We start from the raw sequence: 57,671 nt of genomic DNA on the forward strand, positions 1-57,671 counted from the left end.
TGAAAGGCCAATCAAACTGAGAGATAGCTCGTTCTCCCCGAAATGTTTTTAGGAACAGCCTCGGATTATAGACGTTTAGTACAGGTAGAGCTACTGATTGGACTAGGGGGCTTCACCGCCTACCAAATCCTGACAAACTCCGAATGGTACTAAATATCTCCGGGAGTGAGGCTGTGGGCGCTAAGGTCCATGGCCGAGAGGGAAATAACCCAGATTAGCAATTAAGGTCCCTAATACGTAGTTAAGTTGATCAAACGAGGTGGAGTTTCTATAACAGCCAGGATGTTGGCTTGGAAGCAGCCATTCATTTAAAGAGTGCGTAACAGCTCACTGGTCGAGAGACTCTGCACGGAAAATAATCGGGCATCAAACTACGAACCGAAATTCTAAACACTACGCTAGGCGTAGTTGTGGTAGGGGAGCATTGAAACAACAGCGAAGGTGTGTAGCGATGCATGCTGGAGTGGTTTCAAAAGAAAATGTAGGCATAAGTAACGATAATTGAAGTGAAAAACTTCAACGCCGTAAACCCAAGGTTTCCTGATCAATGTTAATCAGATCAGGGTTAGTCGGGTCCTTAGGCAAACCCGAAAGGGGTAGCTGATGGCAAGTTGGTTAATATTCCAACACCTGTTTATACTTCGATGGGGTGACGAGGTAGTGAAAGATCCGCCCGGTTACGGAATACCGGGTTAAAGGGTGTAGATATTGGTTGTGTAGGCAAATCCGCACGACTAGTCGAACCTGATAGTACAGCAAAGCTTCGGCAGCGCTGATAGTGATCCTAATCAAACCTCCGAGAAAAACCTCTAAGTTATGGTATAGACAGCCCGTACCGCAAACCGACACAGGTGGGTGGGATGAATATTCTAAGGCGCTCGGGTGAGCCGTGGAGAAGGAACTAGGCAAATTGACGCTGTAACTTCGGGATAAAGCGTACCGTCTTCGGACGGTCTCAGTAAAATGGTACAACCAACTGTTTAGCAAAAACACAGGGCCCTGCAAAATCGAAAGATGACGTATAGAGCCTGATACCTGCCCGGTGCTGGAAGGTTAAGGAAGGATGTTCGGAGTAATCCAAAGCTTCTGACTGAAGCCCCAGTAAACGGCGGCCGTAACTATAACGGTCCTAAGGTAGCGAAATTCCTTGTCGGGTAAGTTCCGACCTGCACGAATGGTCTAATGAGTTGTACACTGTCTCCTCCACGAGCCCGGTGAAATTGTAGTATCGGTGAAGATGCCGGTTACCCGTCACGGGACGGAAAGACCCCATGAACCTTCACTACAACTTTGCATTGATTTTGAATTTTTGATGTGTAGGATAGTTGGGAGACTTTGAAGTTGCGTCGCTAGGCGTGATGGAGTCGTCGTTGAAATACCAACCTTTAAACATTTAGAATCTAATCCCTAACGGGAAACAGTGCATGGTGGGTAGTTTGACTGGGGTGGTCGCCTCCTAAAATGTAACGGAGGCTTGCAAAGGTTCCCTCAGTACGGTTGGTAATCGTACATAGAGCGCATTAGTATAAGGGAGCTTGACTGTGAGGCTTACAAGCCGATCAGGGACGAAAGTCGGCTAAAGTGATCCGGCGGTTCTGTATGGAAGGGCCGTCGCTCAAAGGATAAAAGGTACTCTGGGGATAACAGGCTGATCTTACCCAAGAGCTCATATCGACGGTAAGGTTTGGCACCTCGATGTCGGTTCGTCACATCCTGGGGCTGGAGAAGGTCCCAAGGGTTCGGCTGTTCGCCGATTAAAGTGGCACGTGAACTGGGTTCAGAACGTCGCAAGACAGTTCGGTCCCTATCTGTGATGGGCGCTAGTAAATTGAGAAGACATGACCTTAGTACGAGAGGACCGGGTCGTATGTACCGCTGGTGTATCTGTTGTGCCGCCAGGTGCAATGCAGAGTAGCTATGTACAGCAAGGATAAACGCTGAAAGCATCTAAGCGTGAAACCTTCTTCAAGATGAGTTTACTTTTAAGGGCCGTGGGAGACTACCACGTTGATAGGCTACAGGTATAAGGGTGGTAACATCGAAGCCGAGTAGTACTAATTACCCGTAAGCTTTATTTTTTATTTTATTGTTCGTAAGAACAGTTTTATAAAACTGGATTTACTCTAATAACAACTTTCCCAATATGTACATTATTTACGCATAGCGTGCAAGATCTTATGGTGGTTTTGCCAAGGGTGTTCACCTCTTCCCATACCGAACAGAGAAGTTAAGCCCCTTATGGCCGATGGTACTAGTATTCCAACTGGGAGAGTAGGTAGCTGCCATATTCATTGAAAGCCCTCGATTTATCGAGGGCTTTTTTATTTATATATACTCCTGAATTTAACTGTATGAGGGATAGATGCGGAAAGCCTGGAACCACGAGGAACGAGTGGAGAGTGCTTGTAGCGTATAGCCCGACCCGTTAGGGGCACGCCCAAATGAAAGCCCTAAACATTTTTGGATTGCTGAATGAATTTTATTTTCTTTATAGCATAATGCCAAATGATAAAAATATTGCCATTTTTGTAAATTCTTCTGCCGGGAAAGGCAAGAGTTTGCAACTTTTATCAACTGTAACAGATTTTCTAAAAAGAAAGCAGATTCTACATACTGTTTTTGTACAAGATTGGCCAAAAATATTTTCTCCTTTTACGGAAGCATGGATAATTGGTGGAGATGGAACACTTAATTATTTTCTCAATTATTTTTCTGATATCAATATTCCCCTTGTGCTTTTTAAGGGTGGAACTGGGAATGATTTTGCCTGGAAACTATATGGTGATATTTCAATTGATGAACAATTGCGACTTGTTTTGAATGCTGATGAAAAATCTGTAGATGCAGCAACTTGTAATGATAAGATCTTTATTAATGGAGTTGGAATTGGCTTTGATGGGGAAGTGCTTAAGTCTATGAATACCGTCAGATTGTTGGGAGGCCATCTTGGGTATTTGGTTGTTGTTTTGAAAAAGATATTTACATTCAAGGAATATTTTTTCTCTATTAAAAGTAATGTCTTTTCGAGTTCGGATAAATATCTTTTATTGATGATCAGTAATTCATCAAGAACAGGTGGGGGCTTTCATGTTTCTCCATTGGCGCAAATCAATGATGGGTTTTTGAATTTGATTGTTTGTGAAAAGCTTTCAGTATTTAAAAGATTACGCTATTTGCCTGTAATTGAAAAAGGGAAACACCTTTCTTTGCCTTTTATTAAACACTTTACGGCCACATCATTTGTAATTAATTGCGAAAGGGAAACTCCAGCACAATTGGATGGTGAATTTATTAGTGCTAAAGATTTTTCAATTAAAATTTTGCCCAAAAGGTACTTATTCAAATATTAATTTAATGTTATCCAAAAAGTAAGCCTCACCATTATTTGGTGAGGCTTTGTTTTAATAGGGATTAATTATTTGTTTTTCTGGATATAGTCCATCAGTTCAGTTTTACTGCTGCTGAATGTAAATACATCAAGTATAGTATAGTAATTGTTTTGATCTATTGTGTATTTGTAAGCATATTTAGCTACATCAAGTTTATTGTCTTCGAAAGTAAAGAGCTGTAATATTTCCTTTACCTGACCAGCTGAAAAATAGTTACTTGAAATTCCTTGTTTGGCAATAGCTACTTTTGTATCCGAAAACACTTCTTTTTTTATTGTTTGTTTGAATTGCTCAAATTGAGAGCTGCTCATTGTTTGACTGTTGTTACTGCTGTTACGATCATTCCAATCGTTGTCTCGGTCGTTCCAATCATCATCATCATCTTTCCAACAATCATTGTTACGATCATTCCAGTTACGATCATTAGTACTTTGTTCATCAATAAATACTTTACCAAAGCGACTAACAATTATATCTACATCATACTGAGGCTTTATATATAAATTGCTGTTGTAAATCTGCTGAAGGCTACTGTTAAACCGACCGTTTTTTCTACCGTTAGTCTGTCGGTAAATTTTTATGCTGTGATAACCTGCAGATAGATCATCAATAGATACATAATTGTTTTTGACTTTATACTGCTTACCATCTATGGTTACAGAAATTCCATAATTACCGGTGGTAGAAATAGTAATAGAGGATTGTTTAGGATAAGCGTAGATTGCTACTGATAGTAACAAGGCTGTTAAGAGGGTAAATGTCTTTTTCATAATTTGTTTCTCCTTTTTATAGTATATTTTCAAATGGTGTGCCGTAGTGCCAAAAACAATACTTAAAGAAAAGTTAAAGAACAAAACAACTTTTTATTTATGTAAACTAATATTACTTTACATCTAAAGAATTGAGGATGTTTTATGGAGCATACAACCTTAATGCACTAATTTCTTTCTACTACTAAAACAGATAAATATGTTGATTAAAAAAGTATTACTAATTATTCTTGTAACAATAAGTATATCTAAGATTACAATGGCACAAACAAAGGATTATTCTGACAAATGGAAGAAGGTAGAAGCGTTGGAGAAAAAAGGGCTTACTAAAAGTGCTCTGAAAGAAGTGATGATAATTTACAATCTTGCATTAAAAGATAAGAATGACGCACAACAAATTAAAGCCTGTATTTATCAGATCAACTATAGAAATTTAATTGATGAAGACAGTTACGAAAATAATATTTTTTTTGTAGACACTTTGATAGCTAAAGCAAAAGTACCAGCAAAAAATATTTTGCAAAGTATGCAAGCAGAAATGTTCTGGCAGTTTACAAGAAACCATGCCTGGCAATTGTATAACAGAACAAAATTAGAGGAAGAAAAAAGCCATGACATTAACACATGGAGTTTGGATAAACTATATGCCACTATCTCTAAGTTATATCTTTCATCAATTAAGAATAGTGAACTTTTGAAGAATACAAAACTTGATGAATTAAATCCTGTGATCATAAAAGGGGAAAATTCAAGGCATTTGCGTCCTACATTATTCGATTTTTTATCTCATAGAGCATTAGAGTATTTTGTATCGGGGGAAGGTTATCTCACCAGGCCGACATATAAATTTGAAATTAATGATGTAAAGGCCTTTGCACCGGTAAATGAGTTTATTAATGCTTCCTTTTATACAGAAGACACCTTGAGTCTTCACCATAAAGCAATGCTGCTTTTTCAAGAAATTTTACGTTTTCATATAAATGATAAAAATCCCGATGCATTATTGGATGCAGATATGATCAGATTGAGTTTTGTTAATCAATATTCGGTTAGTGAGAATAAGGCAAATCTGTATGAGACTGCATTGAAAAATATCGGGAACACTTATTCCAGTAATCCAATATCTGCACAAGCAAATTATTTAATAGCACAATCGTATTACGATAAGGCTATTCGTAACAGTACAAAAATGGATAATCCTAATGGAATTAAAATAGCTAAGGAAATTTGTGAGCAGGTGATAAGCAAATTTCCAAAAAGTGAAGGAGGAATTAACTGTCGCAACTTGTTAAATGGAATTTTAGAGCCGTCATTGAGTATGGAAGCAGAGAAAGTGAATGTTCCAGATCAACATTTCAGAACCTTAATCAAATATAAAAATGTGAAAAATATTTATTTCCGTATTGTGAAAACGAATAGAGATGAGATAGAAAAATTTTCGGATATCAGATATGATGAAAAGGCTGGAAAAGAAATAAGCAGTTTAAAATATATAAAAAATTGGAGTGAAATATTACCCGATCCCGGAGATTATATGGACCATGCTGTAGAAGTTAAAGTCGATAAACTTCCGGTTGGCACATACTTCGTTTTAGCAAGTTTAGATGAAAATTTTACTACAAAGAAAAATATTATTGTGATGCAGGTTGTGCAAGTGAGTAACATAAGCTATATAAACAACAATGAAAATCAATATTATGTTTTAAATCGAGATAACGGTCAGCCGCTTTCCGGCGCAGAAGTTCAGGTGTGGGAAAGAAAATATAATTATGCAAAGAGTAAATATGAGGAAGTTAAAGGCGATAAATTAACGGCGGATAAAAACGGATCGTTTATTTTTAAAAAAGGGGAAGATTATTGGAATTATACTTTTCAGATCAAGTATATGAAAGACGAATTGTTTCAGGAAGAAACTCAATATAATTATGCGTACAATGATTATGAAAATACTGCAAAACCAATCACCCTTTTATTTACTGATAGAAGCATTTACCGCCCCGGGCAAACTGTTTATTTTAAAGGAATAGTGTTGCAGTCGGATAATGAAGCTTCGAGAACGAAAATATTGCCATCCCGATCATCTACCGTTCAGTTGTTTGATGCCAATTATCAGAAGTCTGGAGAACTAGTACTTCTAACAAATGAATATGGTTCTTATAATGGAGCCTTTAAGTTGCCTGTTACGGGATTGACAGGTCAATTCAGGCTTGAGGATATTACTACAGGCAGTTCACAATATATCAGTGTTGAAGAGTATAAGCGACCTAAGTTTTCGGTAGAAATGCAACGACCATCGGGTACATACAAAGTGAATGATAGTATAACGGTAACGGGTACTTCTAAAGCATATGCAGGAAATAAAGTGGATGGAGCAAAAGTTACTTACAGAGTTGTAAGAAAAGTGCGCTATCCCGTTTGGTGGGGATATGGAGGATATGTACGTAGTGGTATGGGCAAATTTGCATCGCTTCCTTATGGCCGTAACGAAGAAGTTGAGATCACATCGGGAGAATCGATAACAGATGCGAACGGAGAGTTTACTGTTAAATTCAAAGCGTTGCCAGATAATTCAATCGATAAAAAAGATCAACCAACTTTTTATTATGAAGTAACTGCAGATGTAACAGATTTAAATGGCGAAACAAGAAGTGCAGAAACTTCAGTGGCTGTAGCTTATCAGGCCTTGAAATTAGAAATTAATGTTGCCGATAAATTAAATGCAGATAGTCTGAAAAATATTCAGATCAGCAGCACCAACACCAATGATATTTTTGAAAAAGCCTTCGTCAATCTTACTATCCATAAGGTGGAGAGTCCAAACAGATTTTTCAGAAATAGATTCTGGCAACTACCTGATCAGTTTCTTATGAGTAAAGAACAATATTACGCTGCTTTTCCCTACGATGTTTATAAAGATGAAGACCAGCAAAACACTTGGCCTGTAACAGATAGAGTTCTTGATATTTCTGATTCAACATCTGATGATTCAAAATTCAACTTACGAAATTCGAAACTTGCTGCCGGGTGGTATAAGATTATTGTAACAACAAAAGATAAATACGGAGAAGATGTTAGAGCAGAAAAGTATATTCTGTTATTTGATAATAAAGATGCTGTGAATGAAGCCATTGCTGTAAAAGTGATAAAAGGTAAGGCTGAACCGGGAGAACAAATTAGTTATACCATTTCCACCGTATTCGATAATGTATGGTTGATACACACCATGAGTACACCAGGTCAAAAGCTTGGAACAACTTATGATAAGATATCAAACTACTCGCCCTCGAAATACTCCTTTCCCGTTTATGAAGATTACCGTGGTGGGGTATCTATGAGCTATGCATTTGTTCAACACAATAGACCCTACACAGGATTCGAAACTTTTGCAGTGCCATGGAGCAACAAAGATCTAAAAATTTCTTACTCAACATTCAGAGATAAATTATTGCCCGGAGCAAAAGATCGTTGGACTGTAAAAATATCAGGTAGTAAAGGCGAAAAAGTATCTTCTGAAATATTGGCCGCTATGTATGATGCAAGTCTTGATCAGTTCAGGCCACACGGTTGGAGTGCCTTAAATGTTTGGCCATCATTTCATAATGAAATACGCTGGAGTAGCCCGGGATTTACAAGCTTCGGTGGTTGGTTATACGATTGGCATGAAAGCGTGTATTTAAATCCATTGCCAAAATCGTACGATAGATTAATATATTTTAATGACCCATATAGAAACAGACTTTTTAAATCAATAGAAGGCAAGACTGCATTAGAAGGCAAAGTCGCCGGGGTTTATATGAGCCCATCTACTGCGTGGGGCGTCACAAATTCGGTTACCTCTGAAGCTAATGATGTTGCCGTTGCTGATTCTGTTGTTACGGTAGGAAATGACGATTCTCCAAAACATATGAAACTTCCAAAGCCGGCAATGGATGATGCTGATGGAGATGGGGTTGCCGATCAGTTGGATAAAGAACCTAATACGCCAAGAGGTTTAAAGGTAGATGCTAATGGCGTACGTGTAAGTTCCGATAATGTTCAGGTGCGTAAGAATTTTAACGAAACCGCTTTCTTCTTCCCTGATCTGAAAACAGATGCTGAAGGAAATGTAAGTTTTGAATTTACTGTGCCCGAAGCACTGACTCAATGGAAGTTGATGACTTTAGCACATACTAAAGAACTGGCAAGTGGTTACACTGAAAAAACAATTGTGACGCAAAAACCATTGATGGTGCAACCTAATGCACCAAGGTTTATGAGAGAAGGGGATAAAATGGAATTCAGTGCAAAAATTGTAAATATGCTGGATACATTTTTTGCCGGAACTGCAACACTAGAGTTATTTGACGCCGTAACTAATGAACCGGTGAATAAATTATTTAAGAATATCGCATTCACACAAAGCTTTCTTACATGGCCTAAACAAAGTGCATTGGTAAAATTTCCAATAGAAATACCATTAAATTTCGGTAGACCATTACTATACAGAATTAAGGCAGAAGCTCAGGTGCCGAATTATCAAAATGGAGATACATTCAGCGATGGAGAAGAAATGGCTTTACCTGTTTTGACTAATAGAACATTGGTAACAGAATCTATGCCGATTAACTTAAGAAACACAACAAAGAAAGATTTCAAATTTGAAAAATTACTTAAGAGTGGTGAAAGTAAAACGCTAAAAAATAATTCACTAACTGTTGAGTATACCAGTAATCCGGCATGGTATGCGATACAGGCACTACCGTATTTAATGGAATACCCATACGAATGTGCCGAACAAACATTCAATCGTTTTTATGCAAACGCCTTGGCAACACATATTACCAAATCAATGCCGGCGATAAAAGCCGTTTTTGAAAAATGGAAAGATGTTGACACAGCAGCTTTGATGAGTAATCTTCAAAAAAATGAAGAGCTCAAATCTGCCTTGTTACAAGAAACGCCATGGGTAATGGAAGCACAGAATGAAGCTCAGCAAAAAAAGAATATTGCTTTACTGTTCGATATGGTGAAAATGGGAGCTGAGACTGATAAAGCCATTGCTAAACTAAAAGAAATGCAAAGCAGCAATGGAGGCTTTGTATGGTTCAAAGGTGGACCGGATGATAGATACATAACACAATACATTGTTACCGGCATCGGACACTTGAAAAAATTAGGTGTGCAAAATCAAAATGTACAATCAATATTAGATGCTGCTATTCCATATCTAGATAAAAAAACAAAAGAGGATTACGACTATCTTATAAAGCATAAAGTAAAACTGAATCAAAACAATTTAAATGCTACTTCTATTCAGTACTTATATATGCGTAGCTTCTTTCCTGAATATGCGGTTGGGACGGTCTCAAAATCTGCCTATAACTATTGGCTTGGTCAGATCAAAAAGTATTGGCTAAATAATCCTAAATATTTGCAGGCAATGATTGCACTAACATTGCATCGTACAAAAGATATAGTAACTCCAAAAGCAATCATTAAGTCGTTAAAGGAAAATGCAATTAACAAAGATGAATTGGGTATGTACTGGAAAGAATGGACTACAGGTGGATACTGGTGGCATGAAGCCCCGATAGAATCTCAGGCGATGATGATAGAAGCATTTACCGATATCGACAAAAATACCGCTACTGTTGATGATCTTAAAACCTGGTTGCTAAAACAAAAACAAACACAAAACTGGAAAACAACCAAAGCCACAGCCGAAGCATGTTATGCCTTGTTGTTGGGAGGAAGTAATTGGTTGGTAGAAGAGAGAGAAACTGTAATTAAGTTAGGCACTACAAATATCAATAGTGATGAAGATCCAACAGAAAGTGGTACCGGTTACTTCAAAAAAAGAATTGAGGGAGATAAAGTAAAACCTGAAATGGGAAATATTGAAGTAACAATCCAAAACCCACCAGTTGACACATTTCCTAAAGGACATGTGTATGGTCCTTCTTGGGGAAGTGTGTATTGGCAGTATTTTGAAGACCTGGATAAGATCACATCGGCAGAAACTCCCTTGAAATTAGTTAAGAAATTATTTGTTGAAAAAAATACAGATAGAGGTCCTCAGTTAATTGCTGTTAATGATGGAGATAAATTAAAAGTCGGCGACAAAATAAAAGTACGCATCGAATTAAAAGTTGATAGAGATATGGAATACATTCATATGAAAGATATGAGAGCTGCTTGTATGGAACCTGTGAATGTATTGAGTGAATACAAATGGCAAGGCGGATTGGGATATTATGAAAGCACCAAAGATGCAAGTACTAATTTCTTCTTCAATTATCTTAACAGGGGAACGTACGTTTTTGAATATCCAATGTTTGTAACGCATGCAGGTAATTTCAGCAATGGTATTACTACCATACAATGTATGTACGCTCCGGAGTTTACAAGTCATAGCGAAGGTGTAAGGGTAACAGTCGATCAATAATTAATTATAACAATTCTGTTAAGCCCCGGTATCGCCGGGGCTTATTTTTTTTTACCGACGTTTTACCGGCGTTTACCGAGGTTTTTACTTCGATAACCTAAACGCTCTTTTGATGGCAATAAACTCATATTAGTTTTGTTATATCAAATAAAAACAGAAAAATGGAAGACAGTTCAAACAATAACAAATTAAGCAGATCAAACCAGAATAGGATCATAGGCGGGTTGATCATTATTGCAATCGGTGTGGTACTATTCGCAGATAAAATGGGAGTCATCTTTCCAAAGTGGTTATTGACCTGGCCAATGCTGCTGATTGCAATAGGTATTTTTAAAGGTGTAAAAAGTAATTTTAGAAACTTAACATGGGTTATTCTGGTTGCAATAGGTGGTATTTTTTTGTGGGATAATATGATGCCTGATGTTGATCTTAAAAAATTCATTGTGCCTTTCATACTTATTGGTGTTGGGTTGGCATATATGTTTAAACCCAAACATCATTCGGGTTGGGGCGGCAGGAATGAAAGAAGAGAGCGTTGTAGACAGCAATGGGAAGAAAAGCGTCAATCAGCTTTTACAGAACAATGGCAGGAGGCAGATCCCTTAAACGATGATTATTTAAGTGTGAAATCTGTTTTCAGCGGATTAAAAAGAACGGTATTATCAAAATCCTTTAAAGGAGGAAAAATAGAATGTGTCTTTGGCGGAGTTGAATTAAATCTTTCACAGGCAGATATACAAGGAAGTGCTGTTCTAAAACTCGAAGAAGTTTTCGGTGGTGTAAAACTCATCATTCCTGCTAACTGGACAGTGAAAAACGAGATTGATGGTGTATTTCATGGTGTAGATGATGAACGGAGTACGCAAACTCTTGTAGACCCAAACAAAGTGCTCATACTAACCGGCAGCGCAATATTTGCAGGGATTGAAATTAAAAGTTACTGATAATTGAAAAATATTACTGCAATGTAGAAACACGAAAGTAATTCCCAATGGAATAGCCATTACAAAACCAAACTATACTTTTATGAACTGGTATCTTACAAAGATCATTTATCAGATAATATCAGACAAAGGATTACATACCCCACAGTTTGATGAGCAGTTAAGATTGATATATGCAGAAGATGAATTACATGCATTCAACAAAGCAAGATCAATTGGTGAAAAAGAAGAAGACCTTTTTTTAAATAATAACAATAAACCCGTTCAGTGGAAATTTATTGATGTGCCTGAAATGCATAAATTGAATAACTTAGTGGATGGTGTAGAAATGTATTCAAGAGTAAACGAAGAAGACGATGCAGAAATATTCATCCGAACAATCAAATTAAAAGCAAAATATCTCTTCGAAAACTGCACTGTTAACACTATCAAACTGAATTAAAAATTGTCGCAATCATTGTTATCATCAAGGGCAGGTCGTATTGCATTCTGTGCATGGTGGTTGATATGGGCTTTTATACAATGGACAGTGTTGCGGCAGGTTGGTATAACGCAAATGCATGCTATCGTCGATAGTCTTATCAGTAATATATTACTTGGGGCAGCTTGTTTACTTGTTATCAGTAATATGCGGTTTTATCTGCCAAAGCATGAAAAATATTGGTACATATTCATTGTGAGTTTCGTGTTGAGTTTTGTTTGGTTGTTTATCATACGAGTTGTGTCATATTTTATTTTCAAAAATCATGAAGCATATTTGTTGGCTTTAAAACAAACATCAGCCTTGCGTTTTGCTTTCGGTTTTTTAATGATCGGCTGTATTTCTACTATTAGTTTGCTCTGGTACACACAACTCGATCAGTTGCGTTCAGGTAACCAACAAAAAGAAGCAGAACGGTTGGCCAAAGAAGCAGAGTTGTTTAAACTTAGGCAGCAATTGCAACCACATTTTCTGTTCAATAGTTTAAATTCTATCAGTGCGTTAGTAAGCACACAGCCGGAGAAAGCAAGAAATATGATACAGCAGCTTTCTGATTTTTTACGAGGCACATTAAAAAAAGAAGAACATCAATGGAATAGCTTAGCAGAAGAAATACAGTATCTGCAATTGTATCTTGATATAGAAAAAGTAAGATTTGGTTATCGGTTACAAACAAAAATAAATATAGATGCCGATGCAGAGCAATTGCAATTACCTGCTTTGTTATTACAACCTGCTGTAGAAAACGCTATCAAGTTTGGTTTGTATGATACTATTGGTGAAGTGACCATCATTATAAATGCAACGCATAAAAATAATTTACTGGAGATCACTATTCAGAATCCGTTCGATGCAGAAACGGCACAGCCCTTTAAGGGGACGGGTTTCGGGCTGGCCTCTATTCAACGACGTTTGTTTTTACTTTTTGAAAGAAACGACCTTTTAAATACCCATACAGCAAGCGATCAATTCATTACAACTATTTTGATACCGCAAAAAATATGAAAGCAATAATTATAGATGATGAACCTTTAGCAAGAATGGTAATAAAGGAATACCTGCAATCGCATACAGATATTGAAGTGCTGCAGGAATGTAACGATGGTTTCGAAGGTGTAAAAGCCATCATGCAACATCAACCCGATCTTATTTTTCTCGACATACAAATGCCTAAGATCAATGGGTTTGAAATGCTGGAACTGGTAGACAATCCACCCGCTGTTATTTTTACAACAGCTTTTGAAGAGTATGCTATCAAAGCATTTGAGTTGCATGCTACTGATTATCTTTTAAAACCGTTTAGTAAAGACAGGTTTGATAAAGCGCTTCAAAAAATTAAAGAAGGAAAAGAAATCAATATCGGTAATACAAAACAGTTACTTGAAACAGTTTTCAATCAACCAGATAAGCACAATCGTATAGTGGTAAAAGAGAATGGTAAAATAAAGATCATTCCGCTATCACAAATTCAATTTCTGGAGGCAGCAGATGATTATGTGAAAATACATACTGCCGAAGGTTATTTTCTGAAGAATAAAACTATGGCTTATTTCGAATCGGTTTTGGATACCCAAAGTTTCATCCGCATACATCGTTCATACATTGTAAATGTGCAATTGATCACCCGTTTAGATCTGCATGAAAAAGACAGTTATCTTGCCATTCTATCTAACGGTAAACAATTGCCGGTAAGCAAAACAGGGTATGTAAAGTTGAAAGAAGTTTTGGGGATATAATCACCGGTCTAACGGTCTCCGTCTGACCGTAAACATACTTTTGTGACATCAATTTTCGATATACATTTATATTGAAGATTTTTCTTTAATAAACTGTAAAATAAATTTTGCCAACGTATCCCAGCTTAAAGTTTTCATTTTCTCTCTGCCATTTGTTGCTAATAATTTTTGCAGTTCGATGTCATTCATCAATTTCTCAATAGCCCTTTTCACAAAAAATGAATGACGCCATACTTTAATACCGGTAACACCATCTATTAAAAAATCATTAGTACCGGTATTAGATGCAACAAGTGGCACTCCTGCAGCTAGAGCTTCGGCAGCAGTATTACTCCAGCCACCTTTTCTTTCTACCGCCACAAAAACATCTGCTTTTTTAAACAGTTGTTCATTTTCATCTACCGGATGATTCAATACAAATTCAAAAGGAGCAGCGCATGTAAAAGATTTGATCTGTTCTTTGCCTTTTTCGTCTAAAGGTGTATCGAATAAAATAAGTTTTACATCTTGTCCGGATCTATATAATTTTTCAGCCGCTTTTACAACGATGTTAGTGCCCTTTCCTTTACGGGATAATCGTCCGTAACACATGATCACAAAAGGTCTTTTATTGGTGATCTCTTTTGCTGTTGCAGGAATGTGTACACCTCCCAATGCTTTAACTGTTTCAATATTGTATGTACGTTTGTTGTGCAGATACATATTGGTTGAGTTAGAAAAAACAATGATCTCTTTGTGTTTCAATATGTCGTCGAGTCGAGCACTTGGTCCAACATGATAAAAAACTTTTAATCTTGAATCGGCTTTTAAAAGATCATTTAAAAAAACTGGTTCTGTTGTAAAGAGTAGATCAAATTTGTATTGTTGAATATTAGATACTTTGTCGATCGTGCCGGCAAAATCAAACCAGTCCGGCGCAATGCCATCTGGTGTAAGTATGGTCATTGTATGCCCATTAGCGATGAATATTTTTCCTAATTCAAAAAAACGACGAACGCCGCCAAAGAGTTTTGTGTGTGGTAAAATAACGGCAATAGAATAGGGCATGTGTATTTTGCTGTAGGTTTAAATTTTGATAAAAGTACCAAAACTTCCTAAGCCACAGTATAGTATAAAAAAAGAACCACCAAATTTTTCCATATATCAGTTTGCACTTTTATATTTCAAAACCCGATGGTCCCGTGATCAGGCTTCCTCTTTTGACGGACTCACACCTTGATCTTTGAAAACTTCATTTTTAATTACTTAAATATCTGTTCTCAATTGTAACTCTAAGGTACTTCGTCATTATACAGAATGCAAGTTTTTTGCCTCGTTGTTTGGCACATGTTTAGCACATAATTATGCACAGGTAGGTAGTGATTTTTTTTGAGCCCGGCTGAAGAATATCTATTGGGCTTCATTGGCGTCGCACTCTTGTGCGGTATTGCTTTATTGAGCTTTTATTCCTACAATTCTAAAGACCCAAAGTGTCTCTCACTTCTGGAGGAATAAATTCCAATGGGACTAATTTAAGAGAATTCATTATTGTATCAAATCTAGGGTCGGTTGTATGTTTGTACAATAGTGCTAGGGAAATTAGAATAGGAGTCAATGATTGATAAAGTCTTTGTTCTTCATTTAAAACTTTGTCGATAGCATAAAAATATCCTCCAACAAAATGATTGTTGGTAGAAATTTTGTGGAGCCAATTAAAATATGGAAGTCTCAACTTTTTATATGTGATATTGGCTTGTTCTAATTGAATAGCCAACCTACACAACCTTTTTAATTGAATAATGAAGTCTCCTTGTCTGACATTGTCTTTTGTTAATTTAATAACCGGAGGTCCCATCGGAACAACAGTCTTTACTTTTGGTACTTCTGTTTCCAATTCACTTGCCCATTCCGAAATATCAATGTCTGCCATGGCATGAATTTCCTCCATATCTCCATTAGGGGTATTTGGCAGAAATTTAATTGTTAAGAATTTTCGGTTCCAATAATTAAACCACATAAAAGAAGTAGAATACAATTCCAAACTTTCATCGTCTTTATTGATAATGCCGACAAAAAGGGGATTATCAAGATTAAAAAGCCATTCTAATTCATAATTCTTCCATCTTACCTTTTTATCTTTTCCTGTTTTTACAACTTCGCCAAACTCAATGTCATCAGTGATGTTTGATTTTATTTGGACGTGAAACTGTTCTTTAATTTCTTCAATGTGTCCATTATTCACTGAAATGGCACAGTTAAAGTCTATACCTACATCCTCCTGCCTTGGTACACAAACAGTTGTTCCAAGATAAGATAGCAAGTATTGGGCTAAATATTCAGACCTATTTCCTTGTCTGAAGTCAGGTTGAAGAGCACCGCTCATAAGGGTCTATTTAATTGCACATATCTCAAATATATGCGAAAGGTTGTACTTTTCATGAAAATAAACCGTTAAATATCAGTTGATTATAATTTTGTAAACTAACGTTTTTCAATTGCCAGAAGTGCGGCAATACAAAAAACATAAGTTATCAGAATTTGATTTTGACTTGTTTAATACGTTGATATATAATTAATTACCCACAAGATGCCGATAGAGCGAAAAACCGGATCCCGCCATCGGCGGGGGAGAACTTGCAGTGATAGCCCCCCTGCAATAAGCGGGGTAGGCGGAACCAATGCTTAATAAGTGATTCCAATGCTTAAAGCCCCAAAAATTATCCCTTTTATCCTTCCAATTCTCAATTAAATGCCTTACCTTCGCAGCCCCAAAACCATAAAGGTGGCGGGATAAACAATTTTTTTAAAACAAAACAAGGGAAATGAACAATTACGAATTGATGGTGATTTTTACCCCTGTGCTTTCTGAAGAGGAGTTCAAAGCTGCTCAAAAGAAATTTGCTGCCTTAGTTAGCGATAACGGAGGTGAAGTGTTGCACAGTAACCCATGGGGACTGAAATCACTGGCCTATCCCATTGCCAAAAAAACCACTGGTTTATATTGGGTAATGGAGTATAAAGCGCCATCCGACTTCAATGAAAAGTTGAAAACTCAACTTTTACGTGACGAATCAGTTATGCGTCACATGTACACTGCACTCGACAAATACGCCGTTGAGTACAACACTAAAAAGAGAAGTGGCGTACATTCTAAACCTGAAAAAGCAGAAGCATAATTATGGCAAAGAATGAAATAAAATATCTAACAGCTATTAAAGCTGATAAGCGTCCGAAAAAATATTGTCGCTTTAAAAAAATGGGCATTCATTATATTGATTATAAAGATGCCGATTTCTTGAAAAAATTCTTGAACGAACAAGGTAAATTATTACCTCGCCGTCTTAGCGGAAACTCTTTGAAGTTTCAACGTAAAGTAAGCGATGCAGTGAAAAAAGCCCGTCAAATGGCTATTTTACCGTACGTTACGGATTTAATGAAATAAAATTTTCTTAACCACCCTAACCTTTAAATAGAGAAAGCTGCAGTAAAATGCGGTTGGGTAAAAATGCAAAAATCATGCAGGTAATATTAATACAAGATGTAAACAATTTGGGTGGTATTAACGAACTAGTAACTGTGAAAAACGGTTACGGTCGTAACTACTTAATTCCTCAAAAATTTGCTGTAGAAGCTAGTCCTTCTAACGTAAAAATGATGGAAGAAAAAAAGAAGCAACAAGCTAAGAAAGAAGCTAAATTATTGGCTGAGATCAATAGCGTAATTGCAACTTTACAAAGTAGCCCACTTAAAATTGGTGCTAAAACAGGTACAAGTGGTAAAATTTTCGGTAGCGTAACTTCCGTTCAAATTGCACGTGCAATCAGAGAACAAAAAGGCTATGAAATTGATCGTCGTCGTATCAGCATCATCGATGAAGTTAAAGAATTAGGAAGCTTCAAAGCTAAAATTGATTTCAGTAACGGTAACGAAACCGAAGTTGATTTTGAAGTAGTAGCTGAGTAAGCACCCCTTATATTTTTGAGTGCCCCGGAGATATTCGGGGCACTTTTGTTTTCGAGCCTCAAGGGGAGTAGCTACAAGTGAGAAGCATAGTGTTTGAAGCAATTTTGCTTGTCCCTTGCGGCTTGTGGCTAGAAGCTTTGGGTGCTTATGACTTGCAGCTTCCCCCTATATGAAATTTTCTCCAAAATCGTTGCTTTTATTAAATAAAACCCTACATTTGTGTTGCTCTAATGGTTTTAGTATTTCGAATTTGGCTGACAGAACGCTTTTCAAAGTAGATTCAGTTCATTGTAGTTCACTAAGTCATTAAGTTTTTTATTTAATTTTTTAAACGTTTTTTACAATGAACATTTATGTTGGAAATCTTAGTTGGTCTATGACTGATGACGATTTATTGAATCTCTTTACTCAATTTGGCAGCGTTACAAGTGCTAAAATTTTGAAAGACAAAATGAACGGCCGTTCTAAAGGATTCGGTTTTGTTGAAATGGAAGATGATGAAGCAGCTAAAACTGCTATCTCTAACCTGAACGAAACAGAAGTACAAGGTCGTAAATTGATCGTTAACGAATCTCAACCTCGTCCTGAAGGAAGCGGATTCAAAAAACGCAGCTTCGGTGGCGGCGGCGGTGGCAGCAGAGGCGGCTACGGCGGCGGTGGAAACAGAGGCGGCGGAGGTTACGGCGGCGGTGGCAGCAGAGGCGGCTACGGCGGCGGTGGAAGAGACAGAGATTATTAATCAACAACTCTTTTCATAAAAAAAGTCCTTCACTATTGTGGAGGACTTTTTTATTTTAGGCTTCAAGCTACAAGGGAAAAGCATACAGGTTGTAGCTTTTTTGCTTGTCCCTTGAAACTTGAAACTTGCCGCTGCTTTAAAACCCACTTACATTCAATCTTCCGTTGCTTACACATTTACCGTTTAAGGACGGTGTAGGACTGGCACTACTTAAGATGGCTGCTTTAATTTGCGCTGCAGTTGCAGTTGGGTGCGTTGATTTATACAATGCTACAGCACCCGTTACATGTGGTGTTGCCATTGATGTTCCACTATACGATTCATATAAATTATATGCAGTTGTAGAATAAATAGCGCTACCGGGGGCTCCGATATCTACCGTTGTTGCTCCGTAATTTGAAAAAGATGATTTAGTCCCCGATGAAGTAATAGCTGCCACTGCAAGTACATTGCTCTGCGTATAATTAGATGGATAATTTGCCACAGCATCATTATTGTCGCCTACTCCATCACTTCCTCCATTTCCGGCTGCCGCAACGAATAGAATATCTGCTGTATTGGCTCTGTCAATTGCTTGCGATAAGGCCGATGAAAATCCGCCGCCACCCCAGGAGTTATTACTTGCAACAATATTAATTCCATGACGAGTTTTTAAATCCGTTAAATAATCAACCGCTTTAATAGCATTAGCTGTTGTACCTCCGCTGCGACCTAAGAATTTTGCAGAGATGATAGTGATATTCCAGTTCATACCAGCAACGCCTACTGTATTTGCTTTTGCTCCGATCGTTCCCGATACATGTGTTCCGTGATCATCCAGTTTGCCGGCATTACCGCCATCATATATGCTGTTATCGTTATTGGCAAAATCCCAACCATGGGTATCATCTTTATATCCATTGCCATCATTGTCAATTCCATCAACCGGATCAAATGGGTTCGTCCATACCTGACCGTTAAGGTCGGGATGATTGTATTGTATGCCTTCATCGATGATGCCAACAGCAACAGTTGCTGAACCTGTATGTCCGGCAGCCCATGCAGTTGCAGCCTGACTACCATAAATATTTGTCGAACTCATTCCCCAAAGAGAGCCGTTAGTAAAATATGGATCCGTTGAAGCCGCGTCATAAGTATAAACATAATTAGGTTCGGCAAATTCTATTTCTCCAAAGCCACGCAGTTTACTCACTGCCTGCAATACATCCAATGGAGTATGTACAATGAAAATGCCTTCATTGTCGCCGGCACGTAACATTGCTTTGGTTAAAATTTTTTCGGCAACCTGTCCGCTAACATTTGCCAATGCATTGGCACGTCCCGGAGCATTCGCTCCCGGTTTAAATTTTACAATAAGTTCATTGGGAATGTGTGCTCGTACATCAGCCGGTGTCGTCGGACGGTTTGCTGAAGCAACTATTGAATTATTTTCTGAGAGATCTTTTTTACATCCGGTAAATAATAGCAAAAGAGCAATCGCAACAACTTTATCGCTGTTGAAGAAGTTACTTAACAGTAGTTTCATGATGATTCAGTTTAGAAAGTAAATATAATATTTAAAAAAATGAAATACTATATCATTTTTTATAAACCGAGGTGAAACGTCTTTAGAAGACAGGAGGAGTTGATTGGCTATTTATTTCAGTAGACCTAAATCAGGCTGAGCATATTTATACACCTTAAAGTACATGGTGGTTTTGGTTTGATGAACCCCTTCGATTTTCGCAAGATCATCGATAAATCTAACCAAATGATCATTGTCACGGCACATAACATCTACTTCAAGATCATAATCACCGGAAGTCATAGCAAGAAAACTCACTTCCGGCATTTTTAATATTTTTTGAGCTATTTTTTCGTTTAGACTAGCTGGTCTTACAAAAACCGCAATATGTGCATAGGCATGAAAACCAACGTTTTCAGGGTTCACACGGCCAACAATATTAATGGTCCCGTCCTCGATCAACTTATTAAATCTTGTCCTAATGGTACCTATCGAAACCTTTAATTTTTCGGCAATTACAGTAAAAGACATTCTTCCGTCCTGCTGCAAATAGGACAAAATTGCAAAGTCTAAGTCATCTAATTTAGGGGTGTCATTTTTTTCCATGTGCGTAAAGTATAAATTTTTTTTATTAAAAGTAAAAAAAATGCTATAATATTTGATAAAAATGTATTATTTTTAATTTTTACAAGATTTTCTACATTATTTTTATTTATTAAAACAAAAAACGAATGAAATATCCAGCCATCCAAAATTTTATCGGCGGAAAGATAACAAAAGTAAGCACAGATAAAAAATTAGATGTTATTTCTCCTGTCGACGGTACGCTTTTATCTACCGTTCCGATGAGTTCAACTACTGATCTAAACGAAGCTGTAAATGCTGCAAAAAAGGCATTCCCAATATGGAGTAAAACTCCCATCAAAGATAGAGTGCAAGTATTTTTTAAGTATAAAACACTATTAGAAAAAAACTTAAAAGAGTTAGCAGAGTTGTGCAGCGAAGAGAACGGAAAAACGTGTAGTGAATCTGTTGCTGAAATAGAAAAATGCATTGAGTTAACAGAGTTTGCAACATCATTACCGCAATTAGTACAAGGTGAAATATTAGAAGTGAGCAGAGGTGTTGAGTGTAGAACAGAACATGTGCCTTTGGGTGTAGTTGCTTCTATTGTTCCATTCAATTTTCCAAGCATGGTTCCTAACTGGACATTACCGAATGCAATAGCATTGGGTAATTGCATGATCATGAAGCCCTCAGAAAAAGTGCCTTTAAGCTGCGGAAGAATTGCGGAATTATTAAAAGAAGCAGGCTTGCCTGATGGTGTATTTAATATTGTTCATGGTGATGTTGAAATTGTAAATGCAATTTGCGATCATCCGGATATTGAAGCAGTATCATTTGTTGGAAGTACAAAAATTGCGAAGATCGTTTATCAAAGAGCAACGAATAACCTTAAACGTTGTTTGGCACTAGGTGGTGCAAAAAATCACTTAATGGTTTTACCTGATGCAAAAGTTGATATGACTGCAACAAATGTTGTTGCAAGTATGTCTGGTTGTGCAGGTCAGCGTTGTATGGCAGCAAGTGCTATGGTGGGTGTTGGTAATGTAGATGAGATCATCAATAAAATTTGTGAAGAAGCAAGAAAAATTATTCCAGGTAAAAACCTTGGAGCAGTTATCAATAAAGCATCTCAGGAAAGAATTGAACAATACATCGGCGAAGCAGAAAAACAAGGCGCTAAGATATTAGTGGATGGAAGAAACGCTGTTGTTGAAGGAAAAGAAAAAGGCTCTTATGTAGGTCCTACCGTAATCGATCATGTAACACCGGATATGAGCGTTGCAACCGAAGAGATATTTGGTCCGGTTATCAGTATCATGCGTGCAAATACCTTGGAAGAAGCGTTAAAAATTGAAAACGCCAATCCTTATGGTAATGCTGCTGCGGTGTTTACACAAAGTGGCGCTGCTGCAAGATATGTAATGGATCATGCAAGTGCTGGAATGATCGGCGTTAATGTAGGTGTGCCTGTGCCTCGTGAACCATTCAGTTTCGGTGGATGGAACGAAAGTAAATTTGGTGTTGGTGATATCACCGGTAAAAGTTCTATTGAATTCTGGACCAAGTTGAAAAAATCAACTACTAAATGGAACCCGGAAGCTGGGGTGAACTGGATGAGCTAACCCCTGTCCTCTAAAGGGGGACTTAGGTTGTTAGTTTATTAGAGAATCGAATCATAGTAAAAGTGGTAAGTGTATAATTTTTGGCTGACTAGCTAGCATTGGTTTTTCATGGCATCATCGTTGTGTCACTCACTTGTACCGCATACCAATATTGAACATTTAACTTGTAACATAATAACTAGTAACATGAGCACTCAAACATTATCAGAAACAGCTGAAATAGTTCAAAACAGTATGGACTATACTTTGTTTAGCTGGAGCAAACAAAAAGGTCATAACCCAATAGCAGTAGAAAGAGCAGAAGGCGTTTATTTATATGATTACGATGGAAAAAAGTATATCGATTTTTCCAGCGGATTGATCAACATGAATATTGGTCATGGTAATCAGCGTATAACCGAAGCCGTTGTAAGGCAAATGCAAGAGGTTTCTTATGTTACACCATCGTGTGTTACAAAAGTTCGTGGAGAATTAGGAAAGAAATTAGCAGAGATCTGTCCGGGTGATCTGAATAAATCTTTCTTTACTTTATGTGGAGCAACATCAATAGAAAACGGAATTAAATTAGCAAGACTATACACGGGCAAACATAAAATATTAACCCGTTATCAATCTTATCATGGAGCTACAATGGGTGTTATTTCCGCAGGAGGCGATCCTCGTAAATTACCTGTTGATTCACAACAAGCTCCAAACTTTGTACACTTCGATCTGCCTAATTTATATCGTTGGGAGTATGGCGAAGAAAATTTATTAAAAGAAGCCGTTGCACAATTCGAACGTATGATTGCATATGAAGGTCCTGGAAATATTGCTGCTGTTGTGTTAGAAGGTGAGTCCGGAACTTCAGGTTGTTTACAATATCCAAAAGGATATTTAAAGGCTGTAAGAGAAATTACTCAGAAGAACGGCATTTTAATGATCATGGATGAAGTAATGAGTGGCTTTGGTAGAACTGGTCAATGGTTTGGTTTCCAAAATCATGGTATTGTTCCGGATATGATCGCAATGGCGAAAGGAATGACCTGCGGTTATTTGCCATTCGGTTGTTTACAGGTAAGCGATAAAATTGCTGCTAAGTATGATGATCAAATGTTAGCATTAGGTTTAACGTATTCTGCACACCCTGTTTGTTGTGCTGCTGCATTAGAAACTCTAAAAATTTACGAAGAAGATAACCTGATAGAAAATGCAAGAAACATGGGTAAATACATGGAGCAGCAGGTTGAAAAATTAAAAGCAAAACATCCTTCAATAGGCGATTTTAGAAATACAGGATTATTAGGTTGTATTGAATTAGTGAAGAACAGAACAACCAAAGAACCAATGGCTCCATTCAATGCAAAGCCTGATGAGATGGCGGTGATGAATAAAGTAGCTGCAAAAATTAAAGAGTTAGGCATGTATACGTTTGTACGTTGGGGCTTCATATTTTGTGCGCCACCGTTGACCGTTACTAAAGAGCAAATTGACGAAGGGTTAGCAATAATTTCTGAGGCAATTGCAATTGCTGATGAAGCTGTGATTTAGAACACGGATGACACGGATTGGATGGATCAACACTGGTCTATTTATAAAAATCCGTGAACATCTATCTAGTCCGTGTCATCCGTGTTCGACAAAAAAATCCGATATGTAACACGAAGAATTAACTGAGAAAATCATAAAGGCATTTTATAAAGTTTACAATACTTTGGGTTTTGGCTTTTTAGAAAAGGTTTATCAAAACGCTTTGTTTTATGAATTGGTTGAAGCCGGATTAATTGTTGAAAGACAAAAACAAATTAAAGTTTATTATTTTAGTAAGAATATCGGGGAGTATTATGCGGATTTAGTTGTAGATGATTTAGTGATTCTTGAATTAAAGGCGCATGAATGTTTATTAGTGGAACATGAAAACCAACTGGTGAATTATTTAAAAGCAACGGATAGGGAAGTTGGATTACTTTTAAATTTTGGAAAGAAACCAGAAATACGCAGAAAAATATTTGACAACGATAAAAAACTACTGCTGTGATACAATAGAAATATTAAAATGAAAGATCCATTTTAATCCGTTCTATCCGTGTCATCCGTGTTCCAAAAAAAATGATAGAATCATCTTCTTTATACAACGAAGACCTGGCACCTGTTTTACCTAACGAGCGTAAATGGGGCACGTGGAATTATGCGGCGTTATGGATAAGCATGAGCTTATGTATTCCAACTTATATGTTGGCAAGTTCCCTGATTGAAGGAGGAATGAATTGGTGGCAATCCATCCTCACAATTTTCATTGCAAATACGATCGTTTTAATTCCCATGATCTTGAATGGCCATGCAGGCGCTAAGTACGGAATACCATTTCCTGTTTTAGCTAGAGCAAGTTTTGGAACAAGCGGAGCAAATATTCCTGCAATACTAAGAGCAATTGTTGCCTGCGGTTGGTTCGGTATTCAAACATGGATCGGAGGTAAAGCAATTTACTATTTAATAAGAGTGTGGTTTCCATCAATGTCTGAGACTTTGATCAGTGGCGCATTTCCGCATGCTGTTCCATTTGCATGTTTCCTTGCTTTCTGGGCTTTGAATATGTTGGTCGTTTACCTTGGGGTAGAAAGCATTAGAAAATTATTAGTATTCAAAGCTTTCTTTTTACCATTAGCGGCATTAGCATTATTGTTATGGGCAATTTCAGCGGCAGATGGCTTGGGTGCAATTTTAAGTCAACCTTCAAGATTCGCAGACACAGGTTCTTTCTTCAAATTTTTTTTTCCTGCATTGACAGGCATGGTTGGCTTTTGGGCAACACTCTCTTTAAATATTCCTGACTTTACACGTTATGCAAAAAGTCAGAAAGCGCAAATAAACGGACAGGCATTAGGCTTACCAACATCAATGACGTTCTTTGCTTTTGTTGGTGTCGTTGTAACTTCTGCAACTACAATTGTATTCGGTACAACTATTTGGGATCCTGTTGTGCTTGCCGGAAAATTTGAAAGTAAAGTAGTGGTAAGTTTTGCAATGATCGCTATTGCCATATCTACCTTAGCAACAAATATTGCAGCAAATATTGTTAGTCCTGCAAATGATTTTGCAAACCTTGCACCCAAGAAGATCAATTTTACAATGGGTGGTTTTATTACCGGCATTATAGGTTTGCTCATCTTCCCATGGAAATTAGCGGAAGATCCAAGCGGATATATTTTTACATGGTTGGTTGGTTACTCAAGTTTATTGGGTCCAATAGGTGGCATCATGATCGCTGATTATTATTTTATAAAAAAGCAACAATTAGATGTTGATGATCTCTATAATCCAAAAGGCAGATACAGTTTTTCAAGTGGGTTTAATCGAAATGCAGTGATAGCTTTGTTGGTAGGTATTTTACCAAATGTGCCTGGGTTTTTATTGCAGATAAAAGTTATATCTGCTACAGCTTTTCCAGAATGGATTTCTCATTTATATAGTTATGCATGGTTCGTAGGATTTTTTGTTAGCGGAATTGTTTATTTACTGTTGATGAGAAAGAAATAATTCGCTAAATTTAATACTCAAAAAAAAATATGTCAGTATTAATAAAGAACGGAAGAATTGTTACAGCAACAGATGATTATGTTGCGGATATTTTCATCGAAGGTGAAACCATTTCTGCCATAGGGAAAAATTTATCGGTGAAAGCGGATAAAGAAATCGATGCTGCCGGCAAATTAGTAATGCCTGGTGGTATTGATCCGCATGTGCATCTGGATATGCCTTTCATGGGTACATTCAGCAGCGATAGTTACGAGACAGGTACAAGAGCTGCATTATATGGCGGCACTACAACCGTTATAGATTTCATCTTACAAACACAAGGTAAAAGCTTACAGTCGGCATTAGACGAATGGAATGGCAGAGCCAATGGTACTGCTGTGGGTGATTATAGTTTTCATATGGCTGTGACTGATTTTAATGATGAAACTAAAAAGGAAATAAAAACTTTCATCGAACAACATGGCATCACCTCTTTCAAAACCTTTATGGCGTATAAAGGTGCGTTGATGATCGATGACAGACAGATGATTGGTTTGATGGAAGAAGTGAAAGCGAATGGTGGTTTGATAAATGTTCATGCTACCAATGGCGATATGATCGATTACCTTGTTCAGAAACACAGAAGCGAAGGTAAATTGTCTCCGTTATATCATTATTTATCGCAACCAGAAATAACTGAAGCAGAAGCAAGCGAACGTTTTGTGGATATGGCAAGTTATACCGGTTGTCCGGGTTATATAGTTCACCTGACTTGCGAAGGGGCTTTGAACGCAGTGCGTAATGCAACCCGTCGTAATCAGAAAATGTTTGTAGAAACTTGCATACAATATTTAATTATTGACGCTTCATTATACGAACAGGAAGATGGTGCTAAATGGGTGATGAGTCCACCATTGAGAGAGAAGAAAGACCAGGCTACGTTGTGGGCAGGCATCAATCAAGGCATTGTGAATGTGGTAGCAACAGATCATTGTCCGTTTATGTGGGAACAAAAATTAATGGGCAAAGATGATTTTAGCAAAATACCGAACGGGCATCCTGCAATAGAAAACAGAATGGAATTATTATTCAGCGAAGGTGTTGCTAAAGGGAAAATCACATTGAATAAATATGTAGAAGTTGCAAGTACAAATGCTGCAAAAATATTCGGTATGTTCCCACGCAAAGGAACGATTGCAGTTGGTAGCGATGCTGATATAGTAATTTTTGATCCGAAAGAAAAGCATACGTTGTCTGCAAAGACTCACCACATGAATGTTGATTACAGTGGTTATGAAGGATGGGAATTAACAGGTAAAGTAAAAACTGTTCTATTAAGAGGACAGGTTGCGATCGATAATAATGATTGTAAAGTTCCAAAAGGATACGGACAATTTATAAAACGTAATAAAGTAAGTCAAATAATTTGATGATTTGAAAATTTGAAGATGAGCAGAGTTTTATAATTTGAAAGTTCATTTCCAAATCTCCAAATCATCAAATCTCCAAATCGAGAGCAGATGAATAAAACAAGACTAGAAGCATTCAGTGATGGAGTTATAGCGATCATTATCACGATAATGGTTTTGGAAATGAGGGCACCGGAAGGAACGAGTTGGGTTGAAGTAAAACCTTTGGTACCGAAATTTATTTGCTACGGGTTGAGTTTTTTATTTGTTGCAATTTATTGGGGAAACCATCATCATTTGGTTCACACAGTAAAGAGAGTGACACCGGGAATTATGTGGGCTAATATGAATTTGTTGTTTTGGTTATCTCTTATACCTTTTGCAACAGCATGGATGGGAGAAAATCATTTTGAAAGAATTACGGTTGCAGCTTATGCAGTGTTGGCTTTGTTTTGCGGAGCGTCATATACAATACTGGAAAAACAAATAATTAAGCATTACGATGAATCGCCAGAGTTTAAGTCAACTTTAGGAAGAAGAAAGTTTAAAGCGTTTGCATCAATCATTTTGTATTCACTAGCGATACCGGTTGCGTTGTTTGTAAATCCGGTGATATCAGGTTGTTTGTTTTTAGCTGTTTCGATCATGTGGCTGATACCGGAAAGTAGTATTGCAAAAGTGATAGAGAAAAAATGATGAATAAAGTTTTGAAAGCAGAAGTGAGTGATCCTTCTTTCATCAGGATAAACTCCATGATGATGCCATGAAAAACTAAAGTTGGTAACATAAAATTGTAAAACATAATCTTCCAGTCACCCCTTTAGGGGACGGGGGCAAAAAATAAATTATGCCAAGAATTATTAAATCAGGATTAATTCAAGTGTCGCTTCCAATGACGGAAGGAGAAGGAACCATTCCCGAAATTATGGAAGCAATGGTGCAAAAACATATTCCATTGATTGAAGAGGCCGGCAGACAAGGCGTTCAAATACTTTGTTTTCAGGAAATTTTCAATACGCCATATTTCTGTCCGGGGCAAGATGCTAAATGGTATGCAAGTGCTGAAACGATTCCTGGTCCTACAACAGAGCGTATGCAGGAATATGCAAAGAAGTACAATATGGTGATCATTGTTCCGATCTATGAAAAAGAACAAGCAGGTGTGTTGTATAATTCTGCTGCGGTGATCGATGCTGATGGAACTTATTTAGGCAAGTATAGAAAAAATCACATACCCCATACCGGTGGTTTTTGGGAGAAATTTTTCTTCAAGCCAGGTAATTTAGGTTATCCTGTTTTTCAAACGAAGTATGCAAAAATTGGCGTGTACATTTGTTACGATCGTCACTTTCCTGATGGTGCAAGATGTTTGGGATTGAATGGTGCTGAGATCGTTTACAATCCTTCTGCAACAACAGTTGGTCAATCGCAATATTTGTGGAAGTTAGAGCAGCCTGCACATGCAGTGGCTAATGGCAATTTCTGGGGATGCATCAATCGTGTTGGTACAGAAGCTCCGTGGAATCACGGAAAGTTTTATGGGAATTCGTATTTTGTAAACCCGCTTGGAGAAATCATTGCTTGCGGATCGGAAGATAAAGATGAATTGATCGTTGCTGAATTTGATTTGGATCTGATAGAACAGGTTAGAAGTAAATGGCAATTCTTCAGAGACAGAAGACCCGAGACTTACGGTGAAATTGTAAAGCTTTAACCCCATCCCCTAAAGGGGGGTTATTTGAAGAGAATAATTTTGGCGAAGCTGTAAAATGAAAAATAGAAAAGGATATTAATTATAAGCGCTCCATCACTCCCCTTTAGGGGACGGGGCAAAAATTTACGTTATGATAAAAAACAACCGTTTAACACCCGAGCAGTATGCAGAGAATTTCAGCGACATTCATCCGCCGTTTGATTCATACACTGCTGCATTAGTTGATGCTAACCGTTGCTTATTTTGCTACGATGCACCATGTACAAAAAGTTGCCCGACGGGCATCAATGTTCCTAAATTTATTAAGCAGATAACCACTGAAAATATTAAGGGGTCAGCGCATACAATTTTGTCGAGTAATATTATGGGAGCAAGCTGCAGTAAAGTTTGTCCGGTAGAAAAATTATGCGAAGGTGCTTGTGTGTATAATTTTGTAGAACACGAAGCTGTTATACCGATTGCTAAACTGCAACGTTACAGTACAGAAATTGCTATGAAAAATAACTGGCAATTATTTGATCGCAAACCAAGCAATGGTAAAAAAGTGGCGGTGATTGGTGCCGGTCCTGCAGGTTTAAGTTGCGCTCATGTATTATCACGTGAAGGCATAGATGTAACTGTTTACGAAAAAGAAGCAAAAGGCGGCGGGTTGATGACCTACGGTATTGCTGCTTATAAAGTAACACCGGGATTTTGTGAAGAAGAAGTAGACTATATCTTAGGCATCGGTGGAATTGAAATAAAATATAAACAAGAATTAGGAAAAGATATTCAATTAGCTGATCTGCAAAAACAATACGATGCAGTGTATCTGGCGATTGGTGTTGGTTTAGCTCGTCAGTTAGAAATTCCCGGGGAACATTTAGAAGGTGTTGAAGATGCCATCTCATTTATCTACAATCTTCGTAGCAATGATTATAGCAAAATACCTGTGGGAGATAAAGTTGCAGTAATTGGTATGGGTATGACAGCGATTGATGCTGCAACACAAGCAAAACGTTTAGGTGCGAAAGAAGTAACCATGTTGTATCGTCGTACCGAAGCTGAAAAACCTTGTACTGATGTTGAATTGGATATTGCTAAATTAGATGGCTGTCAGGTGATCTGGTTGGCAGCTCCTAAAGAAATCAAAGGTGATGGTAAAGTGAATGAAATTGTTTGCAGTGTAATGAAATTAGGAGAACCTGATGCAAGCGGTAGAAGAAGCCCTGTTGATACCGGCGAAATTTTTTCTTTAGCAGTTGATATGGTGATTAAAGCTGCAGGACAAATGCCTTTCGAAGAGCTAATTAAAAATAGCGGCATAGATAACAAAGGCGGTAAAGTAACAGTAAGTGATAAAGCTGTGTCAAGCGTTGCCGGTGTATTTGCAGGTGGTGATTGTGTGAATGGTGGTAAAGAAGTGGTGGATGCGGTTCAAGCGGGTAAAGATGGTGCAGCAGCGATCATTAAACATCTTGGGTTATAGCCCCCATCCCCCAAAGGGGAGTTATTCAAAGAGAATAATTTTATTTAAATATTTTTAAATTTCGATGAAAATAATAAACTAAAAACTTTAACACTCTAGTTCCCCTTTAGGGGATAGGGGCAAATATTAATTTATGGCAGATATATCATCAAATTTCCTCGGTATCAAATCTCCAAACCCATTTTGGTTAGCGAGTGCACCACCAACAGATAAAAAAATAAATGTAGTTCGTGCTTTCGAAGCAGGCTGGGGTGGCGTAGTATGGAAAACCTTGGGTAGCCAGGTAAAGAATGTTTCTTCACGTTACTCTGCGGTTAATTTTAACGGCGGACGAGTAATGGGCTTTAATAATATTGAGTTGATCAGTGATCGTCCTTTGGATATAAATCTTAGAGAAATTACTGAAGTGGTAAAAATGTTCCCCGATAGAGCAATGATCGTTTCTCTGATGGCTGATAATAACCGTACTGCATGGCATGAGTTAATTAAGAAATGTGAAGATGCCGGCGCCATGGGTTTTGAATTGAACTTCGGTTGCCCTCATGGTATGACAGAACGTGGTATGGGTGCGGCTGTAGGACAAGATCCTGAAATTGCCGGCATGGTAGTAGAATGGGTGATGGAAAAAGCAACAATCCCGGTTATTACCAAACTTACACCAAACGTGCACTCTCCAGTACCTACAGGAATTAAATGTGTGCAGGCAGGTAGTAATGCATTGTCTTTGATCAATACTATACAATCTGTTACCGGAATTAACTTGGATACACTTGTGCCAAACCCTTATGTAGCGGGCAAGTCAGTTTTTGGTGGTTATTGCGGTCCTGCAGTAAAACCAATTGCTTTAAAAATGTTGACTACCATCAGCCAGGATCCAATTACTTCTAAAGTGCCGATTTCGGGTATAGGTGGCGTTAGTACTTGGAAAGATGCTGTAGAGTTCATGCTATTAGGTGCATCTAACGTACAAGTATGTACGGCTGCAATGAAACATGGTTTTAGAATTGTAGAAGATATGTGCGAAGGCTTGAATAACTGGATGGATGAAAAAGGCTACAAAAAATTGGATGACTTCATCGGAAAATCAGTTGAAAAAATAACGCATTGGGAAGATCTTGATATCAACTATCACCACATTGCCAATATCAACCAGGATAAATGTATTCACTGTGGTTTGTGTTATATCGCTTGCGAAGACACATCTCATCAATCTATCAATTTAGAATTTGGCAAGCCTTATAATAAATACACCATCAAAGAAGAAGAGTGCGTTGGCTGTAATCTTTGTCAGTTAATGTGCCCAGTTGACGATTGTATCACCATGGTAGAACATAGAGTAGCGCCGGATTACGTGAACTGGAAAATGTGGCAGGAAGAAGGTCGTCCTTTAAATGATCATTAATATTTTTTGTAACAAGCTGTAGTGCTACTATTAAGCATAGTTGTGTCACTCACTTGTACGGCATACCAATATTGAACTTTTCTCTTAAGGTCGACCAGCTTCTACTGCTAGTCGACCTTTTTTAAAATTTGATTTATGAAAATTAACGCAACTCGCCTTCAACAACATTTTGAAGCAATGAGTCTCATTGGTAAGATCGGTGAAACCGGTACCAATCGTCCTGCACATTCTCCAACAGAAAAAGAAGGATTTAAAATTGCTGCTTCATGGATGGAAGAAGCCGGCATGAAAACACGTATCGATAATTTTGGAAATTTGATCGGAAGATTAGAAGGGAAGAATCCTGAATTACCTGTATTAATGATGGGCTCTCATTTAGATTCTCAACCTTATGGTGGAAGATTTGATGGGGTAGCAGGTGTGCTATGTGCAATTGAAGTTGTAAAAACATTATCAGAAAATAATATCACTCCAGAAAGGAGTATTGAAGTCGTTTCTTTTGCAGATGAAGAAGGTTGGCGTTTTAATAAAGGTTTATATGGCTCCAAAGGAATGTTTGGAAGATTGGATCCGGATGATATTGAAAGAAAAGATAAAGACGGTATTTCTCGTCGGCAAGCATTGATAGATTTTGGATGTGATCCAACCAAATCAAAAGAAGATGAATACAAACCCGGAAGTGTTTTTTGCTTTTTGGAACTACATATTGAACAAGGGCCGGTATTAGATGTTGCTAATAAACCAATCGGCATTGTATCAGGTATCTCAGGGCCATTATGGCAAACACTAAAATTAAAAGGCATGGCCGGTCATGCAGGCTCTGTACCAATGCACATGCGTAAAGATGCATTGGTGGGTGCTGCAGAAGTTATTATTGCTTTAAATGAAATTGCCACACAGATCCCCGGAGCACCAACGGTAGGAACAGTTGGCACACTCAATGTTTTTCCTGCATCAAGAAATATCATTCCTGAAGAAGTAACATTAACCTTAGATCTTCGTGATATTGATCTTGAACGCAGACATCGTTACGAAAAACAATTGCTGGATAAAATAGAAGCCATCACAAAAAAACATCAACTTACTTATACTATATCTGAAGATACAAACAGCGAACCACGCTATTGTGCTGATTGGATCAAAGCAATCATCAAAGATGAATGCGATAAATTAAATTTGGAAGCCCCTGAATTAATGAGCGGTCCATTTCATGATGCATTAGTACTTTCTTACGTTTGCGATTATGCAATGATCTTTGTTAAAAGCAGAGATGGTATCAGTCATAATCCGTTGGAATACTCTTCTTACGAAGATCTGGCTTTAGGAACAGAAGTGTTGTACGGTACGGTTTTGCAAATACTTAAGAAGTAATCTGCTTTGCGAAATAATTTTCTTACTAACTTGCACAAAAGGAAATTATTTGAAAATACTATTTTATAGAAGCGTTGTTTTTATGCATATGCTTATATTTTTTTGTATAAGCTCATTCAATTTGCATGCTCAAACTACTACCGGTGTATGGAAAGGTGTTCTGATCAATGACAGCACTAAGTATGAGAGTCCTTTCGAAATAGTTATCACAGAAAGAAATGGTTTTGTAAGAGGTTACTCATACGTTAGTTATAACGGTCAGGCCCCGGTGCTAAAAAAAGTAAAAATTCTTTTCAGAAAGAATAATATAGCATTGGAAGATATTGCTACTGTACTTGATGATAGTAGTTTTAATGATATTCAAAAGACAAGCATTACTTATGCAACTGCTATAACAGGCCCGGGAGAGATCAATGGTATTTGGAAAACCGTTCGATTAAAATCCGGAAGAAATGCAAATGGTAGTCTTGTTTTAAATAAAGTTGATGATTTCAGAGAAACGGAAATTTACAAACAGCTTGAAAATTTAAAACTTGATAAGGATCTGTCTTTTAATAAACGAGATCCTGAACCTGAAGAATTAGTAGATCTTGCTAAAATTGAAGTTACACCTGCTATCGGAATACCATTCAATGCAAGCCTGCTTAGGGAAATGCCCAATAAGATCATTGCGTCAAAGCGTACACCTATCATAAATCTTAAAGAAGCCGTTGCTGTTATTTACGAAAAAAAGATCGATACACCTGTTGTAGCAGTTGTGGAGAAAAAAGTTCAGGCACCACCGCCACCGGTTGTTAAAAAGGAGCCGGTAGTTGTTGCAGCAAAACCTCCTGCACCGCCACCTCCCGTAGCTGTAGTAGAGAAAAAAGTTCAGGCACCACCGCCACCGGTTGTTAAAAAGGAGCCGATAGTAGTTGCAGCAAAACCTCCTGCACCGCCACCTCCTGTAGCTGTAGTAGAGAAAAAAGTTCAGGCACCACCGCCGGTTGTTAAAAAGGAATACCCAGTGCAGGTATTTGTTCCTCCGGCAAATGGAGTAGCAACAGAAATTGCCGGCAGAAAAACATCAATCGGACAATCGGTAGAATTTGAGTCCGACAGTTTGATAGTGACTTTGTATGATAACGGAGAAGTAGATGGTGATACTGTAAGTGTATTAATGAATGGGAATGTTATTTTTTCAAAAGCAGGACTATCTACTAGGCCTACACGAAAAACAATTTATATTACGTCTGCTATGCCTGATACTTTAACACTTGTAATGTATGCAGAGAATCTTGGAAGTTTACCCCCTAACACAGGGTTACTGGTAATAAAAGATGGCGAAAAAATATATGAACTACGTTTTAGTGCAGATCTTAAAACGAATGCTGCGATCATATTGAGAAGGAAACTTCTACAATGATCAAACTTCTAGCACTTTCTCCATTTGCATACTGCGTGAACCTTTTACAAGTATACCGGTATTTTCAAAATGTTGTTTTGTAAACCATTCTTTGGCTTCGATCGAAGTAGAAAAATTTGTATATGGATTAACTATCTTCCCAAAGTCGCCACCAACAAGTACAACATTTTTCCATTTGTAAGCATTAATTAGCCGAATCACAGATTCGTGTTCTGCAATACTTTCCTCACCTAATTCCATCATTCCTCCCAATATCAATACTTTTTCGGGGGTAGCCATTTTCGCAAAATTTTCGATGGCTGCCTTCATGCTCGTTGGGTTTGCATTATAGGCATCTAAGATTATTTTATTAGTCCCTCTTTCAATTAATTGCGATCTGCTGTTCGATGGAACATAATGCTCCAACGCTATTTTGATCTTATCATCTTGAACTTTAAAATATTTTCCAACAGCCACTGCCAATAATACATTTGGAAGATTGTATTCGCCAACAAGATTGGTTTGTATATTTTTAATGCTACTGCCTTTTGTAATGGTTACATCTAAAAATTCTTTGCTGATATTTGCTGAGCCTATAATGTCCGCATCAACAGTTCCATAAGTTTTTACTGTTTTGATCCCTGTACTCATTTCAATCAAATAATCATAATCATTCATGATAAATGCTATGCCATTATTTTTTCGTAAATAATCAAACAATTCGCCTTTGCCTTTCCTTACACCCTCAATACCACCAAAACCTTCAAGATGTGCTTTGCCACAATTAGTAATGACCCCATGTGTAGGCATTGTATAGTCGCAATACGATTCAATTTCTTTTTGATGATTGGCCCCCATTTCTATCACCGCTATTTCAGCATCTTTTTTTATGGAGAGTAAGGTAAGCGGTATGCCTATATGATTATTCAGATTACCTTTTGTTGTGTAAGTGATATAAGATGCTGACAATACCTGATGCACTAATTCTTTACTGGTTGTTTTACCATTGCTTCCTGTTATAGCGATAAAGGGAATATTGAATTGTTGCCTGTGGTATTTAGCTAATGCCTGCAATGTTTCCAATACATCGGCTACTTTAATTAATCTTGCATCCGTGCTATCATCAGCTATTTCATCAACAATTGCGTAAGCGGCACCAGCATTTAAAGCATTTTGGGCAAACAGATTACCGTTAAAGTTTTCCCCTTTCAGGGCAAAGAACAGATCACCTTTTTGTAATTTTCTCGTATCTGTTTGTATAGATGGGTGTTCAAGAAATATCTTGTATAGTGCTTCAATTTGCATGTGTCAAAAATAAGATAGAAAGCAGAATATTCTATAAATAAAAAGCTCCCCTCAACATGTTGAGGGGAGCTTTTTAAAATATCGGCCGGTTATTTATTTATAACTCGTTTTTCTTTTGCTTGTTTGTCTGCGTTTACCGAAGATGTTACCTTCCTTAAATCCTGGGCCTTCCGGTGGACCTAAGTAAGTTTGAGCACAACGGAAACCAATAGTGCTTGAAGATTGATATTCTTCCAAGAATCTACGAGCACCAGGAGATAACCAGTAAGCTCTATCGTTCCAGCTACCACCTTTGAATACTCTTGAACTATCGCTGATCAAAGTAGTAACACCATATTGATAGAATGAACCACTTAATGAATCACCATCCATAAAGCCTAATGCGTTATTGTGTTGGTAGTTTCTTCTGTTTTTAGATTCTTCATCACTTACATCAACTTTTTTCAACATACCCATGCTATCTCTTTTGAAAGTCCCGTTTTCTTTATAGAACTTCTGGAATTTGTTACCACGGAAATAGTTGAAGTCTTCCGCATCTGAAGGAGTTAAAGGACGATAAACATCCGCTACCCACTCACTAACGTTACCGCTCATGTTATATAAACCAAATGCATTTGGATAGAAAGCTTTGATATTACCAGGAATTGCAGAACGGTCATTCAAACCACCGGCAACACCCATGTTATCACCACTACCACGTTTAAAGTTAGCCAGGAATTTACCTTGCCATGTACCTCTGCGGTTATCTCTTAATCCGTTAGGGTTTTTGCTCCAAGAATAAATTTGTTGATTAGACAATAACTCTTCACCACTTTTACTTTCTTTCTTACGTGGGTTAGGGTTTTGTGCAACGATACCATATGCTGCATATTCCCATTCAGCTTCACTTGGTAAACGATAGCCCATATTCAGGATACCATCTTCCATTTTAACTACTGTACGAGCTTTTCCGCTTACGTCTTTACCGGCAGTTTTAGATTTGCCTTTATTTTGTATAAGATCCGGGCTCATTAGGTAGGTTTCGGTATTGAAAGATTTTCCTCCTTCGCCTCCGGTACCACCTTGTTTCATTTCTTGTTTAGCAAAATCTTTTTTAAGGAATCCTTTTTGTATCAATTTCAATTCATTCACCCTGTCTGTTCTCCAGATAGAGAAGTCATGCGCTTGTCTCCAGTTTACACCAACTACAGGATAGTAGTTATAAGATGGGTATCTGAAATAATATTCTACATAAGGTTCGTTATACGCCAGTTCTTCTCTCCAGCAAAGTGTGTCTGGAAGCGCTTTTTGCATGATCGTTGAATCATTATCAAATGTGTTGGATAACCAGTAAATGTACTCACGGTAATGTACGTTGGCTACCTCTGTTTCGTCAATAAAGAATGAAGGAACTGTAACACGACGAGGAACATTGTTCCAGTCACCCATTACATCCTCATCTTTAGCACCCATTACAAAAGTACCACCTTGTACAAATACCAAACCAGGGCCGGCTTTAGGATACTTAATTTTTGATACATGGTAATTACCCATGTTCTTGTCATCGTATGACCAGCCTGTCACAGATGATTTCTCTTTCTTATTAGATTTACAAGAGATAAGACTTGTTACCGCAATCCCTGCAATCATTAGGGATTTCACGGAAATTAATTTTTGCATGTGCATTAGATTTGCCATTATTGCTTAACGCAGTGGTTTATAAAATATTGTATTCAAATTTTACAGTTGCGAATATAAATGTTTTAGGTGAAATTACTGAAAACGGTAAGTTTTTTATTTATGCAAACGATATTTTAACATAAAATTGTAAGCAATGAGGCCATGCAACGAAATCCACTTTCAATCAGTCTTTATTAAACACAAACAATAACAAAATGCCTTATTTCGTTATATGTTTGGATATCTATAATTATTATGTGTATTTTTTACACATTTAATTTTTGGATTTAACCCAAAATCGGCTATTTTTGAAAAAATTACCCGGAACGAAACAATGAGAATCAATAAATAGTTCTATCTTGTTTCTCCGTTTTAAAATTGGTTGATTTATTATTTCACTTAAAACAAAAAACATCTACGTTATTTGAGAATATGTCTACCCTTATTTAAGACAAAAAAATACGCATGAAAAGAGCAAAATCAAGACTAACGGGCTTATTAATGTTAGTTTTAACCTCAGGTGTGGCAAGTGCACAGCAGTCCAATGTTATTAATGTAGTTACTTCTGCAGTTCCTTTTTTGAGAATTTCTCCGGATGCTCGTAGTGGCGGTATGGGTGATGTTGGCATTGCTACAGCTCCCGATGCCAGTTCAGGTTTCTGGAATCTGGCCAAAACACCGTTTAATACTATGCCGGGTGGTATCTGTCTTACCTATACTCCTTGGTTAAAAGATCTTGGTCTGAATGATGTAAACCTGATCACTGCAGGAGGGTATTATAAACTAGATGATATTCAAGCTGTTACAGCTTCAATCAGATACTTCAATCTTGGTAACATCCAGTTCACCGATTTTTTGGGTAACGAGTTAGGCTCTTTCCGCCCTCGTGAATTTTCGGTAGACGCCGGTTATTCAAGAAAACTATCCTCTAAATTAGGATTGGGTATTGCGTTGCGTTACATTAACTCACGTTTGGCAAGCGGCGACCCCAATAATAGCGGTACTTCTTACAAACCGGGTTCTACTGTTGCTGCCGACCTTAGTTTGTTTCATACAAGTGGAAAAGAAGACGGTAGTGGTTTAAATTATGGCTTGGCTTTAACCAACCTCGGTGGTAAAATATCCTACACAAATGACGCTACTCAAAAAGATTATATTCCTGCTAACCTTGGTTTAGGTGTAGCCTATACTAAAGTAGTAGATGAGGCAAATAAAATAACTTTTGGTTTGGATGTACATAAATTACTGGTTCCAACACCACCACTTACAACCGGCGATGATGCTGTTGATCAGGCTAATTTAGATAAATACAGAAATCAAGGAGTTGTGAGCAGTTGGTTTAAATCATTTGGAGATGCTCCAAATGGATTTAGCGAAGAATTGAAAGAATTTCAAATATCTGCGGGTGCCGAATACTGGTATAATAATCAATTCGCACTAAGGGCTGGTTATTTTTACGAAAACCCAACGAAAGGTAATCGTAAATACTTCACTTTAGGAGCAGGGTTAAAGTACAATATGTTTGGATTGAATTTCTCTTACTTATTGCCTTCAGGTAATGGTACAAACCGTAATCCTTTATCGAATACACTTAGATTTAGTTTGATGTTTGATTTTGACGGAAGCGGAGGAACAACAACCACTACTGCAACTCCAACAAAATAATTGACTGAAAATATTTTAACGAAGGGATTGATTCATATCAATCCCTTTTTTATTGAATTGCTTGTAACCAATACATACATTTGCAAATAATCTTAATAAACAATTAAACAATGAATATACGAATTGGCTTTGGCATAGATTTCCATCAAATGGTTGAGGGTAGAGAGTTTTGGTTAGGCGGCATATTGATACCACATACCAAAGGTGCATTAGGGCATAGTGATGCAGATGTATTACTTCATGCGATTTGTGATGCAATGCTTGGAGCTGCCTGCCTTGGAGATATTGGCGTACATTTTCCGGATACGGACCCTTCTTTAAAAAATATTGATAGCAAAATATTATTAAAAAAGAGTGCTGAATTAATTAATAAAGCCGGTTATTCAATAGGCAATATTGATAGTACGCTTTGTTTACAAGCACCTAAAATAAAAGAGTATGTTCCAAAAATGCAACAGGTAATCGCTGATATACTTTCGTTACAAATAACAGATGTTTCAATAAAAGCAACCACAACCGAAAAGATGGGATTTGTTGGCAGGGAAGAAGGCGTAGTGGCATATGCAACAATCTTATTACAAAAGATATAGTACACTGTTAAAATATTTTATACTGCATTAATTCCTTACTACATCATTACCTTTGCCACCATGCAAACTGTAACAATAAAAATTGTCAATCGATCAGATAATCCTTTGCCGACCTATTCAACATCGGGTTCTGCAGGAATGGATATAAGAGCTGACTTAAAAGACCCAATCACTTTGGAGCCATTACAAAGATGCTTGGTACCAACAGGTTTATTTATTGAATTACCTCACGGATACGAAGCACAGATCAGACCGAGAAGCGGACTAGCGATCAATCAGGGCATTACCTGTTTAAATACACCCGGCACAATTGATAGCGATTACAGAGGAGAAGTAAAAGTTATCCTGATAAATCTCAGTGCAGAACAACATATCATTAGTCATGGAGACAGAATTGCTCAGATGGTGATCAATAAAGTAGAAACAGCACAGTTATTGCTTGTTGAAGAATTGAGCGATAGTATAAGAGCCGAAGGAGGCTTTGGACATACAGGTAAAAATTGATATTATATTAACGATAGATACATGAGAAATATACTTTTAGTTACCACAGTGATAATGGCAGGCATTTTTTTTACAAGCTGCCGTTCTGCAAAAAAGATTCAGACAGCTATTAATAAGAAGGATTCTTCAACAGTTGTGATTACCAATCCGGTAGTAAATGATTCTGCATTGTTTGTTAAACAAACAATGGATACACTCAAGAGCAAGTATATCGATTACAAAACATTTGCCGCAAAAGTAAAAGTAGAGTATGAAGACAGTAAAGGTAAGCAACCTAACGTAACCGCATATGTGCATATTATTAAAGACAGTGTAGTTTGGGTTTCCATGTATGCCACTATTTTTAATATTGAGGCTTTCAGGGTATTGATAACAAAAGACAGTGTTTTTTTAGTTGATAAGATAAACAAAGAAGTGCAATTGCGGTCTCTGGATTATTTACAGGAAATAACCGCTATTCCGTTTGATTTTACAACCCTGCAAGATCTGCTGGTAGGTAATCCGATCTTTATGAGTGATAGCCTTGTTTCGTATCGAAAAACAGATGATCGGCTTTTACTTGCTTCCGTAGGACAATACTTCAAACACCTGCTCACACTTGATACAAACAATGTTGTGTTGCACAGTAAACTCGATGATGTTGATATTACCAGAAACAGAACAGCTGATATTACCTATGATGAATATGAAAATAAAGAAGGTGTTAACTTTTCTACCTTCAGAGAAATTACTGTATCTGAAAAAAATAAATTAGATATACAGCTTAAATATAAGCAGTATGAGTTTAACAAAGATTTGTCAGTTTCTTTCAACATCCCCAAGAACTATAAACGCAAATAAGCATTAACTTTAATTATACACAGCCTGTTAGTTATTCTTTACTTTATTGTAAATGATGAGGTAGTATTTTTGAACAACTCTAAATTTTACAAATGCTGAAATTCATTTTATCCGCCTTGATAGTTGTACTGACAATATCCGGTACAATGGCTCAGCCTCCTAAAACCAAAGAGCAGCTTGACCTTGAAAAACAACGTCAGGATATTAAAAAAGAAATAGAGCAAACACAGAAGCAATTAGATAAGATCAATAAATCTACTAAAGTAAATTTAGGAGAGCTTGCATTGATCAAAAAGAAACTCGACCTTCAAAACAGTGTGATAGAAAATATCAATCGTGATATTAATTTACTTGATAATAATATTTATCGTTCTCAAAAAGACATTAGAAAACTTACATTATTGCTTGATACTTTAAAAAAGGAATATGCAAAGAGTATGGTGTATGCTTACAAGAACAGAAGTAATTCCGATTTTTTAAATTTTATTTTTTCAGCTTCAAGTTTTAATGATGCTGTTAAACGTGTGGCTTATTTAAAAAGTTACAGGGCATACAGAGAAATGCAGGGAGAGAATATTATACGTACGCAAAATCTTTTACGTGGAAGAGTTGAGGAATTAAATGGAACAAAACTTAAAAAAGGTGAAACACTCGAATTACAAAGTAAAGAGTTAACAGTTTTAGCAGATGAAAAACAACAGAAAAATCTTGCTGTATCAAAACTGCAAAGCCAGAGCAAGGAATTGAATGCACATATTGCAGCATCGAAAAAGAAAATGTCGAAAGTGAGTGCTGCCATTGCTGCAGCTATTGAAAGAGCAAGAAAAGAAGCAATCGCAGAAGCTGCAAGGATAGCTGCGGCTAATAAGCCTCCCGTTGTGGCTACTATTACAAAACCTCCTACCACAACCAGCGGAACAAAGCCTCCAAAAATCAAAACAACTCCTGTTAAGCAGAGTGTATTGCTTGCATCTGCAGCCGATGTTAAATTGAATGCAAGTTTTGAGAGCAATAGAGGTTCGCTGCCGTGGCCGGTTGATAAAGGTTATGTAATGGTACATTTCGGAAGACAAAAATTAGAAGGAACCAATGTGGAGGTTAACAACCCCGGCATCACCATCGGTAGTGATATTGGCTCTGCTGTAAAAGCAATCTTTGATGGTGAGGTTACCATGGTTCAGAGTATTGATAATATGCAGATCGTTATCATCAAGCATGGTAAATATTTCAGTACCTATAGCAATCTTAGTGGCGTAACTGTAACTCGAGGACAGACGGTACGTACAGGTCAGGTTTTAGGAAGGGTAGCTGCGAATGATGAAGGCATCGGATCTATGGATCTCATCACCAGCAATGAAACAAGTAATGTCAATCCTGAGAGCTGGTTAAAATAATAATAATTCGTTTATCCGTTAATTACTCTTTCGTATAATTTTTCGTACTGTGGTACTATGTTGGCGATGTCGAATTTTTTAGCCTGCATCAATGCATTGTGCTTAAACTGTTTGAAGGTTTCATCATCCTTAAAGATCTTCAGTGCATTGTTACACATATCTTCAATGTCGCCAACATTGCTCATGTAGCCGGAGTATCCGTTGATTATGATCTCGGGCAACCCGCCTGCATTGGTAGAAATAACAGGCACTTCTGCTGCCATGGCTTCTAAAGCTGCCAACCCGAAACTTTCGTATTCGCTTGGTAATAAAAATAGATCAGCAATGGGTAATATATCTTCCATTTGCTCTTGCTTACCTAAGAACTTAATATTTTCTGCCGAAACACAATCCCTGCAAATGCTTTCTACATAAGGCCTTTCAGGGCCATCTCCAAGCAATAAAAGTTTAGAAGGAATCTTTTGATTGATCAACATAAAAGTTCTTACAACATCATCTACCCGTTTTACTTTTCTGAAATTACTGGCATGCACAATTATTTTTTCGCCATTTGGAGAAATTAATTTTTTAAATGCATCTACGGGTTTTCTGTGAAAACGATCTACATCAACAAAATTGTGTATCACTTCAATATCTTTCGTGACCACAAAATTTTTGTAAGTCTCATCTTTTAAATTATCAGATACCGCAGTCAACACATCACTTTCGTTCATAGAAAAAGTAACCACCGGACTATATGTTTTATCTCTTCCCACCAAAGTAATATCGGTACCATGCAGGGTTGTGATCACGGGAATGCGTTTTCCTTCTTTCAATAAAATTTGTTTGGCCATATATGCAGCTGCTGCATGTGGTATTGCATAATGCACATGTAACAATTGTATATCATGATTAGTGATCACATCCACCATTGTACTTGCCAATGCTGTTTCGTAAGGTGGATAGTCAAACAAAGGATAGGTTGGTACCCTTACTTCGTGATAAAAAATGTTCGCATGAAAACCGCTTAATCTAACCGGCTGCTGATAAGTAATAAAATGTATGCTGTGACCCTTATCGGCCAATGCTTTTCCTAATTCAGTAGCTAACACACCGCTACCACCAAAGGTGGGGTAGCAAACAATCGCAATATTCATATTCATTCTTTTGTAGGGTGCAATTTACCACTTATTGTAACAGCGGTTGTCAAATTATAATTAAATTGCATGAAATATTTTTTATATGGATGATATACAGGTAACCGAACTGAAGCCAAAGAAGGTGAGTAAGTTTAAAAGATTTCTGCGCTGGTTGTTGCTCATTATAGTTGTTGCTGGATCATTGATGATCTGGTGGAAATATTTCTATGTCTTCGGCGAAGGTGTAAAATCCGGCGAGTTGAATTATGTTGTAAAAAAGGGAAATCTTTTTAAAACCTTTGAAGGAAAGTTGATACAATCCGGTATCAGATCAAAAGCTGCAGGTTCTATACAATCATATGAATTTGAATTTTCCATTACCAATGATAGTATTGCAAATGTATTAATGAATAACAGTGGAAAATATTTTGATCTGCATTACAAAGAATATAAAGGAACCGTGCCTTGGAGAGGTTACACTAAATACATTGTTGATGAAATTCGATTGATGAAAGAGATAGAAAGGTAATGCTACGCTTGTAATAAAAATATGACCGGCTTTTTATGAAAGTCGGTTTTTTCTTTTCGCCACTCACTTACAGTTTTTGTTTTTATGTATTCGTTGGCAGCAGTTAACTCTGCGGCAATGCAAATTTTTGTATTGGATTTACAGGTTTTCAATAATGTTTCAATTAATTGATTGTTTCGGTAAGGGGTTTCAATAAAGATCTGTGCACTGTGTTTTTTTTCGGAATACAGTTCCAACTCTTTGATCGTTTTTATTCTTTCGTTATGGTCGATTGGAAGATAACCAACAAATTGAAACTGTTGCCCGTTCATACCACTTGCCATTAAAGCTAGTAAAATAGAACTTGGTCCCACTAAGGGTTTTATAAGGGCATTCAATTCGTGGGCAGCTTCTATCAATATTTGTCCGGGGTCGGCAATGCCGGGGCAACCTGCTTCACTGATGATAGCAATATTTTTTCCTTCTTTCAGCTTTTGTTTAAAATTATTGACTTGCTCTTCTTCGGCCTTATGTATAGCAAACCATTCATAATCGTCGATGACGATCGCTTTATCCATGCTTTTTAAAAATCGTCTTGCGGTGCGTTCATTTTCTGCAAAAATTACCTGACATTTTTTTACTGCATCAATAATATATAAAGGAATGGTATTGGTTGCAGTTTCATCTAAAACACAGGGTACTAAATAAACTTCAGGCATCATTTGTTAATCTTTTTTGGCATTATACAAACTTAAAGTAGCGGCAATTACAGCATAGCTTGGAGCTAATATCCAACCAACAAATAAAATCAAATGCATCAGATAAAAAACAATGCCGTTACCTATTGCAAGTCCTTTGTGTTTTCCAATAAAAGCAATGCTTTGTGAGGTAGAAAGTTTATTTCTTTCGCAACTGTAATCAAGCATGGCAAAGCCAAGGTAATAACATTCAACCAGCAGTGCTATCAATGGAGTAAACCATCCTATAAGTGGAATAAAAGAAAGAATTAAAATTGAAACGGTATATACCGTTTGCCATAAAGCATTTCTCAATGCAAGTCTAACGCCTCTGATAATGTCTTTCAACAATTGACGGAAACTAAACGGAAAATCTTTTCCTTCAATAATGGCTTCTGTTTTTTCGCTCAGGTAGGCAAAAAGCGGTGAGCCGATGATGAGAAATAAATATTTAAACAAAGAGAAATACAGCAATAACAAAATGAGCTGTAAAATTATTTGACCAAAAATGAACAGAAACTTGAGCCAGCTTTCTCCCATAGTGATCATCCATTTTTTTGCTCCGGTTGCCGATAACAAATAGTCAATGGCCTCACCACTGCTTTGCCAAAAGAAATACATACCAACACAGAATAAAATAGCGTATAAAATGCCGGGAATCAGTATCCATTTCCACAAACGGTGCTTTACAATGAATCGATGAGCTTGTAAATAGGATTGTATGGCAATAATGATCTCTTTAAGCATTATAGGTAAAGGCTTCGGGGTTAATGTATTGACTGGTATGCAAATTAAGCTATTGTGAGCAATGTTTATATAGTCGGCTATGTACAAAATTGAGCAATAATTCCGAATAAATACTTGCATTTGTCAAACACAAGAAGTAATTTTATAACACCTCAAAAAGAATTGTAACAAACTTCTTCTAAATGTCTCAAGCAAGATTGAGCATCTGTATCTAAGAATTCTTACTCTAATGAAAAGCTATGCTTTAGGTAGTCGTATCCGTAAGATCTGTGTCTCCTTATGGTTATGATTCTGCACAGGCATTGGAAATGACCTGTTTTAAATGGCAAAAACAAATCTACTATCCGTAAATGTATTGTCTTTTGTATAAGACGATACGATTGTTCACATTTAAAACTCATAAAATGAAAACTTTTTTATTCTCCTTAATTGTTCTTTTTTCCGGTGCCTGGGCAAAAGTAAGTGCTCAATGTACCTTCATTAGCCCTACTGTGGAATTAAATTTTGTTCAAACAGATCTGAACGGTAACTGCGTTGTAAACTTTAATCTTGGGTTTGAGATCGATATCAATAATGGTAATAAGATCATCTTCCTACATTTATGGAGAACACAGGATTATACCGATTTTAATTACAAAACACAAAGTCAGCCAAAGGAAAGTAATGTTTTAGCAAATGCTATTGCAACGGTTATTATTGATAATGATTATCTCGATAATAACCCCGGTGCACCGGCAACTGATGTATTTAAATCAGTTTATGGTCCTGACCCCGGCATAGATGATAACAGTGGAGCCGCACAAGGGCAGGTATTAGATGGAACTGATGGCTTAACCTACAATCGTGTGGTGGTAAATGCAAGTGCAAACACGTACCGTTATACCGTTAATAATTTGCAGGTAACTTTATCGGGTGCATGTTCAAACCATATTTCATTTACCGGAGATGCATGGTCAAGTAATGGTAACAGTGCTTCATCTTCGGTACAATGTACAATGGAAGGCTATTCTTTTATTGTAAACGATCCGAAGATTATTTCAACACTGGTATGTGCATCACCAAACAGATACAGCACTTCTATTTCTACCACAAGCCCTTTCAATCTGCAATTTGTGTACGACATATTTGTTGATAACGGCGATGGCTTTTTTGATCAGTCTTTGGATATTCAGGTAGTGAATGGTCAGGGCCCTTACACCATTACAAGCGGTTCGCCTTATAACTCAGGCTTACAAAATTATCCTGCACCTTATTCTTCAACAGATCCATGGCGCCAGCAAAACCTGTGGGTAAGGGTGAGGAATATGCAACTGGTCAATAATACGGTTGTTCCTCCATTGATCACCAATATTTCAAATTCATTGCTTGATAAAACAATCAATCCTTCTTGCGGTTTGTTGCCGATCAATTTTGCTTCATTTACTGCAACACCAAATAATGCAGCTGTTAACTTAAACTGGCAAACAGCTACGCAGTTGAATGGTAATAGTTTTATTGTAGAAAGAAAAAATGCCGGTGGTACTTGGCAGCCGGTAACAACTGTTGGAGTAGGTAATTACAGCAGCCATTCCGGATCTTTATACAATTATGCTTTCTCTGATAAAAATGCTTCTGTAGGAGTAAATGAATACAGAATAAGACAGGTTGATGCTGATGGCAGCTACCGGTACAGCGAAACCAGAATTGTAACGCTTGCTTATGCTAACAATGTAAAAGTAGTGGTATATCCTAACCCGAGCTACAACGGAAAAATTTCGGTAACGTTTAATACAACTACAGGAACTAAAAACAATGTTAGTTTACTGGATGTAACCGGAAGGCGTTTAAAACAATGGACTGGTATTACAACCAACCGTTTGGATATTGCTAATTTAACCAATGGTGTTTATACACTTGTTGTAAAAAATCTGCAAACAAACGAACAGATCGTTAAGAAAGTAATTGTAAGAAGATAGCATATTTCTAAAGGGCAAAAATAAAAACAGGTGCAGTAATTCTGCACCTGTTTTGTTTATATTTTAATGAACGCCTGTTATGTTGCTGATTAAAAGAGCGAAATATTTTTATGACTGCAAAGGCCAATTAATATTCGATCCAGTAGAGACCGAATAATGGGAGAGAGGTGAGGTTGAGAATTTAACTGTTGTTGTTAGTTTCTAATATTAAATTTTCCTGTGTATATAGTTGTGTCTTTGTCTGAGAATACAATTTTTCTATTGTCTTGATTGGGAAACTCAAATTCATCATTTACTACAAACTTCGATTCGGTAAATTTATATCCAGTTAAATATGTGACAACAGCCACATAACCGGAGTCCGATTTTGACTGTTTCATTTCAAAATCATATTGCCAATTTAGGGGTGCATCATTTCCTCGAATTCCAACTTTTTTTATGCCATCTTGGTTTTCTACCTTTAGAATGTAAACAACTGTCTTTTTATATGTTTTTTGAACACAGCTTTGGCATACTAAACTTGTAAAGGCAAAAATTATAATATTTTTTATCATTTAATTTTTTTAGAAATAAAATAATCGATACCAAATCTCCCTGATCCCAGTATTAAATTATAAAGACTAATCCACATTATACCCATAGCCGGTAGCATGTTCCATGTGCCTTGATTGAACTGTTGAAAAAATATGGCAACTAACATTGTACACAAAATTAGAAAAGAAAAAGGCCTAGTTAAAAGTCCTAGTAGTAAAAAAAGACCTCCAACTGCTTCACTAAAAGCACCCATCCAAGCAAAGAATATTGAAAATTTTGTAAATATTCCACCATAGGCAGCAACATCATTTGGAAACCAAAAGGCAACTTCGAATAAGCCGAGATTATTTTCTGGGGGCGACCATGGTAAGCCAAATTTTGCAGCTCCAAAATCAGTGGTCAAAAGATATCCGCAGATAGACCTTGGTATTAATAATAAAAGATCTTGCCACCACTTGGGCATTAAAATAGGCTTGAAAATTGATTTCATTCGATTGAAACAACTGAGCTGTGAGAATTGTTGTACCTAATAAAAAATATTTATAATTCACACAACGAGCAGGGCTTTATGCAGGTTGGAATTAGTATTCCGTCTGCCGACAACCGCTGCTGATTGAAAATATAAAGTTGAATTTTCTCCAAGGTCGGTGAAGACACCGACCTTGGAGTTAAAATGGCACACAATTTCCTCAACCCATTAATGTCAATGACTGCTTTAGGTAAAAAATGGTTGTATGTGTTTTAGAAATTAATTTTTTAGTTAGTATCTTTTCGTCAATATGAATATCGAAACACTCAGAGAATACGTTTTACAAAAACCAAATGTTACCGAGGGGTTCCCATTCGGTCCGGATGTAATTGTATTTAAAGTAAATGATAAGGTTTTTCTGCTGGTGCCTTTAGATACGGAGCAATTACAATTCAATGCCAAGTGCGATCCCGACCATGCTATTGAATTAAGAGAACAGTATGATGCGGTACAGCCCGGCTATCACATGAATAAAAAACACTGGAATACGGTAGTTGTTGATGGTACAATAAAAAACAACCAGCTGCTGGAGCTGGTTGATGAATCTTATGATCTGGTTTCTAAAAAGAAGGCTTCGAAATAAAAACTGTCAGTCTGAGCTTGTCGAAGACTAAACAATTAACAAAGCATCTCCATAACTGAAGAAACGGTATTTATCTTTAATAGCTTTTTTGTACGCTTCCATTACTACATCGTAACCTGCAAATGCACAGGTCATAATTAACAAACTTGTTTTTGGTAAGTGGAAGTTGGTAACCAAACTATCTGCAATAGAAAAATTGTATGGCGGATGAATGAACATATTTGTCCAACCCTCAGAAGGTTTCAATAATTTTTGTGCAGTGAAAGAAGATTCCATTGCTCTCATGGTTGTAGTACCAATAGAACAAATTCTTCTGCCATCTTCTTTTGCTTTGTTTACAATTTTACAAGCCGTTTCATCAATGCCATAATATTCAGCATCCATTTTATGCTTGCTCAAATCTTCAACTTCAATTGGTCTGAATGTGCCAAGCCCTGTATGCAAAGTAACTTCAGCAAAACGAAGTCCTTTAATTTCCAAACGTTTGATCAATTCATTGCTAAAGTGTAAACCAGCAGTTGGAGCAGCTACGGCTCCTTCATGTTTTGCATAAACAGTTTGGTAACGTTCTTTATCTTCTTCGTCTGGTTTACGTTTAATATATTTTGGTAGTGGCGTTTCTCCCATAAAATCCAACATCTTTCTGAAAGATTCTTCAGAATCTTCCCAAAGGAAACGGATGGTACGGCCACGGCTGGTAGTGTTATCAATTACTTCGGCAACCAACTCATCATTTTCTCCGAAGTATAATTTGTTACCAACACGAATTTTACGGGCAGGGTCAACAATTACATCCCAAAGGCGGTTTGGTTTGTTTAGTTCTCTTAAAAGAAATACTTCAATTTTGGCACCTGTTTTTTCTTTACGACCATACATACGTGCAGGAAACACTTTCGTGTTATTTACTACCATTACGTCTTTGTCGTCGAAATACTCAATAATGTCTCTGAAATTTCTGTTCTCTATTTGTCCGGTTTTGCGGTGAATAACCATCATTCGGCTATCTTCTCGGCGTTTTGTTGGGTTTTGGGCAATCAGATTAAGCGGTAGGTCGAATCTAAACTGTGATAATTTCATGTGTATCAAAAATGTTTTAAAAGTTGATACATGCCAGAGATGCTGTGATTTACAGCGATAGTAACCTGTTTATAAGGCGCTTATCATGTTACGGCATGATTTTAAGACTGCAAAGGTAGTGATTTTCCGGGGATAGAATCAATCAATTTTTTAGTGTATGCATTTTGTGGGGAAAAGTAGATGGTATCTGCATTTCCTTCCTCAACGATCTTTCCATGTTGCATAACCAGTATTCTGTCGCTGATGTAGCGAACCACCGAGAGGTCGTGTGAGATAAAAATACCGGTGAATTCCAGCTCCGCCTTAAGGTTGTTGATCAGGTTCAGTATTTGCGCCTGCACACTTACATCCAAAGCGCTTACACTTTCGTCAAAAATTAAAAAAGAGGGGTTCAACGCTAGCGCCCTGGCAATACAAATGCGTTGTCTTTGTCCGCCACTGAATTGATGGGGGTAACGATTATAATGATCAGTATTCAGTTGTACTTTTTCCAGCAACTCATACACTTTTTCTCTTCTTTGTTTTGTGTTGTTAAACCTGGCATGCACTTGCATGGGTTCCAGAATGGCTTCGCCGATGGATAACCTTGGGTTGAGTGAACCGTAGGGATCCTGAAATACGATTTGCAAGTTGCTGCGTATATGCCTTAATTGATCTTTGGGTAATTCAGATAAATTCTTTCCGTCTAAGATGATCTTACCCGATGTAGCCGGTATCAACTGCAAAATAGCTCTGCCCAAAGTTGTTTTACCACAACCGCTTTCTCCAACCAAGCCAATAATTTCGTTCTTGCTAACGGTAAAGCTTACATCATTTACGGCTTTAAAAGATTCCGGAGTTTTACTAAATATTTTTTTTTTGCTTTGGTAGTGAACGTTTAAGTGTTCAACCTGTAAAACGGTTTGATTAAAGGATGGCTTATCATTTATAGCACTGCTCCCTTGAAGCTTGTAGCTTGCGGCTTCTACAATGCTTGTCCCTTGTGGCTTGCGGCTTGTAGCTTGTTCTCCAAGGAAATCACTGATCAACGGCAACCTTTCTCCTTTAGGATGCAGCGCAGGCCTGCAGGCTAAAAGAGCTTTGGTGTAAGGATGTTGTGCTCTGCTGAAAATGTTTTTTGTATCGGCTTGTTCAACCATTTCGCCTTTGTACATTACTGCAACTTTATCGGCAACATCAGCAACCAATCCAAGGTCGTGTGTTATCAGTACCACAGCCATATTGTTTTGGTGTTGCAATTCTTTTATTAATTCAAGAATGGTTTTTTGTACAGTTACATCCAATGCCGTAGTTGGTTCATCGGCAATCAATAAATCCGGATTACAACTTATTGCCATAGCAATCATCACCCGTTGTTTTTGTCCGCCGCTGAGTTCATGCGGATAACGGTTGAGGATATCTTTCGGCGATGGCAGTTTTACTTTTTCAAATAATTCAATTGTTTTTTGTTTCGCTTCCGCAGATGATAATTTTTCATGCAGTTGTAATGCTTCCATTACCTGATAGCCACAGGTAAAAACCGGATTCAGAGAGGTCATCGGTTCCTGAAAGATCATACTGATTTTTTTACCACGGATGGAGCTGATCTCTTTTGTATTTAATTGATTCAGCGTTTTATTATCAAATAAAATATTACCGGTGATCGTGGCTTCTTTGGGTAATAGTTGTAAGAGTGATAAGGCAGTTACAGATTTTCCCGAACCCGATTCGCCTACGATGGCCAGCATTTGGCCGGGCTCAACCGAGAAAGAAACATTTTTTACTGCTTCGGTAGTGTTGCCTCCGGCAATAAATTGTATCGATAAATTTTCAACAGATAATAAAGCCATATTTAAAATTAGCATTAAATAGAACACCGATGACACTGATTGAACGGATATGCACTGATAAATCCGTTCTCATCTGTTAAAATCCGTGTCTTCCGTGTTCTTATCAAATCAATTTCTCAGAAAGATGATTTTCCCTAAATTTGCAACCCTACAACGATTGTAGGGAATTAACCTTAAAACGTAATAAACCTAAAACGTTTTAAACGATTAAAATTATGGGAAGAATATTCGAAGTAAGAAAAGGTGCCATGTTTGCACGTTGGGATAAAATGGCGAAAGACTTTACCCGTATTGGTAAAGAGATCAATATTGCTGTAAAAGCAGGTGGTCCGGATCCGGATAGCAATCCGGCATTGCGTAGATGTTACCTGAATGCGAAAGCTTGTAATATGCCAAAAGATAGGGTGGAAGCGGCTATTAAAAGAGCGATGGGTAAGGATACCAGTAATTATGACGAGGTAGTGTACGAAGGCTATGCACCACATGGTGTAGCAGTATTGGTTGAAACGGCAACAGATAATCCTACAAGAACGGTGGCGAATGTGCGTATGCATTTTACTAAAAGTGGCGGTTCTTTGGGAACAAGTGGTAGTGTGGCATTCACTTTTACTCGTATGGGTGAATTTAAAATAAAGAACACCGGATTGAATATTGAAGATCTGGAATTAGAATTGATCGATTACGGCTTGGAAGAGATAGGTGAAGACAGTGCAGGTAATATCGTCATCCGTACTGCATTTGCAGAGTTTGGGCATATGGCCAAAGCTCTGGAAGAAAAAAAGATAGAAGTGATAACGGCAGAACTTACCCGTATACCAATGAACTTAACAGAACTTGACGAAGAGGCTGCGAATGATGTTTTAAAATTGGTTGATAAATTAGAGCAGGATGAAGATGTGCAAAAAGTATATCACAATTTGAAATAGAATAATCAGTCACTAATAAGGTGCCCCCATAAATACCCTATCTGTGTCACAGAATTGGTTGGTCCGTCTAAACGTCCCATGTTGGAGTATAGCGTTAATGTTTTCGGTGCTTCTATGTAAACATCCATTTCCATCTTTCCATTGTAATAATAAGTAGCATTGGTAGTAGTCTTGCTCTTCCACATTGGAGTGCCATAGGCCAGGTAATGATTGAATGCTCCTGTGTAGTTTATTGCCAGGTATGATGTAAGCTCAGGTGGGGCAGTGGGGGTAACAGATACATTATAATAGAACTGCGTAGTAAAGTCAACCTCAAAATGATAAAGCCCCGTTTTATTAATTGTTATTGAGTTTGCGCCTACAGTAGTGGTAACATTTGTGGTATTGAGATTATACCTGATCTCTGAAATCGAAAAAACACCACCTGTTGTTGTTGATGTAGTAGCCGGACTGAATTGATTTAATTCCACTGCAAATCTTGTGTTACCTGCAAATGCAGAATTAACCCATGTTGGGTCACTGTTACCATTAGACGCAAGCACCTGACCAGCGGTGCCGGGAGAACCATTCAATCTTATTAATCCGGTTGTATTAATATCTCCGGCTACATCTAATTTATAATCAGGAAAAGTTGAAGCAAGAGAATAGGGGCCTATACCAACATTGCCAACTGAATCAATAACCATTCTTGTAAAATTATTAGTAGCCAATCTTAAATTACCATTCTCAAGATTACCTACAATAGCTGATGTGCCGTTGATACCTACAAGTAGTCCATCCGAAGCATTGATTCCGGTACTTTTATTGGTAATGTTCATGAATGTAATGTTACTCGATGTGTCATGTACCTGTAATTTATAAAGTGGATTGGGATTTCCAATACCTACATTTTGAGCGTTACCCAAATGATTAGACAGAATAATTATGCATAACAAAAATATTATTTTCGGCATATGGAATAATTGTTATACAAGTTACAATTTTTTTGTCAGGCTTTCAAGTGTTAACTATAAAGTGATCTCACCTTTCATGTAATACACACAATTGCCACTCATGGCAACTCTTTCTTTAGATGTTTGCTCACACCATATTTCGCCACCACGTTGAGATAGTTGCAGGGCATGTAATGTATGCTTACTGAGCTTTTCACTCCAGAATGGAATGAGTTGTGAGTGTGCAGAACCCGTTACAGGATCTTCATTGATACCTGCACCCGGAGCAAAGAATCTTGAAACAAAATCAACCGACTTGCCCGGAGCAGTGATGATCATTTTGTCGAAATGTTTTTTCATCAATGTAAAATCAGGGGTACAGTTTTTTACAGCAGCTTCATTTTGAAGTTCAATTAAATAATCTCTGTTTTTATAAACACCAACAATTTCTACTCCGCCTAAAATGTTGGATAAAGTTGCTGCATCGTAGTCATCAAATCTCTCCGGCTTCCAACTTGGAAAATCCATGATGATCAGGTCATCTTTTTTGGTAACCTTAAGAATGCCGCTTTTTGAACTGAATCTTAAAATTTCTTTTTTAAAATCTAGTATCTCAAACAATACATAAGCACTTGCTAAAGTAGCATGACCGCAAAGGTTTATCTCTATTTCGGGAGTAAACCATCTGATCTCATAATCAGCATCAGTGTTTGCCGCTGGCACTATGTAAACGGTTTCAGATAAATTATTTTCTAATGCTATTTGCTGCATTAGTGTATCATCTAACCATTTGTCCAAAGGAATAACTGCTGCCGGATTACCGCCGAATAATTTATTTGTAAATGCATCAATTTGATACAAGGTTAGTTTCATCGTTTAAAATTTTTCAGTAAAAAATAGGTTGCTCTTTGTCTTTATGCCTTGTGCCCTATTCGGCCATCATCTCTTTCACCACGCTCACAATATCTTCCGCATTGGGTTTGCTGAAGTAGTCACCATCGCTGCCGTAGGCTGGCCTGTGGGCTTTTGAAGTAATTGTACGGGGAGATACATCTAAATATTTGTATCCTTTTTGTTCTTCCATTACTTTGTTGAACATATATGCAGCTGCGCCACCCGGTACATCTTCATCTACAAAAACAATACGATTGGTTTTTTGCAATGACGCTACAATGCTATGATGAATATCAAAAGGTAAAAGCGTTTGAACATCTATTACTTCACAACTGATGTTTAAAGATGATTCCATGTATTCAGCTGCTTCGTGTGCAATGCGTAAAGTAGCTCCGTAAGAAACGATGGTTACATCTGTGCCTTCTTTAATGATCTCAGGAACACCTAACGGTACCGTATATGCCAATAAGTTAGCGGGTAATTTTTCTTTTATTCTGTAGGCATTTAAACATTCTATCATTACAGCCGGATCGTTGCTTTGTAACAATGTGTTATACATACCTACGGCTTGTACCATGTTACGGGGAACGCAAACATACATACCCCTGATGGCATTAATGATCATACCCATTGGGGAACCGCTATGCCAAATGCCCTCTAGTCTATGCCCACGTGTACGTACTATCAGTGGACAACTTTGCAAACCGGCAGTTCTGTAATGAATGGTAGAAACATCATCGCTGAGCTGTTGAATACCATACAGGAGATAATCCAGGTACTGCACTTCCGCAATTGGTCTTAGCCCACGCATAGCAAGTCCTATACCTTGCCCCATTATGGTAAGTTCTCTTATACCTGTATCAAAAATTCGTTTATCGCCATGCTTTTTTTGCAAACCGCTGAAGCCCTGATTTACATCCCCGATCTGTCCTACATCTTCACCAAAAGCGATGACTTTTTTGTTAGCGGCAAATAATTCATCAAAATAATGATTCAATACTTCGTACCCGTTTACCACTCTGCTTTCTTCATCATAATAAGGACTTATGTGATTTATTTTCAAAGCAGATTTAGGGCCTTCGTTATATAGTTGTGTATTGTAAAAACCTCTACACTCGTTTTCCAGTTTTGAATACTGAGCTCTCAGACTTTCGGCTTCTTGTATGTTGCCTAAAATATTCAATGCTTTTGATAATGCTTTCAAAACATCTTTTCTTACCGGCTCCCTGTTAGCAGAAAGCTCCGATGCAATTTTTTGTATCTCTTCATTCTCTGCTGTAAACGGTTGTAAAAGATTAACAGCGGAAGTGACCTCATTTCTAATGGGGGTAATGTATTTTTCCCAGGCAAGTTCTTTACTTTTCTTTACATGGCTCTTTGCTTCTAATTCAATTTCACTTAACTCCTGTTCGTTTGCCAGATCATTAGCAAGTAGCCAGCTACGCATTTGTTTCAGACAGTCCCACTCTTTTTCCCATATCAGTCTTTCCTGGCTTTTATAACGTTCATGACTACCTGAAGTGGAGTGGCCTTGTGGTTGAGTTAATTCCTGAATATGAAAAACAGCAGGAGTATGGGTATCTCTTATTTTTTGAATGGCTGCTTCAAGTACTTCACAGAGTTCTGCATAGTCCCATCCTTTTATGGTATAGATATCGACGCCGTTAGTGCCTTGTTTTTTTTGAAATCCGTTGAGCGCTGCTGATACAGAGCCTTTTGTTGTCTGAAGTTTCGTAGGAACAGAAATGCCGTAACCATCATCCCAAACAAAAACCGCAAGCGGAACCTGTAATACTCCGGCTGCATTGATTGTTTCCCAAAAATGCCCTTCACTAGTAGATGCATCACCGATGGTACAAAAGCAAACTTCGTTACCATTATTACTAAGGTGTTGCAATTCTTTTAATTCAGGAATTTCACGAAATGCCTTGGATGCAAATGCAAGACCTAAGCCTCTTGGTAATTGCGATGCAGTTGGAGGAATATCGCTTGTGCTATTCTTTCTGTTTACAAGATCTAACCATTCGCCATTATCATCAACAGTTTTTGTAGCAAAATGAGCATTCATTTGTCTGCCGCCACTGAAGGGGTCGTTAATAGGATCGGCGAATAATTGTGAAAAGTATTCTTCAACACTTGTGAGCCCTGCGGCCAGCATAAAAGTTTGATCCCTGTAATAACCCGATCTAAAGTCCCCGGGTTTAAAAAATTTTGCAGCAGCAACTTGAGCAACTTCTTTACCGTCTCCGAATACACCAAACTTAGCCTTGCCTGTTAAAACCTCTTTTCTGCCCAGCAAACTTGTTTCTCTGCTTTGGCATACATAACGATAATCGTTCAGTACTGCTAACCTGAATTTTTCGAAGCTCAATTTCTCCTGTAAAGCGATATCATTAGTGAGGCCGGTATCCATACTACAAATGTAAAATATTAGTTTTAAGATTGTTAATAAAATCCTAAGCTATCCGCAAAATATTCCCTGTTTATTCATTTTACTATCTTTGAGATGCAATAATAATGCACAACACGATGAAACAGATATTTGCCATTTTTCTGACCACTTTTTTGTTGGTAACTGCAAATGCGCAAACTGCAGCTGATAGTGCTGCTTTATTGACATTAAAGGAAACAGAGTATGACTTTGGTAAAATACCTCAGGGGAAGCCTGTTACACATATTTTTGAAGTGATCAATAATGGTAAAGATTCATTGAAAATTTCAAATGTTCAGGCAAGTTGCGGTTGTACAACTCCGGTTTGGGAGAAAGATAAAGCATTTGCTCCGGGAGAAAAAACAACGATCGATGTAGGTTTTAATGCAGGTGCTGTAGGGCCATTTACAAAAATGATCACTATTACCTATAATGGTGGCATTACAAAACTGATATACATCAAGGGAGATGTTTGGCAAACCCCGGCAACGTCGGCACCAGAAAATAAAGAAGCCGTAGGCCTAGGAGATTAACTTAAAGATTAATTCAAATA

Annotated in this window: 47 protein-coding genes, 2 rRNA genes and 1 pseudogene (1 of these 50 only partly in view); 33 read left to right on the forward strand and 17 right to left on the reverse strand. The window is 37.4% G+C overall.

Annotation, left to right across the window (positions count from 1 at the left end; all coding sequences use genetic code 11):
* The 3 genes from ACQ33O_RS05995 to ACQ33O_RS06005 form a co-directional block, all read left to right on the forward strand.
* Positions 1–2,078, forward strand: a 23S ribosomal RNA gene (locus ACQ33O_RS05995) (it extends 800 nt beyond the left edge of the window).
* A gap of 98 nt (positions 2,079–2,176) precedes the next feature.
* Positions 2,177–2,288 (forward strand): 5S ribosomal RNA (gene rrf / locus ACQ33O_RS06000).
* 177 nt (positions 2,289–2,465) lie between these two features.
* Complete coding sequence (locus ACQ33O_RS06005) at positions 2,466–3,350, forward strand: diacylglycerol/lipid kinase family protein (RefSeq protein WP_430994657.1); 885 nt, start codon at positions 2,466–2,468, stop codon at positions 3,348–3,350.
* 65 nt (positions 3,351–3,415) lie between these two features.
* On the opposite strand, the gene ACQ33O_RS06010 is transcribed toward ACQ33O_RS06005, so the two are convergent.
* Positions 3,416–4,159, reverse strand: a complete 744-nt coding sequence (locus ACQ33O_RS06010; RefSeq protein WP_430994658.1) for a DUF4476 domain-containing protein — start codon at positions 4,157–4,159, stop codon at positions 3,416–3,418.
* Between the two features lie 259 nt (positions 4,160–4,418).
* Here ACQ33O_RS06010 and ACQ33O_RS06015 point away from each other — a divergent pair, with 259 nt between their 5' ends.
* From ACQ33O_RS06015 to ACQ33O_RS06035, 5 genes are all read left to right on the forward strand, one after another.
* On the forward strand, positions 4,419–10,583 hold the full coding sequence (locus ACQ33O_RS06015; RefSeq protein WP_430994659.1) for an alpha-2-macroglobulin family protein: 6,165 nt from the start codon (positions 4,419–4,421) through the stop codon (positions 10,581–10,583).
* Between the two features lie 161 nt (positions 10,584–10,744).
* Positions 10,745–11,527, forward strand: a complete 783-nt coding sequence (locus ACQ33O_RS06020; protein ID WP_430994660.1) for a LiaF transmembrane domain-containing protein — start codon at positions 10,745–10,747, stop codon at positions 11,525–11,527.
* An 82-nt stretch (positions 11,528–11,609) separates the two neighbouring features.
* Positions 11,610–11,969, forward strand: coding sequence for a DUF4288 domain-containing protein (locus ACQ33O_RS06025; protein ID WP_430994661.1), 360 nt, complete (start codon positions 11,610–11,612; stop codon positions 11,967–11,969).
* Between the two features lie 3 nt (positions 11,970–11,972).
* On the forward strand, positions 11,973–13,013 hold the full coding sequence (locus ACQ33O_RS06030) for a sensor histidine kinase (protein WP_430994662.1): 1,041 nt from the start codon (positions 11,973–11,975) through the stop codon (positions 13,011–13,013).
* Positions 13,010–13,744, forward strand: coding sequence for a LytR/AlgR family response regulator transcription factor (locus ACQ33O_RS06035; RefSeq protein WP_430994663.1), 735 nt, complete (start codon positions 13,010–13,012; stop codon positions 13,742–13,744). Before ACQ33O_RS06030 ends, ACQ33O_RS06035 begins: the two co-directional genes overlap by 4 nt.
* Positions 13,745–13,810: 66 nt before the next feature.
* On the opposite strand, the gene ACQ33O_RS06040 is transcribed toward ACQ33O_RS06035, so the two are convergent.
* Positions 13,811–14,791, reverse strand: a complete 981-nt coding sequence (locus ACQ33O_RS06040; RefSeq protein ID WP_430994664.1) for a glycosyltransferase family 4 protein — start codon at positions 14,789–14,791, stop codon at positions 13,811–13,813.
* A 409-nt stretch (positions 14,792–15,200) separates the two neighbouring features.
* Positions 15,201–16,106 (reverse strand): hypothetical protein, encoded by a 906-nt coding sequence (locus ACQ33O_RS06045; protein ID WP_430994665.1) that lies wholly within the window; start codon positions 16,104–16,106, stop codon positions 15,201–15,203.
* A 439-nt stretch (positions 16,107–16,545) separates the two neighbouring features.
* Here ACQ33O_RS06045 and rpsF point away from each other — a divergent pair, with 439 nt between their 5' ends.
* From rpsF to ACQ33O_RS06065, 4 genes are all read left to right on the forward strand, one after another.
* Positions 16,546–16,899, forward strand: a complete 354-nt coding sequence (gene rpsF, locus ACQ33O_RS06050; protein WP_430994666.1) for a 30S ribosomal protein S6 — start codon at positions 16,546–16,548, stop codon at positions 16,897–16,899.
* 2 nt (positions 16,900–16,901) lie between these two features.
* Entirely contained in the window at positions 16,902–17,165 is a 264-nt protein-coding gene (gene rpsR, locus ACQ33O_RS06055) for a 30S ribosomal protein S18 (protein ID WP_430994667.1), read from the forward strand.
* A 74-nt stretch (positions 17,166–17,239) separates the two neighbouring features.
* Positions 17,240–17,686, forward strand: a complete 447-nt coding sequence (gene rplI, locus ACQ33O_RS06060; RefSeq protein ID WP_430994668.1) for a 50S ribosomal protein L9 — start codon at positions 17,240–17,242, stop codon at positions 17,684–17,686.
* Positions 17,687–18,029: 343 nt separating this feature from the next.
* Positions 18,030–18,425 carry an RNA recognition motif domain-containing protein gene (locus tag ACQ33O_RS06065; protein ID WP_430994669.1) on the forward strand — a complete coding sequence of 132 codons (396 nt, stop codon included), beginning with the start codon at positions 18,030–18,032 and terminating at the stop codon, positions 18,423–18,425.
* A gap of 136 nt (positions 18,426–18,561) precedes the next feature.
* Here the strand turns inward: ACQ33O_RS06065 and ACQ33O_RS06070 are convergent, their stop codons facing one another.
* Positions 18,562–19,950, reverse strand: a complete 1,389-nt coding sequence (locus tag ACQ33O_RS06070) for a S8 family peptidase (protein WP_430994670.1) — start codon at positions 19,948–19,950, stop codon at positions 18,562–18,564.
* Between the two features lie 111 nt (positions 19,951–20,061).
* Positions 20,062–20,535: an Lrp/AsnC family transcriptional regulator gene (locus ACQ33O_RS06075; RefSeq protein WP_430994671.1), complete on the reverse strand. Its 474-nt coding sequence runs from the start codon at positions 20,533–20,535 to the stop codon at positions 20,062–20,064.
* A 125-nt stretch (positions 20,536–20,660) separates the two neighbouring features.
* On the opposite strand from ACQ33O_RS06075, the gene ACQ33O_RS06080 reads away from it, so the two are divergent.
* The 11 genes and pseudogenes from ACQ33O_RS06080 (at position 20,661) to ACQ33O_RS06130 (ending at position 34,382) form a co-directional block, all read left to right on the forward strand.
* Entirely contained in the window at positions 20,661–22,118 is a 1,458-nt protein-coding gene (locus tag ACQ33O_RS06080; RefSeq protein ID WP_430994672.1) for a CoA-acylating methylmalonate-semialdehyde dehydrogenase, read from the forward strand.
* Between the two features lie 186 nt (positions 22,119–22,304).
* Positions 22,305–23,648 (forward strand): aminotransferase class III-fold pyridoxal phosphate-dependent enzyme, encoded by a 1,344-nt coding sequence (locus ACQ33O_RS06085; RefSeq protein WP_430994673.1) that lies wholly within the window; start codon positions 22,305–22,307, stop codon positions 23,646–23,648.
* Positions 23,649–23,775: 127 nt separating this feature from the next.
* Positions 23,776–24,135: pseudogene (locus tag ACQ33O_RS06090) on the forward strand (GxxExxY protein); the annotation flags it as partial.
* A gap of 71 nt (positions 24,136–24,206) precedes the next feature.
* Complete coding sequence (locus tag ACQ33O_RS06095) at positions 24,207–25,634, forward strand: NCS1 family nucleobase:cation symporter-1 (RefSeq protein ID WP_430994674.1); 1,428 nt, start codon at positions 24,207–24,209, stop codon at positions 25,632–25,634.
* A 29-nt stretch (positions 25,635–25,663) separates the two neighbouring features.
* A complete protein-coding gene (hydA, locus tag ACQ33O_RS06100; protein ID WP_430994675.1) occupies positions 25,664–27,043 on the forward strand; it encodes a dihydropyrimidinase in 1,380 nt (459 codons plus the stop codon).
* Between the two features lie 90 nt (positions 27,044–27,133).
* Complete coding sequence (locus ACQ33O_RS06105; RefSeq protein WP_430994676.1) at positions 27,134–27,718, forward strand: TMEM175 family protein; 585 nt, start codon at positions 27,134–27,136, stop codon at positions 27,716–27,718.
* A gap of 151 nt (positions 27,719–27,869) precedes the next feature.
* On the forward strand, positions 27,870–28,736 hold the full coding sequence (locus ACQ33O_RS06110) for a nitrilase-related carbon-nitrogen hydrolase (RefSeq protein ID WP_430994677.1): 867 nt from the start codon (positions 27,870–27,872) through the stop codon (positions 28,734–28,736).
* Positions 28,737–28,866: 130 nt separating this feature from the next.
* The gene (locus ACQ33O_RS06115) at positions 28,867–30,204 is read left to right on the forward strand and encodes an NAD(P)-dependent oxidoreductase (protein WP_430994678.1); all 1,338 of its coding nucleotides are present in this window, start codon (positions 28,867–28,869) and stop codon (positions 30,202–30,204) included.
* 133 nt (positions 30,205–30,337) lie between these two features.
* Positions 30,338–31,606: an NAD-dependent dihydropyrimidine dehydrogenase subunit PreA gene (preA, locus tag ACQ33O_RS06120; RefSeq protein WP_430994679.1), complete on the forward strand. Its 1,269-nt coding sequence runs from the start codon at positions 30,338–30,340 to the stop codon at positions 31,604–31,606.
* A 135-nt stretch (positions 31,607–31,741) separates the two neighbouring features.
* On the forward strand, positions 31,742–32,977 hold the full coding sequence (locus ACQ33O_RS06125; protein WP_430994680.1) for a M20 family metallo-hydrolase: 1,236 nt from the start codon (positions 31,742–31,744) through the stop codon (positions 32,975–32,977).
* A gap of 88 nt (positions 32,978–33,065) precedes the next feature.
* Positions 33,066–34,382 (forward strand): hypothetical protein, encoded by a 1,317-nt coding sequence (locus ACQ33O_RS06130; RefSeq protein ID WP_430994681.1) that lies wholly within the window; start codon positions 33,066–33,068, stop codon positions 34,380–34,382.
* On the opposite strand, the gene ACQ33O_RS06135 is transcribed toward ACQ33O_RS06130, so the two are convergent.
* Entirely contained in the window at positions 34,383–35,666 is a 1,284-nt protein-coding gene (locus ACQ33O_RS06135; RefSeq protein ID WP_430994682.1) for a UDP-N-acetylmuramoyl-tripeptide--D-alanyl-D-alanine ligase, read from the reverse strand. It lies immediately after the preceding gene.
* Positions 35,667–35,759: 93 nt separating this feature from the next.
* On the reverse strand, positions 35,760–37,307 hold the full coding sequence (locus ACQ33O_RS06140; protein ID WP_430994683.1) for an SUMF1/EgtB/PvdO family nonheme iron enzyme: 1,548 nt from the start codon (positions 37,305–37,307) through the stop codon (positions 35,760–35,762).
* A 483-nt stretch (positions 37,308–37,790) separates the two neighbouring features.
* Here ACQ33O_RS06140 and porV point away from each other — a divergent pair, with 483 nt between their 5' ends.
* The 5 genes from porV (at position 37,791) to ACQ33O_RS06165 (ending at position 42,318) form a co-directional block, all read left to right on the forward strand.
* Complete coding sequence (porV, locus tag ACQ33O_RS06145) at positions 37,791–38,990, forward strand: type IX secretion system outer membrane channel protein PorV (protein WP_430994684.1); 1,200 nt, start codon at positions 37,791–37,793, stop codon at positions 38,988–38,990.
* Between the two features lie 110 nt (positions 38,991–39,100).
* Positions 39,101–39,580 carry a 2-C-methyl-D-erythritol 2,4-cyclodiphosphate synthase gene (gene ispF / locus ACQ33O_RS06150; protein WP_430994685.1) on the forward strand — a complete coding sequence of 160 codons (480 nt, stop codon included), beginning with the start codon at positions 39,101–39,103 and terminating at the stop codon, positions 39,578–39,580.
* 60 nt (positions 39,581–39,640) lie between these two features.
* On the forward strand, positions 39,641–40,084 hold the full coding sequence (gene dut / locus ACQ33O_RS06155; protein ID WP_430994686.1) for a dUTP diphosphatase: 444 nt from the start codon (positions 39,641–39,643) through the stop codon (positions 40,082–40,084).
* Positions 40,085–40,105: 21 nt separating this feature from the next.
* Positions 40,106–40,924 carry a DUF4292 domain-containing protein gene (locus tag ACQ33O_RS06160; protein WP_430994687.1) on the forward strand — a complete coding sequence of 273 codons (819 nt, stop codon included), beginning with the start codon at positions 40,106–40,108 and terminating at the stop codon, positions 40,922–40,924.
* 92 nt (positions 40,925–41,016) lie between these two features.
* The gene (locus tag ACQ33O_RS06165; RefSeq protein WP_430994688.1) at positions 41,017–42,318 is read left to right on the forward strand and encodes a murein hydrolase activator EnvC family protein; all 1,302 of its coding nucleotides are present in this window, start codon (positions 41,017–41,019) and stop codon (positions 42,316–42,318) included.
* Positions 42,319–42,329: 11 nt separating this feature from the next.
* On the opposite strand, the gene bshA is transcribed toward ACQ33O_RS06165, so the two are convergent.
* The gene (gene bshA, locus ACQ33O_RS06170) at positions 42,330–43,454 is read right to left on the reverse strand and encodes an N-acetyl-alpha-D-glucosaminyl L-malate synthase BshA (protein WP_430994689.1); all 1,125 of its coding nucleotides are present in this window, start codon (positions 43,452–43,454) and stop codon (positions 42,330–42,332) included.
* An 85-nt stretch (positions 43,455–43,539) separates the two neighbouring features.
* Between bshA and ACQ33O_RS06175 the strand changes: the two genes are divergently transcribed.
* Positions 43,540–43,965 (forward strand): hypothetical protein, encoded by a 426-nt coding sequence (locus ACQ33O_RS06175; RefSeq protein WP_430994690.1) that lies wholly within the window; start codon positions 43,540–43,542, stop codon positions 43,963–43,965.
* Positions 43,966–43,967: 2 nt separating this feature from the next.
* Here ACQ33O_RS06175 and ACQ33O_RS06180 read toward each other — a convergent pair whose 3' ends face one another.
* Together ACQ33O_RS06180 and ACQ33O_RS06185 are read right to left on the reverse strand one after the other, a co-directional pair.
* Positions 43,968–44,666 (reverse strand): SAM-dependent methyltransferase, encoded by a 699-nt coding sequence (locus tag ACQ33O_RS06180; protein WP_430994691.1) that lies wholly within the window; start codon positions 44,664–44,666, stop codon positions 43,968–43,970.
* A 3-nt stretch (positions 44,667–44,669) separates the two neighbouring features.
* Positions 44,670–45,428: an EI24 domain-containing protein gene (locus tag ACQ33O_RS06185; RefSeq protein ID WP_430994692.1), complete on the reverse strand. Its 759-nt coding sequence runs from the start codon at positions 45,426–45,428 to the stop codon at positions 44,670–44,672.
* Positions 45,429–45,832: 404 nt separating this feature from the next.
* Between ACQ33O_RS06185 and ACQ33O_RS06190 the strand changes: the two genes are divergently transcribed.
* Positions 45,833–47,383: a T9SS type A sorting domain-containing protein gene (locus tag ACQ33O_RS06190; protein WP_430994693.1), complete on the forward strand. Its 1,551-nt coding sequence runs from the start codon at positions 45,833–45,835 to the stop codon at positions 47,381–47,383.
* 194 nt (positions 47,384–47,577) lie between these two features.
* Here the strand turns inward: ACQ33O_RS06190 and ACQ33O_RS06195 are convergent, their stop codons facing one another.
* Positions 47,578–47,937 carry a hypothetical protein gene (locus ACQ33O_RS06195; protein ID WP_430994694.1) on the reverse strand — a complete coding sequence of 120 codons (360 nt, stop codon included), beginning with the start codon at positions 47,935–47,937 and terminating at the stop codon, positions 47,578–47,580.
* Positions 47,934–48,407 (reverse strand): DoxX family protein, encoded by a 474-nt coding sequence (locus tag ACQ33O_RS06200; protein ID WP_430994695.1) that lies wholly within the window; start codon positions 48,405–48,407, stop codon positions 47,934–47,936. The genes ACQ33O_RS06195 and ACQ33O_RS06200 overlap by 4 nt, the downstream gene beginning before the upstream one ends.
* Positions 48,408–48,696: 289 nt before the next feature.
* On the opposite strand from ACQ33O_RS06200, the gene ACQ33O_RS06205 reads away from it, so the two are divergent.
* Positions 48,697–49,029: an MmcQ/YjbR family DNA-binding protein gene (locus ACQ33O_RS06205; RefSeq protein WP_430994696.1), complete on the forward strand. Its 333-nt coding sequence runs from the start codon at positions 48,697–48,699 to the stop codon at positions 49,027–49,029.
* A 27-nt stretch (positions 49,030–49,056) separates the two neighbouring features.
* Here ACQ33O_RS06205 and queA read toward each other — a convergent pair whose 3' ends face one another.
* The gene (queA, locus tag ACQ33O_RS06210) at positions 49,057–50,106 is read right to left on the reverse strand and encodes a tRNA preQ1(34) S-adenosylmethionine ribosyltransferase-isomerase QueA (protein WP_430994697.1); all 1,050 of its coding nucleotides are present in this window, start codon (positions 50,104–50,106) and stop codon (positions 49,057–49,059) included.
* A 101-nt stretch (positions 50,107–50,207) separates the two neighbouring features.
* Positions 50,208–51,935: an ABC transporter ATP-binding protein gene (locus ACQ33O_RS06215; RefSeq protein ID WP_430994698.1), complete on the reverse strand. Its 1,728-nt coding sequence runs from the start codon at positions 51,933–51,935 to the stop codon at positions 50,208–50,210.
* 215 nt (positions 51,936–52,150) lie between these two features.
* Between ACQ33O_RS06215 and ACQ33O_RS06220 the strand changes: the two genes are divergently transcribed.
* A complete protein-coding gene (locus ACQ33O_RS06220; protein ID WP_430994699.1) occupies positions 52,151–52,861 on the forward strand; it encodes a YebC/PmpR family DNA-binding transcriptional regulator in 711 nt (236 codons plus the stop codon).
* Between the two features lie 5 nt (positions 52,862–52,866).
* On the opposite strand, the gene ACQ33O_RS06225 is transcribed toward ACQ33O_RS06220, so the two are convergent.
* From ACQ33O_RS06225 to ACQ33O_RS06235, 3 genes are read right to left on the reverse strand one after another with little or no spacing between them, the layout of a single operon-like run.
* The gene (locus ACQ33O_RS06225; protein ID WP_430994700.1) at positions 52,867–53,814 is read right to left on the reverse strand and encodes a hypothetical protein; all 948 of its coding nucleotides are present in this window, start codon (positions 53,812–53,814) and stop codon (positions 52,867–52,869) included.
* A gap of 54 nt (positions 53,815–53,868) precedes the next feature.
* Positions 53,869–54,666 carry a PhzF family phenazine biosynthesis protein gene (locus ACQ33O_RS06230; RefSeq protein WP_430994701.1) on the reverse strand — a complete coding sequence of 266 codons (798 nt, stop codon included), beginning with the start codon at positions 54,664–54,666 and terminating at the stop codon, positions 53,869–53,871.
* Between the two features lie 55 nt (positions 54,667–54,721).
* The gene (locus ACQ33O_RS06235) at positions 54,722–57,100 is read right to left on the reverse strand and encodes an alpha-ketoacid dehydrogenase subunit alpha/beta (RefSeq protein WP_430994702.1); all 2,379 of its coding nucleotides are present in this window, start codon (positions 57,098–57,100) and stop codon (positions 54,722–54,724) included.
* 116 nt (positions 57,101–57,216) lie between these two features.
* On the opposite strand from ACQ33O_RS06235, the gene ACQ33O_RS06240 reads away from it, so the two are divergent.
* Positions 57,217–57,651, forward strand: coding sequence for a DUF1573 domain-containing protein (locus ACQ33O_RS06240; RefSeq protein ID WP_430994703.1), 435 nt, complete (start codon positions 57,217–57,219; stop codon positions 57,649–57,651).
* Positions 57,652–57,671 lie beyond the last annotated feature (20 nt).

The sequence above is a fragment of the Ferruginibacter sp. SUN002 genome (assembly GCF_050611725.1).
GTDB lineage: Bacteria > Bacteroidota > Bacteroidia > Chitinophagales > Chitinophagaceae > Ferruginibacter.

Bases quoted from the DNA above. Each gene is read 5' to 3' on its own strand.
- ACQ33O_RS06010 (WP_430994658.1), bottom strand. From the start codon at position 4,159: ATGAAAAAGACATTTACCCTCTTAACAGCCTTGTTACTATCAGTAGCA.
- ACQ33O_RS06015 (WP_430994659.1), top strand. From the start codon at position 4,419: ATGGCACAAACAAAGGATTATTCTGACAAATGGAAGAAGGTAGAAGCG.
- ACQ33O_RS06020 (WP_430994660.1), top strand. From the start codon at position 10,745: ATGGAAGACAGTTCAAACAATAACAAATTAAGCAGATCAAACCAGAAT.
- ACQ33O_RS06025 (WP_430994661.1), top strand. From the start codon at position 11,610: ATGAACTGGTATCTTACAAAGATCATTTATCAGATAATATCAGACAAA.
- ACQ33O_RS06035 (WP_430994663.1), top strand. From the start codon at position 13,010: ATGAAAGCAATAATTATAGATGATGAACCTTTAGCAAGAATGGTAATA.
- ACQ33O_RS06040 (WP_430994664.1), bottom strand. From the start codon at position 14,791: ATGCCCTATTCTATTGCCGTTATTTTACCACACACAAAACTCTTTGGC.
- ACQ33O_RS06045 (WP_430994665.1), bottom strand. From the start codon at position 16,106: ATGAGCGGTGCTCTTCAACCTGACTTCAGACAAGGAAATAGGTCTGAA.
- rpsF (WP_430994666.1), top strand. From the start codon at position 16,546: ATGAACAATTACGAATTGATGGTGATTTTTACCCCTGTGCTTTCTGAA.
- rpsR (WP_430994667.1), top strand. From the start codon at position 16,902: ATGGCAAAGAATGAAATAAAATATCTAACAGCTATTAAAGCTGATAAG.
- rplI (WP_430994668.1), top strand. From the start codon at position 17,240: ATGCAGGTAATATTAATACAAGATGTAAACAATTTGGGTGGTATTAAC.
- ACQ33O_RS06065 (WP_430994669.1), top strand. From the start codon at position 18,030: ATGAACATTTATGTTGGAAATCTTAGTTGGTCTATGACTGATGACGAT.
- ACQ33O_RS06070 (WP_430994670.1), bottom strand. From the start codon at position 19,950: ATGAAACTACTGTTAAGTAACTTCTTCAACAGCGATAAAGTTGTTGCG.
- ACQ33O_RS06075 (WP_430994671.1), bottom strand. From the start codon at position 20,535: ATGGAAAAAAATGACACCCCTAAATTAGATGACTTAGACTTTGCAATT.
- ACQ33O_RS06080 (WP_430994672.1), top strand. From the start codon at position 20,661: ATGAAATATCCAGCCATCCAAAATTTTATCGGCGGAAAGATAACAAAA.
- ACQ33O_RS06085 (WP_430994673.1), top strand. From the start codon at position 22,305: ATGAGCACTCAAACATTATCAGAAACAGCTGAAATAGTTCAAAACAGT.
- ACQ33O_RS06095 (WP_430994674.1), top strand. From the start codon at position 24,207: ATGATAGAATCATCTTCTTTATACAACGAAGACCTGGCACCTGTTTTA.
- hydA (WP_430994675.1), top strand. From the start codon at position 25,664: ATGTCAGTATTAATAAAGAACGGAAGAATTGTTACAGCAACAGATGAT.
- ACQ33O_RS06105 (WP_430994676.1), top strand. From the start codon at position 27,134: ATGAATAAAACAAGACTAGAAGCATTCAGTGATGGAGTTATAGCGATC.
- ACQ33O_RS06110 (WP_430994677.1), top strand. From the start codon at position 27,870: ATGCCAAGAATTATTAAATCAGGATTAATTCAAGTGTCGCTTCCAATG.
- ACQ33O_RS06115 (WP_430994678.1), top strand. From the start codon at position 28,867: ATGATAAAAAACAACCGTTTAACACCCGAGCAGTATGCAGAGAATTTC.
- preA (WP_430994679.1), top strand. From the start codon at position 30,338: ATGGCAGATATATCATCAAATTTCCTCGGTATCAAATCTCCAAACCCA.
- ACQ33O_RS06125 (WP_430994680.1), top strand. From the start codon at position 31,742: ATGAAAATTAACGCAACTCGCCTTCAACAACATTTTGAAGCAATGAGT.
- ACQ33O_RS06130 (WP_430994681.1), top strand. From the start codon at position 33,066: ATGCTTATATTTTTTTGTATAAGCTCATTCAATTTGCATGCTCAAACT.
- ACQ33O_RS06135 (WP_430994682.1), bottom strand. From the start codon at position 35,666: ATGCAAATTGAAGCACTATACAAGATATTTCTTGAACACCCATCTATA.
- porV (WP_430994684.1), top strand. From the start codon at position 37,791: ATGAAAAGAGCAAAATCAAGACTAACGGGCTTATTAATGTTAGTTTTA.
- ispF (WP_430994685.1), top strand. From the start codon at position 39,101: ATGAATATACGAATTGGCTTTGGCATAGATTTCCATCAAATGGTTGAG.
- dut (WP_430994686.1), top strand. From the start codon at position 39,641: ATGCAAACTGTAACAATAAAAATTGTCAATCGATCAGATAATCCTTTG.
- ACQ33O_RS06160 (WP_430994687.1), top strand. From the start codon at position 40,106: ATGAGAAATATACTTTTAGTTACCACAGTGATAATGGCAGGCATTTTT.
- ACQ33O_RS06165 (WP_430994688.1), top strand. From the start codon at position 41,017: ATGCTGAAATTCATTTTATCCGCCTTGATAGTTGTACTGACAATATCC.
- bshA (WP_430994689.1), bottom strand. From the start codon at position 43,454: ATGAATATTGCGATTGTTTGCTACCCCACCTTTGGTGGTAGCGGTGTG.
- ACQ33O_RS06175 (WP_430994690.1), top strand. From the start codon at position 43,540: ATGGATGATATACAGGTAACCGAACTGAAGCCAAAGAAGGTGAGTAAG.
- ACQ33O_RS06180 (WP_430994691.1), bottom strand. From the start codon at position 44,666: ATGATGCCTGAAGTTTATTTAGTACCCTGTGTTTTAGATGAAACTGCA.
- ACQ33O_RS06185 (WP_430994692.1), bottom strand. From the start codon at position 45,428: ATGCTTAAAGAGATCATTATTGCCATACAATCCTATTTACAAGCTCAT.
- ACQ33O_RS06190 (WP_430994693.1), top strand. From the start codon at position 45,833: ATGAAAACTTTTTTATTCTCCTTAATTGTTCTTTTTTCCGGTGCCTGG.
- ACQ33O_RS06195 (WP_430994694.1), bottom strand. From the start codon at position 47,937: ATGATAAAAAATATTATAATTTTTGCCTTTACAAGTTTAGTATGCCAA.
- ACQ33O_RS06200 (WP_430994695.1), bottom strand. From the start codon at position 48,407: ATGAAATCAATTTTCAAGCCTATTTTAATGCCCAAGTGGTGGCAAGAT.
- ACQ33O_RS06205 (WP_430994696.1), top strand. From the start codon at position 48,697: ATGAATATCGAAACACTCAGAGAATACGTTTTACAAAAACCAAATGTT.
- queA (WP_430994697.1), bottom strand. From the start codon at position 50,106: ATGAAATTATCACAGTTTAGATTCGACCTACCGCTTAATCTGATTGCC.
- ACQ33O_RS06215 (WP_430994698.1), bottom strand. From the start codon at position 51,935: ATGGCTTTATTATCTGTTGAAAATTTATCGATACAATTTATTGCCGGA.
- ACQ33O_RS06220 (WP_430994699.1), top strand. From the start codon at position 52,151: ATGGGAAGAATATTCGAAGTAAGAAAAGGTGCCATGTTTGCACGTTGG.
- ACQ33O_RS06225 (WP_430994700.1), bottom strand. From the start codon at position 53,814: ATGCCGAAAATAATATTTTTGTTATGCATAATTATTCTGTCTAATCAT.
- ACQ33O_RS06230 (WP_430994701.1), bottom strand. From the start codon at position 54,666: ATGAAACTAACCTTGTATCAAATTGATGCATTTACAAATAAATTATTC.
- ACQ33O_RS06235 (WP_430994702.1), bottom strand. From the start codon at position 57,100: ATGGATACCGGCCTCACTAATGATATCGCTTTACAGGAGAAATTGAGC.
- ACQ33O_RS06240 (WP_430994703.1), top strand. From the start codon at position 57,217: ATGAAACAGATATTTGCCATTTTTCTGACCACTTTTTTGTTGGTAACT.